Raw genomic sequence first — 56581 nt, forward strand, 5'->3', positions numbered from 1 at the left:
CCCACGGCACCTTCGGCCCGCGCGACGTGGCTCTGCTGTACGGGCGGCACGGCGAGGACGGCGAGACCGTGCTGCGCTACTCGGGCCGGCCCGAGGTCCAGGTGCTCAGCGGTCAGGTCAAGCAGACCTGGGAGGCGGCGAGTGGCGATCTGCGGCTGAACTACGCGCACGACGGCCTGGCCAAGGTGCTGATCACCCCGCCCGGCGGCTCGACCCCGCTCCTGCTGCTGCTCGCGGACGACGCGACCGCGGACACGTACTGGCGCCTCGACACCCCGCAGGGCCCGGTCCTCGCGAGCGGCCCCGAGCTGCTGCGTACCAGCTCCTACGCGGACGGCGTACTCAAGCTCACCGGGGACACCGACAAGGCGGCGAAGCTGCACGTCCTCACCGGTACTCCCGCGACGTCCGTCACCTGGAACGGCAAGCCCGCGAAGGGCGCCCTGGACACCACCGGGGCCGAGCTCGCCGGGCCGAAACCGGTCACCCTGCCGACCCTGGGCGGCTGGAAGTTCCACCGCGAGACGCCTGAGGCACAACCCGGGTTCGACGACGCGGCCTGGCATGCCGCCGACGAGCAAGCCCTGTCGATGGACCACTACGGCTTCCACGCCGGCTCGGTCTGGTATCGGGGGCACTTCACGGCGGCCGGTACGGAGACCGCGGTGCAGCTCGACGCGACCACGGGGAACGGTGGCGCGTATCAGGCATGGCTGAACGGCGTCTATCTGGGCAGCAGCGGGAACGCCGCGCACCGCTTCGGCATCCCCGCCGGGGCGCTGAAGCCGGGCAAGGACAATGTACTGGCCGTCCTCACCGCCAACCTGGGGCACGAGCAGGACTGGTCCGCGGACGACCACCACAAGCAGCCGCGCGGGCTGACGGCGGCACGCCTGGTGGGCTCGGACAAGCAGATCGGCTGGCGGCTCCAGGGCGCGCTCGGCGGCGAGGACCTGGTCGATCCGGTGCGCGGGCCCCTGAACACCGGCGGCCTGCACGGCGAGCGACACGGCATGCACCTGCCGGGCTACCCGGATGACGAGTGGTCCTCCGTCTCGCTGCCGCACAGCGGCGCGAACGCACCCGGCGTCTCCTGGTACCGCACCACCTTCAACCTCGATCTGCCGAAGGGCCAGGACGTCCCGATGGGGCTGAAGTTCGCGGACGACAAGGCGAAGCACTACCGGGCCCTCGTGTACGTCAACGGCTGGATGGTCGGTGTGTACGTCAACGACCTGGGTCCGCAGACCAGTTTCCCGGTCCAGCCGGGCATGCTGCGCACGCACGGTCGCAACACGGTGGCGATCGCCGTCATCGGCCAGGACCCGGACGGGGACGGCCTCGGCAAGGTGTCGCTGGAGGCGTACGGGAACCACACCACGCCCCTGCGCTACGGCGACATCGACTCGCCAGGCTGGTCGGCCGCCGTCTACCGCGATCCGCGCGCAGGCGCCGATGTACGCGTCAGCGCCCCGGACACAATCACCCGCGGTGGCACGGGCGAGGTCACGGCCACCTTGGCACCGCGCCGCTCCACCGCCCACGACGCCTCGCTCGCGCTGCGGCTGCCGGAGGGGTGGAAGTCCGAGCCCGCGGCCACGCAGCCACTGGGCGACGTACGGGCCGGGCAGACCGTGACCCGCACCTGGAAGGTCACCGCGCCCACCGGAAGCGGGCCGTGGTCGACGGTGCTGTCGGCCACGGCGCGCTACCGCGAGGGTTCGGCGGCGGCCGCGACGAGCGTCGCCTCGCCGCCTCCGGCGCCCGGCGCGGGCACGCACGACCTGGCGGACCTCGACTTCACGGCCACCAACGGCTGGGGTCCGGTGGAGCGGAACACCTCCAACGGCGAGGACGCGGCCGGGGACGGAAAGCCCATGTCGATCGGCGGCACGCGGTACGCGAAGGGACTCGGCGTCCACTCCGACGGTGACGTCAGCGTGTACCTGGGCGGAACCTGCACCCGCTTCAGCGCCTCGGTGGGTGTCGACGACGAGACGAACGGCAACGGCTCCGTCACCTTCACAGTCCTCGCGGACGGCAAGCAAGTCGCGTCGACCCCGGTCATCAGGGGGAACACGAAGGCCCTCGCAGTGGACGCCGATGTGACCGGTGCCAAGGTCCTCGACCTGGTCATCGGCGACGGGGGCGACGGCAATTCGTCGGACCACGGAGACTGGGCAAACGCCACACTGAGCTGCACGGGGTGATGTCCAGGGGCGTCCGGGGCGCTGTCGGCGCGCCCCGGACGCCTCCACTGCTTCCGGAGCTTCTACGCCTCACCGTTTGAAGCCGCCGTGGCCCCGGTCAGGAGCAGAGTCACCAACCGCGTGAGCCGGGGGCGAACTCGGAGGCCACCTCGCCACATGGGGCTGCCCACCATGAGCACCCCGTCCGACCGGCCCGGGACGGCCGGATACAGTGCGCGCGACGGCAGCCTGGTTACTCAAGGAGGGGAAGCGTGACCGACACCAGCGAAACCCGATCCGCCGACAGTACAGCGCACTCGACTCAGCAGAGCCGACTGCACCGCCTGATGCGCTACCTCCCCCTGATCGCCCCCGTCCTGCTGTGGACCGTGCCCTGCTGGGTGCTCCTGCACACCGGCCAGCACTGGCCGCTCCCTGTCACGCTAGCCGGCACCGCCCTGTTCGCCCTCGGCCTGATCGGTATGCCGCTCGCGATGATACGCGGCCACGGCCGACGCCAGCAGGACTGGGCGGCGATCGTCGGAGACACCCTGCTGGGCACCATCTGGACCCTGTTCACCTGGTCCGTCGTGCTCGGCGTCCCGCTGCGGCTCGCCCTGACCGGCGTCGGCGTCGGCGACGGCCAGGACCGGGCCCGGATCGTCACCTGGGCGGTCCTCGGCGCAGCCACCATGCTGCTCACCTGGGGGTACGCCGAGGCTCGCCGGGTCCCACGGGTACGCCGCCTGGACGTGCAACTTGCGCGTCTGGGGGCCGGGTTGGACGGCACGCGCGTCGTCCTCATCACCGACACCCACTACGGCCCACTCGACCGCGCCCGCTGGTCGGCGCGGGTCTGCGAGACGGTCAACACGCTGAAGGCCGACCTGGTCTGCCACACCGGAGACATCGCGGACGGCACGGCCGAACACCGCCGCGCCCAGGCCGCCCCACTCGGCACCGTGCAAGCCACCCGGGCCCGGGTCTACGTCACCGGCAACCACGAGTACTACAGCGAGGCCCAGGGCTGGGTCGACCTGATGGACGAGCTGGGCTGGGAGCCGCTACGCAACCGCCATCTGCTGCTCGAACGCGGTGGCGACACCCTCGTGGTCGCCGGCGTGGATGACGTCACCGCCGAGTCCTCCGGCCTCGCCGGCCACCGCGCCCACCTCGCCGGAGCCCTGCACGGCGCCGACCCCGACCACCCTGTCCTACTCCTGGCCCACCAGCCCAAGTTCATCGACCGGGCAGCAGCCCACGGCATCGACCTCCAACTCTCCGGCCACACCCACGGCGGCCAGATCTGGCCCTTCCACCACCTCGTCCGCATCGACCAGCCCGCCCTCGCCGGCCTCAGCCGCCACGGCACCCGCACCCTCCTCTACACCAGCCGTGGCACCGGCTTCTGGGGCCCGCCCTTCCGCGTCTTCGCCCCGAGCGAGATCACCCTGCTCGTACTCCGCTCCCCACAACGGCCCCCCACGCCGTAGCGCTGGGCGGGCCGGCGGTTCCGCCTGGAGATGCTGCAGTGCGCCGGCACCCCGAAGAAGGGCTACGCATCCTGCAACGCCCTGCGCGTCACCAGCGGCACCACCGCCTTCCAAGAAGAGCAGGCGGCGAAGAAGGGCTCGCACCCCAGACCGTCCGGCCGAACACCGCCACGCACTCCCCCACCGGCTACCGCCCCAGCGACCTGCAGTCGACCTACGGCCTGACCTCCGCCGCCTCCGCCAGCGGCTCCGGCAGGACCATCGCCATCATCGACGCCTACGACGACCCGAACGCCCAGTCGGACCTGGCCAACACCCACAACAGTCACGCTCCGATGCCCCTGTCCGGAGCCTCCCGCCGATCCGCTCCACCGCGGGCCGCACCGACCCCGGCCGGCCAAGCTCCACGGGGCAAGGGCTGTGACTACTTCCACTTGCGCCGATGGCTGCACTGGCAAGGCATCACCCCCTACGGCGCTGACAGTGGACTGTGGCCACTTCGTCTCACAGATCAGGGTCGTGTGAACTACGTATTTACGCGGCCGACCTCAATCGCGTGTGGAGCGAGCCGAGGTATACGCGATTTCGATGGCCCTGGGAGTGCCGGAGGCGAGGGAGTCGCCGGGAGAGGCCACTGACGCAGGCGATCCCCCCGCCAGGGCAGAGACGACGGCACACACGGAGCGCGCGGCGTCCAGCGGCTCCTGCATGCCAGCCACCATGCAGGCGAAGCCGGCGCCCCGCCAACCGGCACACCGCGTCATTCCGAAGGAATGCGAAACTCGAATCTGGGACGGTCCCACGACACGGCGGGCGGCTTCGCGAGCGCGGTCCCAGTCCGCACTGCACCAACGCGGTGGTAGAAGTCCTCGGCGGGAAGATGCGACACGACCTCGACACGGTCGAGCCCGGCGGCACAGGCCTCGGACCGCATGTGCGCAACGAGCAGCCGTTCGTCAGGCGGCGCAGGCCTGGCTGCCGGAGCCCAGCGGTTCTGTCAGCGCAAGGCGCTACGACAGTAGAGCGCAGTGCCCGGCTCCGCCCGCCTGGTACGCCGCCCGGGTGACGGGCCGTTGGCGACGACGATGCCGGATCCGTCTGTCCTCCGTCTGATTCGCCGAACTGGGTGATTGCTCTGCCGATCTGACGGTGTGGCCGGCGTGGGCAGAGCGAGGACGCGGGCGAGGGCGGCAGTAACGGGGACAGCGTGGTCGGGCAGGTGACTGGGCGCCCAGTCGGCTGCCAGCGCAAGGAATTCGGCGAGGTCGCGCTCAACTCCGTCCAGTAGACGGTGAAGCTCCATGGCGGACAACTCGATCACTGGGCTGTCGCTCTGCTCGATGTCGACGGGGCGTGTCCGGGACTTGGTATAAACTGATCGTTTCAGGATGAGTCGAGTTGCGGGTCTTGCGCTCGGCGATCTTGGTCGGCAGGGTGTCGGGGTGCGTGCTGACCTTGTTCCGGACAACCTGTGGGAGCGGGTGGCTCCGCTGCTTCCATCCGCCCCCGAACGACGCCACCGCTATCCCGGGCTACTTCGCGTTCCGGACAGAGCGGCTCTCGCCGGCATCATGTACGTGCTGCGGACCGGCGTTGCCTGGCGTGACGTCCCCGCCGAGACCGTGGGCTGCTCCGGAATCACAGCCTGGCGTCGGCTGCGGGACTGGACCGAGGCTGGCGTCTGGCCGCGCCTGCACTCCGCCCTGCTGACCGAACTCCGCCGCGCGGACTCTTTGGACCTGGACGACTGCGCCGTGGACGGCTCGCATGTCCGGGCCGTCAAAGGCATCTCAGGGGGCAAAGGTCAAGCTGTCTGCTCTGTCGGGGGTGACAGGAGCGGTGCGAAAGCACGCTGTTCGTCAAAGGGCTGTCGGGCCTGGAGGCAGTGGTGGAGCTGGACGAGGAATCGGTTCAGCAAGTGGCGTTGAGCGGCAGCGTGCCAGTCTCCGTGCTCGCGTCGGCGCCGGTAGTGGGCGTTGGCTCCGGGCGAGGCAGTGAGGGCGGCAAAGGCCCAGAGGAACCCAGCGTGCATGAGGCGGTTGTTCTTGATGAAGCGGCGTCCGACGAAGTGCTTCTTGCCAGAGGCCCGGGTGATCGGTGCGGAGCCGGCGTAGGACTTCAGAGCCCTGGCGTCGGCGAACCGGGCCCGATCGTCGCCGAGTTCGGCAAGGACACGGGCTCCGAGCAGGGGGCCCAGTCCGGGGAAGCTGAGCAGGAACCTTGCGGTTGCCGTTGACGGGGAGATATCTGCGGCACTGACACCGTGGCGCAAGCCCCAGGCCGTCCATGACCCCGCAGGGCCCCCGTCGGAGCAAGCCGACGGGGGCCCTCACGTGTCACGAGCGATCACAGACGTGTCACCAACCCCGTAGACGCACTCTGGCCAACCTTGCCGTGGTCGCCCTGGACCGCCTGGAGACGTTCGTCCGCAACCGGCTCAAACGCCTCCAGTACCGGCCCGACACCCTCAACGGATTCATCACCGGGACCGGCCTCACCCTCGACACCCCAACGAGCCGAAGTGAGTATCGAGCGTGCTGTCGCTGGCAGCGGTCGGCAGGCCGCGGTTGACGTCGGCGATCCCCTTGATAGCCCTAAGGTTCCAGGAGTTCGGAGTCGAAGCCCTCCACCCTTGCGGGCGCCACGCAGATGTCACCCTTTGCAGCCGATCCACCACTCCTCGTCAGCCATGAGGCCCTCCACCGGAAAAGCCCCCGCCATTAACGGAAGCTTTAACGATGTTTCAGCAGATCAGGCGGACAGAATCAGCGCAAAACGGGTGACCCCAAGATTGGGGCTCCCCAACCACCACATCGTGGGCTTACCTTATGTGCCATGACCTCCCCCCGCTCCACCTATGGCGGCGGTTACTACTCCGCGTCGCCTTTCCCGGACACTCCGATCTATGACTCGCTCGTCGCCGAGCGCGGAACTCCTCAGATCGCTCCGATCCGGGTCCCCTCCACATACGAGGCGCCGGGCAGCAACCTGCCCGCCCTGCCGCCGGCGCTGCCCGCGCTGCCGGCCGGACCGTCCCATCAGACCCCCTCCTACGGCTATCCGCAGGCGCCGCAGCCCGTGCCGCCACAGCAGGCCGCCCCGACGGCATACATCCCGCAGCAGACGGGCCCGCACGGCTATCCGGGGCCCCAGCAGATGCAGCCGCCGCGCCCGATGACCACCGGTACGGGCTACGAGGCGATGCGCCCCGCGGCACCGCACCCCGCGCCGGCGCCGACGCCGTACCAGGACCCGTACAACAACGGGCAGCAGTACCGCGGTTATTGATCCGCCTTGCGGCATGAGGCCATCGGTACCCGATGACACCATGGCCTCATGCCGACAACAGCGCTGCACTCGATTCACGTTCATCCAGTCAAGGCACTGCGGGGTCAATCGCCCCACAAGGCCGTCGTGGAGCCATGGGGGCTGGCCGGGGACCGGCGCTGGGCGATCGTCGACGAGGCGGGCAGTGTCGTCACCCAACGCGAGCAGCCGCGCCTGGCGTTGGCCGCCGCCGAACCCCTGCCCTGCGGCGGTGTCCGTGTGGCCGCGGCCGGCCTGGAGCCGCTGAGCGTCGCCGTACCCGAAGAAGTGGGTACGAGGACGGCGCGGTGGAGCGGAGAGAAGATCGAGACGATCACGGCCGGACCCGAGGCGAGCGAGTGGTTCAGCACGTACCTCGGTGAGAGCGTGACCCTGGTCCACCTCGACGACCCCGCCACCCGCCGTCCCATCGACGACCCGCAGCACGGCCGCCCGGGCGAGACCGTCAGCCTGGCCGATGCCTACCCGTTGCTGCTCACCACGCTCACTTCCCTGGACGCCCTCAACTCCCTGATCGTGCAGGGCGATCGCCCCGACGAGGGCCCGCTGCCCATGAATCGTTTCCGGCCGAACGTCGTGGTGTCCGGCACCGCACCCTGGGCCGAGGACGACTGGCGGGGGATCGCCATCGGCGATGTCGTCTTCCGGGTCGCCAAGATGTGCAGCCGCTGCGTCGTGACCACCACCGACCAGACCACCACTGAGCGCGGAAAGGAGCCCTTGCGCACCCTCGCCCGTCATCGCCGGTTCGGCAACCGACTGGTCTTCGGCCAGTACCTGGTGCCACAGACGCCCGGCGCGATACGGATCGGCGACCCGGTCACGGTCCTTGAGTAGCGGGCCAACAGATCCTCGGCGACGGATCCACGATCCGACGCATGGGTGGGAACCAGGGCCGCAGGCACGGTCGTTGGGTGTGAGTGGGAACTTCATGAGAGACCCGCGGGGCAAGAGAGAGTGATGTCCCTCTCTCTTGCCCCGCCTCGGGGTGGAACGGCGGGGTCCAGGGGTGTCATGGACGGGGAGGGGGTGCGGGACGGTGCGGGCGATCGGCGGTCTTTGGCGTTGGCGCGGCAATCCGCTGCGCCGTACGACCGACTTGGTCGAGGCCTGGGTGGCGCTCGCCGCCCTGGTGTTGATCCTGGTCGCCGCACCCGCCGTCGGTGTCCTGACCGGATCGCTCGCCCAGGGCTCCCTGCAGCGGTCGGTGCGGGACCAGCAGCGCACCCGCCACCTGGTGCAGGTCACCGTCGTCAAGAAGCTCGGCCCCACCCTGTGGGACCCGGGTCCGCAGGGCTCCTCGACACGGCGCGCGGGCAGCCGCGTGCTCGCCGACTGGACCGCACCCGATGGCACCCCGCAACGCGCCACGGCGCTCTCCGACCTCAAATCCCCGCGCCCGGGGGACCACTTCACCATCTGGACCGACGGCCACGGCCGAATAGTGGGCCGTCCCCTGGACAGCGCCACCGCGACGGCGCACGCCGTGCTGGCCGGTGTCGGTACGGCCACGGTGATCGCAGGAATCGTCGAGGGCGCCCGCCGGCTGATCGTCTGGCGCATGCTCCGTCGCCGGTACGCACGCTGGGACCAGGCCTGGGACAAGGCGGGCCCCGACTGGGGCCGCACGGGCACGGGCAGTTGACGGCCTTCGGCCTCCGGTCGGCCACCTGCCTCCGCGCACGCTACGGTGGACCGGCCGAACCGTTCGGCTGTTCGGCATCTTCGCGAGAACCGCGTGAGTACGAGGTGGGGGCACAACAGCGCCATGGCACAGGGCACGGTCCAGGTGACGCACACCGGAACATCGCGGTGGCGGCGCCGCACGGGTGAGTACGCATCACTCACCGCCGCTCTGGAGGCCGCGGGCGACGGAGATGTACTCACCATCGCTCCGGGGATCTACCGGGAGAACCTCGTCGTCCAGCGGGCGGTGACGCTGCGCGGGTCCGAGGGCTCCCCCGGCTCGGTGCGTATCGCGCCGGTGGACGGCGTACCCCTGACCGTGCGGGCCTCCGCGGTGGTTCAGGACCTGCACATCGAGGGCCAGGACGCGGCCGCGCCCGCGCTGCTCGTCGAGCAGGGCATGCCGGAACTGGCGGACGTGCGGATCATGACGCGGTCCGCGGCCGGCATCGAGGTCCGCGGCAGCGCGCGCCCCACGGTCCGACGCTGCACGATCGACAACCCGGCCGGCATCGGTATCGCCGTCGTGGAAGGCGCCGGCGGGGTCTTCGAAGAGTGCGAGGTCATGGCGGCGGCCCAGTCGGGCGTCGCGGTCCGCGGCGGCGCGCACCCCCGGCTGGAGCGCTGCCGGGTGCACCACACCTCGGGCGCGGGGTTGTCGGCCACCGGCGAGAACTCCTCACTGGAGGCCGTCGGTTGCGAGGTGTACGAGGTCCGGGGCTCCGGCGTGCAGGTCACCGGGAACGCCGCGGCGCACCTGACGGACTGCGAGGTGTACCGCACGACCGCGGACGGCGTCACCCTCGACACGGACGCGGTGCTGACGCTCGCCGACTGCCGTATCCACGACATCCCGGAGAACGCGGTCGACCTGCGGTCCCGCTCGGTGCTCACGCTGACCCGCACGACGGTGCGGCAGTTCGGGCGCAATGGCCTGTCGGTGTGGGACCCGGGCACCCGGGTGGACGCCAACCAGTGCGAGATCTCCGACAGCACGGGCGACTACCCGGCGGTGTGGGTCAGCGACGGCGCGACCGCGGTGCTCGAATCCTGCCGGGTGCACGACGTGCCGGACGCCCTGTTCGTCCTCGACCGCGGCTCGCGCGCGGACGTCGTGGACAGCGACCTCACCCAGGTGCGCAACACGGCGGTGTCGGTGAGCGACGGTGCCACCGCGCAACTGGACGACTGCCGGATCCAGGAAGCGTCGACGGGCGCCTGGTTCCGGGACCACGGCAGCGGTGGCACGCTGTCCGGCTGCACCATCGACGGCACCCAGACGGGCGTGATCGTCACCAAGGGCGCCGACCCCACCATCGAGCGCTGCACGGTGACCTCACCGGCGGAGGCGGGCTTCTACGTCTCCGCGGGCGGCCGGGGCAGCTTCCTGAACTGCCGGGTCACGGGCAGCGGCGGCTACGGCTTCCATGTGATCGACGGCTGCCGTGCCACGCTGAAGAAGTGCCGTACGGAGCGGTGTGCACGCGCAGGCTACGAGTTCGCGGACGGCGGCCCGAACACGCCCGGCGGTGGCGCCGCGGTCGTCGAGGACTGCACCAGCGACAAGAGCACCGGGCTACGGCCCCCGTCCGCCCAGGAGACGGCCGTGCAGACAACGGGCGGGTCCCCCGGCCTGTTGGGTGCAATCCCCGGCCAGCGCGCCACCGAGCACGAGACCGTCGTCAGGGCGGCGCAGGAGCCGGAGCAGCCCGCGCGCACATCGAAAGCCGTACTCGGGGAACTCGACGCGCTGGTGGGCCTGGAGAACGTCAAGCGCGAGGTGCGCGCCCTCACCGACATGATCGAGGTGGGACGCCGCCGGCAGCAGGCGGGCCTGAAGGCGGCGTCCGTGCGACGGCACCTGGTGTTCACAGGCTCTCCCGGCACCGGCAAGACAACGGTCGCCCGGCTGTACGGCGAGATCCTGGCCTCCCTCGGGGTGCTGGAGAAGGGCCACCTCGTGGAGGTGTCCCGGGTCGACCTGGTCGGCGAGCACATCGGCTCCACCGCCATCCGCACCCAGGAGGCCTTCGACCGGGCGCGCGGCGGAGTGCTGTTCATCGACGAGGCCTATGCGCTGTCGCCGGAGGACTCCGGCCGCGACTTCGGGCGTGAGGCGATCGACACCCTGGTGAAGCTGATGGAGGACCACCGGGAGGCGGTCGTGGTGATCGTCGCGGGCTACACGGCGGAGATGGAACGGTTCCTGTCGGTCAACCCCGGCGTGGCTTCCCGCTTCTCACGGACCATCACCTTCGACGACTACGGCCCCGAGGACCTGCTGCGGATCGTGGAGCAGCAGGCCGAGGAGCAGGAGTACAGGCTGAGCCCCGGGACCGCCGAGGCCCTGCCGAAGTACTTCACGGCGCTTCCGAAGGGGCCGGCGTTCGGCAACGGCCGCACCGCACGCCAGACCTTCGAGGCGATGGTGGAGCGGCACGCGGGCCGGGTCGCCCAGCTGGCTGAACCAAGCACGGACGACCTGACGCTGCTCTACCCGGAAGACCTGCCGGAACTGCCCTGAGCCGCGTCCCCGGGCGGCGGGCTCCCGTCGCCCGCCCGGCCGTCCACCCCGGCGGGCCCACCGCCGGACGTGCCGGCCCGTCGCGAGGACCCGCCCCCCGGGCCCGGACCGAGCAGCGACCGTGGCCGCGCCGGCAGTCGCGTGGCGGGGCGGCGGTTCGCTCTTCCTGAGGTACGGGGTGGCGCGGCCTGTGGCCGCCCGTGCAAGGATGGGACATCCTCCGCGATGGTGGCGGGACAGTGACCTCGTCCAAGCCGACACGGACGGGAATTTCGGACGCAATCGGACAAAAGGGAGCGGAGCGGACGTGAGCGAGAATCAGAACCTCCTCGCGGAGCAGCGCCGCGCCCTGATCGTGGACGAGGTGCGACGGCGCGGCGGGGTCCGCGTGAACGAGCTGACGCGCAAGCTCGGCGTCTCCGACATGACGGTCCGCCGCGATCTCGACGCGCTCGCCCGCCAGGGGGTGCTGGAGAAGGTACACGGCGGCGCGGTGCCGGTGATGGAGGCCAGCACGCACGAGCCGGGGTTCGAGGCCAAGTCGGGTCTGGAGCTGACGGCCAAGGAGGACATCGCGCGGGCGGCGGCCGAACTGGTCGCACCGGGCACGGCGATCGCGCTGTCCGGGGGGACGACGACGTATGCGCTGGCCCACCATCTCCTCGACGTGCCGGATCTGACCGTCGTCACCAACTCGGTGCGCGTGGCCGACGTCTTCCACTCGGCGCAGCGCACCTCGGGCCAGCGGCAGGGCGCGGCCACCGTCGTACTGACCGGCGGGGTGCGGACGCCGTCCGACTCACTCGTGGGGCCCGTGGCCGACCGGGCGATCGCCTCTCTCCACTTCGACGTGCTCTTCCTCGGTGTGCACGGCATATCGATCGAGGCGGGCCTGTCGACGCCGAACCTGGCGGAGGCCGAGACCAACCAGCGGCTCGTACAGTCCGCGCGGCGTGTCGTGGTGGTCGCCGACCACACCAAGTGGGGCACGGTGGGCCTGAGTTCGTTCGCCACGCTGGAGCAGGTCGACACTCTGGTGACCGACGCGGGCCTGCCGGCCGAGGCACGGGCGGAGGTCTCGGAACACCTCAGACGGCTGGTGATCGCCGGCGAGCCCGGAGACAGTACGGACATCGACGGCTGACGCCCCGCCCACTGCGGTGACGCCGAGCCGGCGCCACCGCTTTTGTTCGGGAACTCCGTGTCCCGCGAAGGGACTGGCGGGGCGTGCCGGTGTACGGGCTCACTCCCGCTCACGGCCCGGGAACGGTCAGCACGGCCATACGCCGGTCGCCAGCAGCGAGTCGATCGCCGCCGTGTACGGCGCGATGTCCAGACCCTGCTCGGCGAGCCAGACATCCGAGTAGTACTTGTCCAGGTAGCGGTCGCCCGGGTCGCACAGCAGGGTCACCACGCTGCCCGTGCGCCTCTCGGCCACCATCTCCGAGACGATCTTCAGCGCGCTCCACAGGCCCGTGCCGGTCGAGCCGCCCGCCTTGCGACCGAGGGCCGCCTCCAGGGCCCGTAGCGCGGCGACGGTCGCCGCGTCCGGGACCTTCATCATCCGGTCGATGGCCGCCGGCACGAAGCTGGGTTCCATCCGGGGCCGGCCGATGCCCTCGATGCGCGAGCCGCGGTCACAGGTGAGGTCCGAGTCGCCGGACGTCCACCCGTCGAAGAAGCACGAGTTCTCCGGGTCGGCGACGCAGACACGGGTGTCGTACTGCATGTAGTGGGCATACCGGGCGATGGTGGCCGAGGTGCCGCCGGTGCCCGCCGTGGCGACGATCCACGCGGGCTCGGGGAAGCGCTCCAACTCCAGCTGGCAGAAGATGGAATCGGCGATGTTGTTGTTGCCGCGCCAGTCCGTGGCCCGTTCCGCGTAGGTGAACTGGTCCATGTAGTGGCCGCCGGTCTCCGCCGCGAGGGCGGCCGAAGCCTCGTACATCTTCCGTGAGTCGTCCACGAAGTGGCACTGTCCGCCGTGGAATTCGATGAGGCGGCACTTCTCCGCGCTCGTCGTGCGCGGCATGACCGCGATGAAGGGCACGCCGATGAGTTTCGCGAAGTACGCCTCGGAGACGGCCGTGGAGCCACTGGAGGCCTCGATCACCGGGCGGCCCGGGCGGATCCAGCCGTTGCACAGGCCGTACAGGAACAGGGAGCGGGCCAGGCGGTGCTTGAGGCTGCCGGTGGGGTGGGTCGACTCGTCCTTGAGATACAGGTCGATGCCCCAGTGCTCGGGCAGCGGGAAGCGCAGCAGGTGCGTGTCGGCCGAGCGGTTGGCGTCGGCCTGGACCTTGCGGACGGCCTCCTTCAGCCAGGTCCGGTACTCGGTGTCGCTGTGGTCGACATCGAGGGTCCCACCGGGGTGGATCGGCCGGGGAGTGCTCACAGCGGGGCTCCTTACGGGGATGCGCCGACACCAGGTTCACGTGGTCGGACGCCTCGATCATAAGCATTCCTTCGCACGCTCCTCACCTGCATAAACGCATCTTTGAGCAGCCCAAAGACACCCCTGCGGGGTGGGGCGGACAACAGTGGGGGGCGCATCCGCGCGAGTGCGCCTCCTGCCCGGTGTGACCTCGCCCTGCACACTGGTGCAAGGCGCCGGGTGCGGGCAGACTGCACGGCACGGGACGCCGACCGGGACCGTCGGGCACCCGCGCGGGACACCGTGCCGTACGGGGTGCGGACTGGATCACGACCGAACTCGATCGGGGCCATGCCGGATCGCGGCCCACACCGGATCCGGACCGGGCACAGCCGAACGCACAAGGGGGCGGGCAACATGGCGGAACCGGAGTTCGCGGCCTCGGGGGTGCGGATCGGAAAGAGACTGCGGTCACTCACCCGGGCCGGTCAGGTGCGGATCAGTGACGGCAGACTGCGGCTGCTCACCAGCTACGGCAGCGAGATCGACAGCGCGCCGGTACAGGCGGTACGCGCGTCGAAACCCTGGTTCGCGTCGGAGGACCGGGCGTTGGCCGACGTCAACGGCACCCGCTATTCACTGACCCTCGGCGACCATGACCCCGCACCCGGGCAGCCGGGACCCCCGTCGGCACGGCGGTTCATCGAGGCGGTCCGCAGGGCGGCCGGGCGCGGCGGCTGATCGTGTTGCGAGTTGCAGGACGCCGACACGTGGGTCACGCTGGTCTCACATCACTCTGGGTTTACCGGCGATCACGCTGAAGAACCAGCCCGCCGGTCATGACAGCGGGCGGCCGCCGTACGAAGCCGTTCCGCGCCAGGCGGCCGGAGTATTCAGCCGCACAGCAGGCGGCATGTACACCCGGCCTTCCTGCTGGATCCGCTCTTCGTCTTCTTCCGGACCTCAATTCGGGGAGTCGCAGCCGTGATCAGCCAGCCAAGCAGGCAGTGCACGGTGGAGCTCCAAGCCCTGCCGTCGCGGATCGGTCAGGTCCGCAGAATCGTATCGGCGCACTTGCGCTACTGGCACCTCGATCCCTTGATAGACCGGGCGGCGCTCGGTGTGACGGAGCTGTTGACGAACGTCCACCTGCATGCCCGGCCCGACAAGACGTGCACCGTGGAGATGGAACTGCTGCTCGAGCGGCTGACCGTCTCGGTGTACGACCACGACCCGCGCCTGCCGGAGCTGCGCGAGGTGGATCCCTCCTCCACCAGCGGACGCGGTCTCGCGATGGTCGCCGCGGTGGCCGACAGCTGGGGGGCTCGCCCGGACGGGGACTCGGGCAAGGTCGTCTGGTTCACGCTTCCGGCGCCCGTCTCGGCACCGGCCTGGCCGATGCGGGGCCCTACGCCCTACGACCGGGCGCTCGAGTTGCCCGTCCGCGGGTACGTGGTCGCCGATCGCGGGAAGGAACGCGCTCCCGCCCGGTCCGTCGTTGCCGGCTGACCGGGCGGTGACTTCCTTTCCCGGGAGTACGCGGGCGCAGGCCGTCGCGTGCCTCGCTGTCAGGCGAGCGCCGCCAGCGGGTCGTCCAGCACCGGCTGCCACGCCACCTCGGCCGCGCCCACCAGGCTGTTGTGGTCGAGTGTGCAGGCCAGGATGGGGACTCCGCCGCTGCGGCCCCACAGGCTGCGGTCGGCGACGACGGCGCGCAGCCGCTCGGGGTCGGCGTCGAGCAGGGTGCGGTGCAGTCCGCCGAGGATGATGCGGTCGGGGTTGAGGATGTTGACCAGTCCGGCAAGGCCCAGGCCCAGCCGGTCGATCAGTTCCTCGACGGCGGTGCGCACGGCCGGGTCGGCCGGATACCGCGTGCGGATCAGGTCGTTCGCCTGCTGGAGGTGCGAGACCTCGGGGCCGGCGTCGCGACCGGCCGCCGCGAGGAACGCCGGCGGGTCCGCCTCCACGTCGAGGCAGCCGCGGCTGCCGCAGTGGCAGGGGCGTCCCTCGGGGTGGACGGTGAGGTGCCCCACCTCCAGCGCCAGCCCCGAACTGCCGGTGTGCAGGCGCCCGTCGAGCACCAGCGCGCCACCGACGCCCCGGTGTCCGGTGGCCACGCACAGCAGATCGCGGGAGCCGCGGCCCGCTCCGTGCCGGTGCTCGGCGAGGGCGGCCAGGTTGATGTCGTTGGCGGCGAAGACGGGCCCGGTGATGCCCGCGGCGCGCACGCGCTCGGCGAAGATCTCCCGTACGGGCGCGCCCGCCGGCCAGTCCAGGTGCAGGGGGTTGAGCGCCAGGCCCTCGGGTTCGGCGACCGCGGACGGCACGGCGAGCCCGGCGCCCACACAGCGCCGCCCGGTCTCGTGCAGGAGTTCGGCGCCCGCCTCGACCACCGAGCCGAGCACCTCCGCCGGATCGGCGTCGACGGCTCCGCGGCCGGGTGCGGTCGCCACGATGCGGCCGCCGAGCCCGACGAGCGCGGCCCGGAAGCCGTCGGCGTGCACCTGGGCGGCGAGCGCGACGGGCCCGTCCTCGGCGACCTCCAGCCGGTGCGAGGGCCGGCCCTGCGAACCGGCGGCGCTCGGGTGGGCGTCGACCCGGATCAGTCCCAGCGCCTCCAGCTCCGCGGCCACCGCCCCGGCGGTGGCCCGGGTGACGCCAAGCTCCGCGGTGAGCACGGCACGCGTCGGCGCACGTCCGGTGTGCACCAGTTCCAGCGCGGGTCCGAGCGCGCCGCGCCCCCGGTCCAGCCGTGTCCGCGAGTTCGCCGTTTGGGGTCCCGCCTTTCCGTTCATGAGGGCGAGTCTCCCATGATCCGCTTCGGGGCCGGCCTGAGCCCGCTGACCCTCAGCGTGATGTTCAGCCGGCCCGACAGTCCCAACTCGGGCGGTGCCGTTCCCGGATGCACTCGCGGCACCCCGTGGTGGGCGAGACGTGCCGTGCCGCCGAAGACGAACAGGTCCCCGCTGCGCAGTTCGATGTCCGTGTACGGGCGCGCCCGGGTCTCGTTGTTGCCGAAGCGGAAGACGCAGGAGTCGCCGAGGCTCAGGGACACGACGGGGGCGTTCGGCTTCTCGTCACTGTCGCGATGCATGCCCATGTGGGCATCCGCGTCATAGAAGTTGATCAGGGCGATGTCGTACGGCTCCGGCGGCACCGCCTGCGGGCCGAGAGCGGCCAGGACCGCCTCGTGGCCGAGCGCGGCCAGCCGGCCCGGCATCGGTTTGACGGGGGCGCCGTCGCCGTCGACGACCGTGCGGGCGTATCCGTACGGATACCAGTGCCAGCCGAGGCAGACCTGCCGGGCGGTCATCGTGCCGCCGCCCGGGGTGTGCACGGTGCGCAGGCCGGCGGGTGGCCGGGCCCATTCCCGGCATGCCTTGAGGAGCCGGCGCTGACCGTCCGCGTCCAGCCAGTCCGGCACATGGACCGCGCCGGGCGCGATCTCTCTGCGGCTTCGCGGAAACAGCTCGGCGTCCATGGCACCATCATCACGGATCCGGCCTGTCGGCGGCCTCGCGTGCTGTGGCCGGGCACGTGCCCGGGCTTCCCCTCGGGTCGCTTAGCCTGGACGCACGATGAACGACCGTATGACCACGCCCTGGGGCGCGTATGCGCTGACCCGTTTCCCCGAGGATCCCCGTGACCGGCTGCGCGCCTGGGACGCCTCCGACGCGTATCTGCTGCGGCACCTCGCGGCGAGCGGCACCCCGATGAACGGCGCGGTCGTCATCGTCGGCGACCGGTGGGGCGCGCTCGCCACGGCGCTCGCGGAGCACCGGCCGACACAGATCACCGACTCGTTCCTGGCCCGCGAGGCCACCCGCGCCAATCTCGAGCGCAACGGCGTGGCCCCCGATGCGGTGCGGCTCCTCACCACCCAGGACGCGCCGCCCGACCGTATCGACGTCCTCCTCGTCCGCGTACCGAAGAGCCTCGCGCTGCTGGAGGACCAGCTGCACCGGCTGGCGCCCGGTGTGCACGAGGGGACGGTGGTCGTCGGCACGGGGATGGTCAAGGAGATCCACACCTCGACACTGAAACTGTTCGAGCGGATCCTCGGCCCGACCCGCACCTCGCTGGCCGAGCAGAAGGCCCGGCTCGTCTTCTGCTCCCCCGATCCGGGGCTGGACCGGGGCGCCAACCCGTGGCCGTACCGCTACCGACTCCCCGACGGCATCGGCCCGTTGTCCGGCCGGACCGTCACCAACCACGCGGGCGTCTTCTGCGCCGACCGCCTCGACATCGGGACCCGGTTCTTCCTGCGGCACCTGCCGCGCGGCCGGGGCGCCGAGCGGATCGTGGACCTGGGCTGCGGCAACGGGATCGTCGGTCTGGCCGCCGCGCTGGCCAGCCCCCCGGCGGAGGTGCTGTTCGTCGACGAGTCGTACCAGGCGGTGGCCTCGGCCGAGGCCACGTACCGGGAGAACGCGGACGGAGCGGCGGAGTTCCGGGTGGGCGACGGGCTGTCGGGGGTGCCCGCCGGGAGCGTCGACCTCGTCCTCAACAACCCGCCGTTCCACTCCCACCAGGCGACCACGGACGCCACGGCCTGGCGCATGTTCACCGGCGCGCGGCGCGCCCTGCGGCCAGGCGGCGAGCTATGGGTGATCGGCAACCGCCACCTGGGCTACCACGTCAAGCTGCGCCGTCTCTTCGGCAACAGCGAACTGGTCGCGAGCGATGCGAAGTTCGTGGTCCTGAAGGCCGTCAAGAGGTAGGGCGCGGGCCCCGGTGCGGCGGGCGGCAGTGAGCGCCTACGGGGACGCCTGGTCCGGTGATTGGGCACCTCCGCGGCCGAGCACCGTGATGAGGCGGGCCGCGGTCCTGGCCATCGCCTCCCGCCCCACGCCGAGGTAGGTGCGTGAGTCGACCGCCGTGGGATGTGCGGAGAGGAACTCCCGGATCGCGCCGGTCATGGCGACGTTCAGGGCGGTCCCGATGTTGATCTTGGCGATGCCGCCTACGACGGCCGCCGTCAGCTCCTCGTCCGGCAGCCCGGAAGAACCGTGCAGCACGAGCGGTACGTCGAGCGCGGCGCTCAGCCGTTTGAGCAGCCCGTGGTCGAGCGCGGCCGTACGCGTGGTCATCGCATGCGTGCTGCCGATGGCGACGGCGAGAGCGTCGACGCCGGAGTCGGTGACGAAGGCAGCGGCCTCGCCCGGGTCGGTCCGGACGCCGGGTGCGTGCGGATCGGGCGCCGGGTCGCCGTTCTTGCCGCCGATCTGCCCCAACTCGGCCTCGATCCAGAGCCCTTGGGCGTGCGCCCAGTCGGCGGCGGCGCGGGTGGCTGCGAGGTTCTCCTGGTACGGCAGCCGGGCCGCGTCGTACATCACGGAGCTGAACCCGGCGGGGGCCGCCTGCCGGAGCAGGTCGTCGCTTTGGACGTGGTCGAGATGGAGGGCGACGGGCACCGCGGCGCGTTCGGCGGCCGCGGCAGCGGCGCGGGCGAGCGGGAGCAGGCGTCCGTAGCGGAACTTGACGGTGTTCTCGCTGACTTGGAGGACGACCGGTGCGTTCACGCTCTCCGCGCCCGCGATGACGGCCTCGACGTGTTCGAGGGTGATGACGTTGAACGCGGCGACGGCACCGCGTGCCGCGGCGGCAGCGGCGATCAGCTCACCGGTGGCTGCGAGGGGCACGGCTCCTCCTCACCGGGCGTTCGGGTCGGTCGCGGGGGCGAGGATCACCGAGCGGGTCAGATGACGCGGCCGGTCGGGGTCGAGGCCCCGGGAGGCGGCCACCGCGACGGCGAGCCGCTGCACACGAACGAGTTCGGCGAGCGGATCGAGGCTCCCGGGCACCCACAGCCCACCGGTGTCCCGTACCTGCCGGGCGAGGCCTTCGGGTGCCTCGCCGAACATCCAGGTGGCAGTTCCGCGGGTGGTGATGCTGATGGGACCGTGCCGGTACTCCATCGCCGGGTAGGCCTCCGTCCACGCCAGTGAGGCCTCGCGCATCTTCAGCGCGGCCTCCTGCGCGAGCCCGACGGTCCAGCCGTGCCCCAGGAAGGTGAACTGGCCGCAGTCGACGAGACCTTCGGGCAGCGGGGTGGTCAGCGCGGTACGGGCGTCGGCGATCGCGGTGTCCGTGTGCAGGCCGAGGTGGGCGCGGAGCAGGGTGAGCGCGGTGGTGGCGAACCGGGTCTGCACGACGGACCGTTCGTCGGCGAAGGCGAGCACGACCACGTCGTCGGCCGACTCCATCACTGGCGTGTGCGGGTCGGCGGTGATCGCGGTCGTCCGTGTCTGCCCGCGCAGCCGGCCGAGGAGTTCCAGGACCTCGGTGGTGGTACCCGAGCGGGTGAGGGCGACGACCCGGTCGTAGGGGCGGCCGTAGGGGAACTCGGACGCGGCGAAGGCGTCCGTCTCGCCCTGCCCGGCCCGCTCACGCAGCACGGCGGCGGACTGAGCCATGAAGAACGAGGTCCCGCACCCCACGATCGCGACCCGCTCCCCCGCCGCCGGCAGCGCGCTCTTGTGCGCGTCCGCCTCCTCGGCGGCGCGGATCCAGCACTCGGGCTGACTGTTCAGCTCGTCCTCGACATACGTCATGCCGCAACCTCCCCTTCATGCGTGTTTCTGCAAGATAGCGCCAAGTTTCAATCACTATCAAGCATTCTCGCCGAAGCGAGGTGCGTTGGGGTCGCCGGGAGACCGAGGAACGGAGAGTGCGGATGTCGCGCGACGCCCGCTGGCAAGCGCTGCTGGAACTGCTCGTCGAGCGTGGCCGGCTGGACGTCTAGGAGGCGCGTGGTGGCCTTCGACGCCGCACACGGCGCGGCGGCGCACGACGAGGCGGAGGCGGCGATCAACCGCCTGCTGTGCGAGCGCGCCGAACGCGTGGTCGTGGCGGCGGACTCCAGCAAGCTGGGGCAGCGCGCGTTCGCGCGGATCTGCGCGGTGGAGTCCGTCGACACGCTGGTCACGGACACGACGGCGGGGGGCGGACATGGTGCGGCGGTTCGAGGAGGCCGGCGTGCGGGTGGTCACCGTCTGAGGGGTACGGGCGGCCGGCGCCTGCAGACGTGCGCGTGGTCGCCGCCTGCAGACGTGCGCGCGGTCACCGCCTGAAGACATGCGCGCGGTCACCGCCTGAAGACGTGCGCACGGTCACCGTCCAAGACACCAGCACGGCCCCGGACGGCAGGAAGGCCGGACGGTACGAAGGCCGACCCGGTGACCAACGATGACGCCCCGGCCACTCCGCTCGCCACCCTTCTGCCCCCGCACCTCGTGCTCCCCTCTTCCGCTGCGCCTAAGCTGGGTGCTGCGAAACGCATATCCGCCGGTCAGGGAGGCTGCGATGAGCGAGTCGCCGAAGGACCGGTCCACGGGCGGTACCTCCCGGTACCTGCCGATCGCCGAGCACGGCCTGATCGGTGACCTGCGAAGCGTGGCCCTGGTGGGGACCAACGGCACCATCGACTGGTACTGCGCCGGGGCCTTCGACGCCCCGAGCGTCTTCGCCTCGATCCTGGACGCGGAACGGGGTGGGTCCTTCGAGCTCACCGCGACGGTGCCGGCCCGGACGAAGCAGTTCTACTTTCCCGACACCAACGTCCTGATTACCAGGTTCTTCACCGAAGAGGGCCTGGGCGAGGTGCAGGACTTCATGCCCGTCGGCGCGGAGTCGGTCGAGGCCGAGCGCCATCGGCTGATCCGACGGGTCCTGTGCGTGCGCGGTTCCATCCCGTTCCGGGTACGGGTGGCTCCCCGCTTCGACTACGGCTCCCAGCCCCACACGGTCCGCGTGCTCGACGATGTGGCGGTCTTCGAGTCCGCCGACCTGTCGCTGGCCCTGACCGCCACCATGCCCCTCGAGGGCGATGACCGGGACGTCTGGGCGGACTTCAAGCTCGCCGAGGGCGAGACAGCGGTGTTCGCACTGGACCAGGTCGGCGACGAGCTGGCACCGCGCATGTGCGCTCGCATGGAGGCGGAGAAGCAGTTCAACACCACGGTGGCGTACTGGCGGCGCTGGATCTCCGCCTCACGCTATCGCGGCCGGTGGCGGGAGATGGTGCACCGCTCCGCCCTCACCCTGAAGCTGCTCACCTACGCCCCGACGGGCGCGATCGTCGCCGCGCCGACCACGAGCCTGCCCGAACAGATCGGCGGCGAACGCAACTGGGACTACCGGTACGTCTGGGTGCGCGACGCGGCCTTCTGCGTCTACGCCCTGCTGCGGCTGGGCTTCGCCAGTGAGGCCGAGGCGTTCATGAAGTTCGTGACCCGGCACATCACTCCGGGCGACGACGGACCCTCCGGTCCACTGCACGTCATGTACGGAATCGACGGCCGCACAGACCTGCTCGAGCGGCAGCTCGACCACCTGGAGGGCCATCAGGGGTCCGCGCCGGTCCGGATCGGCAATGCCGCCGCCGACCAGCTCCAGCTCGACATCTACGGCGCTCTCATCGACTCGATCTACCTCTACGACAAGTGGGCGCAGCCCATCTCCAGCGACGAGTGGGACGATGTCTGCGCCCTGGTGGACTGGGTCTGCGACCACTGGAACCAGCCCGACGAGGGCATCTGGGAGACCCGCGGCGGCCGCAAGAACTTCCTGTACTCGCGGTTGATGTGCTGGGTGGCGATCGAACGGGGCATCCGGATGGCGCGTCGCCGCGGTCTGCCCGCCGATCTGCTCCGCTGGCAGCAGTGCCGCGACACGATCTACCGGCGGATCATGCAACGGGGTTGGTGCGATACGCGTCAGGCCTTCATCCAGCACGAGGACGGCGATGTACTCGACGCGGCGGTGCTCATGATGCCGATGGCCAAGTTCATCGCGCCCACCGATCCCAAATGGCTGTCCACGCTCGACGCCCTGACCCAGGACCTGGTGTCCGACTCGCTGGTCTACCGCTACGATCCGCAGGCGAGCCCGGACGGCTTGCGGGGCGACGAGGGGACGTTCTCGATCTGCTCGTTCTGGTACGTCGAGGCACTGGCCCGCGCCGGCCGGCTCGACGAGGCGCGCCTGGCCTTCGAGAAGATGCTGACCTACGCCAACCACCTGGGCCTGTACGCCGAGGAGATCGGTCACACCGGTGAACAGCAGGGCAACTTCCCGCAGGCGTTCACCCATCTGGCGTTGATCAGCGCGGCGTTCAACCTGGACCGGGCCCTGGGCTGACGATCGCCGCGCCCCCTCCCCGGACGCACGACAACCGCCGCTCTGCACGGCGTACGGCGAGGACGCGTTGGCGGACTGGGGTGCGCTGCATCTGGAGCAGGACGCCGGCCATCTCCTGGCGCTGAACCCCCGCGACCAGGGCGACGCCTTGGCGCGTGCGCCCGGCCGGGTTGGTTGCCCCGCCGGGCGCACGCCTGTTTGACTCGGCACATGGAGAGCAGGGGACGTTCACCCGGGCACGAAAGGCGCCGCACTCAGGCGGAGCGGGACGCGCTCACCGTCGAGATCGGATACGCGCTGTGCAGTGCAGCATTCGCGGCTGCGCTGGCGTTCGGCGCCGTGGCGGGACCGGCCTTCGCCTTCGATCTGTCCGCCTCGGCGCGGCATGCGCTCGTCGCCGCGGGTGCCACGGTGGCCGCCGTTCTGTTCGTCGCACGCGTCGCCAGCGTGCTGATCCGCTTCGGACGCGGCATCGGGGCTCGGCCCGGCCGGCCCGATCACCCGAGCCCCGACTCGTAGTCCAGGGCAAAGGGTTGGGCTCGGACGTCCGCCCAGCTTGACCATGTTGCGACCGACTGAGTCTTCGCCTTGAACGGGCCGACGAGGAGACGGCGGACGATCTCCTCGTTGGACAGGCCGATGCCGACCAGGGCCGTCACCTCCCGTTCCCGCTCGGTGATTTCGGCGCACCGCCTGCCCGGTACCGCAATCGTGCGTCAGCGCCGGGCAGCGAACTACGGAAACACCAGCCCCACCCCATGGGCGAGTTGGGCGGCCGCGTGCCGGAAGAACGCCTCGCGGTCCATCACGACGTTGTTGAACTGCCCGAACAGCTCGAAGCCGACCAGCCCGTACAACTGCGCCCAAGCAGCGACCATGGCTGCGATCACCTCCGGTGGGAGATCGGGTGCCAGGTCGGCGGCCATGCGCTGGGCCTCGGGCTCCAGTTCAGCGGGCAGCGGGGTACGGGCCACACCGCGCTGCTGGTACGCGTCGCGCACGATACCGATCAGCAGGAGTCCTACGCGAGAGGCGGACGGAATGGTTGCCTCGGGCGCGGAGTACCCGGGCACGGGCGAACCATAGATCAGCGCGTACTCGTGCGGATGCGCAAGCGCCCAGTCACGCACGGCCTCGCACACCGCGACCCACCGCTGCCCGGGGGCCACGTCGCCGACGCGGTCGTCCGCGACCTCGGCCGCCTCGCCGAGGGAGTCGTAGGCGTCGATGATGAGCGCCGTGAGCAGGTCGTCGCGGCTGGGGAAGTAGCGGTAGAGCGCGGAGGAGACCATGCCGAGCTCGCGGGCGACGGCGCGCAGCGAGAGCTTGGCAGCGCCGTCCGCCGCAAGCTGCCTGCGGGCCTCGTCCTTGATGGCTGCGGTGACTTCGACCCGGGCGCGGGCGCGGACTCCTCTTGTGGTGCTCATGCGAGGCAGTTTGCCAGGTTTTCGGATCGGTGCACACAACGCGGAGCGCCGCTCGCTTTCGAGAGCGGTGGACTACTTCAAGAGCGATGAACAAATAAGAGAGCACCGCTCTTGATTTGGAGCACCCCTGTCCTGCACACTCTCTTACAGCGAGAGCAGTGCTCTCGGAATCAGCGTCTGCGAGAGCACCGCTCTCCCAACTACCCAACTATGTGGGGGTCACCATGTCGTCGTCTTCGTCCTCGCCGTACTACCTCAAGGGCACCCCGATGACCGTCCGCTTCAACAGCGTCATCGGCTGGCTGGCCCGTCACGGGCTCAGCCTCGCCGGCGTGGCGGAGATGTCCGTGCGCGGTCGCAAGAGCGGGAAGCTGCAGCGCATCCCGGTCAACATGCACACATACGAGGGCACGCAGTACCTCGTCTCGGCCCGCGGACACTCCCAGTGGGTGCGCAACATGCGCGTCGCCGGCGGTGGGGAGCTGCGCGTCGGGCGCAAGGTCCGCCAGTTCACCGCCGTGGAGCTTCCCGACGAGGAGAAGCTCCCGATCCTGCGGACCTACCTGGAGAAGTGGGGCTGGGAGGTCAACCAGTACTTCCAGGGCATCACGGCGAAGTCCTCCGACGAGGAACTGACAGCGGCCGCGCCCGACCACCCGGTGTTCCGCATCACCGTCAGGAACTGACCTCGCCACCCGGGGGTGTCCGGTCCATCCTGATCAGGCCGCGCTGGGCGATCGGATGGGTGCGGACGATCTCCCCCAGAGACGTCGAGCCCTGTGTGATGTCCTTGAACGCCTTCCAGGCGGGGCGGAATCCGGTCAGACCCGCGTGAAAGAGACCGGGACGACGCTCGAACACCGCCAGCAGCCGCTTGCCGACGCTCATCTCGACACCCAGGCCGGCCTTGATCGCGAAGGCATAGTTCAGGGCCTGGCGGCGGGTGTCGACCGCGTCGTGGGCCTCCGCGATCCGTACCGCCCACTCTCCCGCGAGCCGCCCCGACCGCAGTGCGAACGAGATCCCCTCGCGGGTCCACGGCTCCAGCAGCCCGGCCGCGTCCCCGCACACCAGTACCCGTCCGCGCGACAGCGGCGAGTCGTCGGCGCGGCACCGCGTCAAGTGGCCGGAGGAGATGCTCGGTTCGAAGCCAGCGAGCCCGAGCCGTCCGATGAAGTCCTCCAAGTACCGCTTGGTCGCCGCGCCTTCACCGCGCGCGGAGATCACACCGACGGTCAGCGTGTCCCCCTTGGGGAAGACCCAGCCGTAACTGCCGGGCATCGGCCCCCAGTCGATGAGCACCCGGCCCTTCCAGTCCTCGGCGACGGAGTCGGGCACCGGGATCTCCGCCTCCAGGCCCAGATCGACCTGGTCGAGCTTCACCCCGACATGGGCGCCTATCCGGCTCGCGCTGCCGTCTGCTCCCACAACCGCCCGCGCCAGCACCGTCTCACCGTTCTGCAGGACGACGGCGACCGTGCGCCGGTCCGGCACCGCCGAGCCGTGCTGCTCGACCCGGGAGACCGTCACGCCCGTGCGCAGCTCCGCACCCGCCTTCTGCGCGTGCTCGACGAGTTGCTGGTCGAACTCGGGGCGGTTGATCAGCCCGAACAGCATCTGCCTGGAGCGGCGGGTACGGGTGAAGCGGCCGTTGTTCGAGAACGTGACCGCGTGCACCCGGTCGCGCAGCGGCAGTTCGAAGCCGGGCGGCAGGGAGTCACGCGAGGGGCCGATGATGCCACCCCCGCACGTTTTGTAACGCGGCAGCTCGGCCTTCTCCAGCAACAGCACGCTGCGCCCCATGACCGCCGCCGCGTAGGCGGCCGAGGCCCCCGCGGGTCCCGCGCCCACCACGACGACGTCCCACACCCGCTGCACGTCGTCCGCCGAAGAGTTCTCGCTGCTCACGATGGTCTGCTGCTCCGATCAAGCCACCTGCCGCACCTGTCTCCCGCATCCTACGGCCGCGTCCGCGCAGACCGCTGTGGGAGGATCGGCAGTGTATGCGGCACCCTGTCCACCCGGGAAACGCGTACGCCCGCAGGATCACATACAAAGAAGTACCGATCGGTACAACGTCGCACCTACAAGGAGCGTGCCCATGTCGTCGAATCCGTTCGCCGAGACCGTCGCCTCACTGATGCCCAGGGCGAAGGAAGAGCTCACCGAACTGGTGGCCTTCAAGTCGGTGGCGGACTTCGACCAGTTCGCCAGGAGCGAGAGCGAGAGCGCCGCACGGTGGATCGCCGACGCACTGCGTACCGAGGGTTTCCAGGACGTGGCACTGCTCGACACCCCGGACGGCACGCAGTCGGTGTACGGCTTCCTGCCCGGTCCCGAGGGCGCGAAGACGGTGCTGCTGTACGCGCACTACGACGTGCAGCCGCCGCTCGACGAGGCCGGCTGGACCACGCCGCCCTTCGAGCTGACCGAACGCGACGGCCGGTGGTACGGCCGCGGTAGCGCCGACTGCAAGGGCGGCGTCGTCATGCACCTGCTCGCGCTGCGCGCGCTCAAGGCCAACGGTGGCGTGCCCGTGCACGTCAAGGTCATCGTCGAGGGCTCGGAGGAGCAGGGCACGGGCGGTCTGGAGCGGTACGCCGAGCAGCACCCGGACCTCCTCACGGCCGACGCCATCGTCATCGGCGACGCGGGCAACTTCCGTGTCGGCCTGCCGACGGCCACCTCGACCCTGCGCGGCATGACTCTCGTCCGGGTCGCGGTCGACACGCTCGAAGGCAACCTGCATTCCGGCCAGTTCGGCGGAGCCGCCCCCGACGCGCTGGGTGCGCTGATCCGGGTACTGGACTCGCTGCGGGCCGAGGACGGTTCGACGACCGTCGACGGACTGTCCTCCGAGGCGCGATGGGAGGGCCTCGAGTACCCGCAGGAGCAGTTCCGCACGGACGCCAAGGTGCTCGACGGAGTGGAGCTGATCGGTTCCGGATCGGTCGCCGACCGCATCTGGGCTCGCCCTGCGGTGACCGTTCTCGGCATCGACTGCCCGCCGGTCATCGGCGCGACCCCGTCCGTGCAGGCGAGCGCCCGTGCGCTGGTGAGCCTCCGGGTGCCGCCGGGCGTGGACGCGGTGGAGGCGACGAAGCTGCTGCAGGCCCACCTGGAGGCGCACACGCCGTGGGGCGCCCAGGTACGGACGGAGCAGATCGGACAGGGGCAGGCGTTCCGCGCGGACACCTCCAGCCCCGCGTACGCGGCGATGGCCGAGGCGATGGCGGTCGCCTACCCGGGCGAGGAGATGCAGTACGCGGGCCAGGGCGGCTCCATCCCGCTGTGCAACACCCTCGCCTCGCTGTACCCGCAGGCGGAGATCCTCCTCATCGGTCTGAGCGAGCCGGAGGCTCAGATCCACGCAGTCGACGAGAGCGTGTCCCCGCAGGAGTTGGAGCGCCTGTCGGTCGCGGAGGCGCTGTTCCTGCGCAACTACGCGACAGACTGATCCGCTCTGTCCAAGGCTACGACCTGGGGAGCAACAGGGAGTGGTGAAGGGGCGGCGTCCGGTGCGGCCGCTCGCAAGGCGCCGGAAGGTCCTCGTAGCGGAGCTACCAGGACGTTTCTGCAACGCCGTGAGCGGCCGTGCCGGACGCCGCGACGCCGCTCCCTATTGCTCCCCAGGTCGTAAGGCCCCCGCCCGCGGGCGGGGGCTCGGGGCATGGACGTCGTCGCACTCCTCCCCCGCCTCCATCTCCTGCGCTTCGCGGTCGGCCAGGCCTGTCTCCGGGGCGACGACGACGGGTTGACCCTCGTCGACGCCGGTCCCATCTTCCCGCGCACGGCGTGCTGTTCACGGGCGACGCGGTCGCGGCCTCCCCTATGGACGGCAGCGTCATGCTCGGTGTCTTCAATCTCGACCGGGCCCATGCCGTCCGCTCGTTCCAGCGCCTCGCGACGCTCGACACGGACGTGGCCTGCTTCGGCCACGGCGACCCGGTCCTGGACAACTCGGCGGACGCGCTTGGGAAAGCGGCGGACACGTACGAGGCCCGGCCCTGAAGATGGAGGCCATGTCCGACACCGCGCGCCTCGCCGCCCACAGTGACATCGCCACCGCGCTCGCCCTCGTCAGCGATCGTGATCTCGCCGCACTGGTGGCGTCGGGCACGCCACTCGGCGTCGGGATCGGCGGGCGTTCCGCCCTGATCGAGGTGGAGGACAGGAAGGTCTTCGTGAAGCGGGTGCCGCTGACGGATGTGGAACGGCTGCCCGAGCACGTACGGTCCACGGCGAATCTCTTCGAGGTGCCTCCCGTCTTCCACTACGGCCTCGGCAGTCCCGGCATCGGCGCCTGGCGTGAACTGGCCGTGCACATCATGACCACGAACTGGGTGTTGTCCGGTCAGTTCTCCGGCTACCCGCTCATGCACCACTGGCGGGTGCTCCCCGACACGCCTCAGCCCCTCCACGAGGAACTGGCCGACGTGGAGCGGGTCGTCGCCTACTGGGGCGGCGCTTCCCAGGTGCGCGATCGGATCGAGGCACTGCGCACGGCCACCGCGAACGTGACGCTGTTCCTGGAGTACCTGCCGCACACCGTCCACGAGTGGCTCGGCGCACAGCTCGCCTCGGGCGACGCCGACACCGCGTGCGCCTTGGTCGAGCAGCAACTGAGGGAGAGCGCCGACTTCCTGCGGGCGCACGGGCTCGTGCACTTCGACGCCCACTTCGAGAACGTCCTCACCGACGGTCGACGCCTCTACCTCGCCGACTACGGCCTCTCTCTGACCTCCCGCTTCCGGCTGACGCCCGAGGAACGCGACTTCCTCGACCGCCACGACGGCTACGACCACGCGTACACGGCCGCCCAACTCGTCAACTGGCTGGTGACCGCCCTGTACAGGTACGGAAGGCAGGAGCGCGACGCCTTCGTGCGCGCCTGTGCCGAGGGGGCACGCCCCGAGGGCATTCCGCCCACCGCCGCGGGGATCATCACCCGTTACGCACCGCTGACCGCCGTCCGCGCCGACTTCGTCCGCCGGCTCCTGGACGAGAGCCGATGGACCCCGTACCCGTACGAGAAGCTCCAGGACGCCTACAGCAGCTGCACCGTCTCCGCGTAGTGGCAGGCGACCGGGTTCCCGCCGCCCCGGTCGATCAGCTCCGGGACCTGCTCGACGCAGGAGGTGCGCTCGCTCTCGGTCAGCTGGTGGGCGAACTTGGGGCAGCGGGTGCGGAAGCGGCAGCCGCTCGGCGGTCGGATCGGGCTCGGTACATCGCCCTGGACCGTGATCCGTTTCCGGGCCCGTTCCTTGCGCGGGTCGGGCAGGGGGATCGCGGAGACGAGGGCCTGGGTGTAGGGGTGTGCGGGGCGGGCGAACAACTCGCGTGCGGGTGCGATCTCCACCAGGTGGCCCAGGTACATGACGGCGACCCGGCCGGCGACATGGCGCATCACCGACAGGTCGTGGGCCACGAAGAGGAAGGACAGCCCGAGTTCGCTCTGCAGGTCCATCAGCAGGTTGAGGACGCCCGCCTGGATCGACACGTCGAGGGCCGACACCGGTTCGTCCAGGACGACCACCTTGGGGCGCAGGGCCAACGCCCGTGCGATACCGATGCGTTGACGCTGACCGCCGGAGAACTCGTGCGCGAAGCGGTTGCCGTGCTCGGGGTTGAGGCCGACCAGGCGGAGCAGTTCACGCACCTCGTCGCGGGCGCCGGGGCCATAGCGGCCGTGGATGCGCAGGGGCTCGGCGACGATCTCGTGCACGGTGATCCGCGGATCCAGGGAGGCATAGGGGTCCTGGAAGACGATCTGCAACTCGCGGCGCAGTGGCCGCATCTGGCGTCTGCTCAGTCCGGTCAGTTCACGGCCGCGGTAGACGACCTGGCCCGAGGTCGCCTTCTCCAGGCCCAGCACCGTGCGCGAGGTCGTCGTCTTGCCGGAGCCCGACTCCCCTACCAGGCCGAGGGTCTCGTTCTCGTGCAGGTCGAAGGAGACGCCGCAGACAGCGTGGACGTCTCCCACTCGTCGGCGTATCACACCGCGGGACATGACCGGGAAGTGCTTGACCAGGTCGCGGACCTGGAGAACGGGCTCGCCGGTGCCGCCGTGGCCGGGAAGCGGGGGCAGCGGTGCGGCTGCCTGCACGGGCGCGCTCATAGGGAGTCCTCCTCGGGTTGCCCGGTGGATGTCGCGTCGGCGAAGCGGGCCAGGGCCTCGGAGTCAGCGCCGGCGGTGTCGAAGACCTGCTCGGCCCCGGTGTCGACGAGTTCCTCGGCGAAGTGACAGGCGCTGAGATGACTGTCGCGCCCGGCGGGACGGAGCGGCGGCTCGTCGCTGTCGCAGACGTCCCGGCGCATCGGGCAGCGGGGCGAGAAGGGGCAGCCCGGCGGCAGGTTCAGCAGCGACGGCGGCGATCCAGTGATGGGTGTGAGCCGTTCTTCCTCGCGGTCCAGCCGGGGCAGTGAGCCGAGCAGGCCGAGGGTGTAGGGCATGCGCGGGGTGTAGAAGATGTCCTCGACGGAGCCTGTCTCCACGATCCGGCCCGCGTACATGACCGCGACCCGGTCCGTGTGGCCCGCCACCACACCCAGATCGTGGGTGATGAGAACGAGGGCCGCTCCGGTCTCGGCGCGGGCGGTCTCCAACGCGTCCAGGATCTGCGCCTGTACGGTCACGTCGAGCGCGGTGGTCGGCTCGTCGGCGATGATCACGTCGGGGTCGTTGGCCATGGCGATGGCGATGACGACCCGTTGGCGCATGCCGCCGGACAGTTCATGCGGGTAGTTGTCGACGCGCCGCTCGGGGCTGGGGATGCCGACCGTGCCGAGGAGCTCGACCGCCCGCGTCCGGGCGTCCCGGGCCTTCAGGTCCGGATGGTGCCGCTGCAGGGTCTCGGCGATCTGGAAGCCGACGGTGTAGACCGGGTTGAGGGAGGTCATCGGGTCCTGGAAGATCATCGCGATGCCCTTGCCGCGGATGTCCGACAGACGCCCATCGGGCAGACCGAGCAGTTCGGTGCCCTCGAACCGCACCGAGCCGCGCACCTTCGCGGTGGCCGGCAGCAGCCCCATCACGGCCATGGCCGTGACCGACTTCCCGGCCCCGGACTCGCCGACGATCCCGAGCGACTCACCCCGGCCGAGGCTATAGCCGACACCGCGTACGGCCCGTACGATCCCGTCCTCGGTGGGGAACTCCACGCCGAGGCCGTCGACTTCGAGAACGGCGTCGTTGGCGGCGCCCGCCCGTACGCCCTCACTGCTCGTGGTCGTCACTGTCGCACCCTTTGCTGCCGGGGGTCGAAGGCGTCGCGCAGCCCGTCGCCGATGAAGTTGATGGTCAGGGCGATCGCGATGATGAAGGCGCCGGGGATGTAGAAGAGCCAGGGCCGGGTGGTGACCGCCGTCTGGGCCTGGGAGACCAGCAGCCCCAGGGAGGTGTCGGGCGGCTGGACACCGAAGCCGAGGAAGGACAGAGCGGTCTCCGTGAGGATGCCGGTGGCCACCAGCACGGTCGCATTCACGATGATGGGGCCGAGCGAGTTCGGCAGCAGGTGCCGGAAGATGATCCGCACGTCGGAGGCGCCGAGCGCCCGTGCCGCCTCCACGAACTCCTTCTCACGCAGCGACAACACCGTGGAACGCACGACACGGGACACGTACGCCCAGGTCAAGCCCGCGATGACGATCGCGATCCAGTACCAGTCGCCGCCTGTGCGCGAGGAGATGACCAGGGCGATCGCGAACAGCGGCAGCGTCAGGACCAGATCCGTGATGCGCATCATGACCGCGTCGACGATGCCCCGGTAGAAGCCCGCGATGGCACCCCACACCGCGCCGAGCAGGGTGGATCCCAGGGCGGTCAGGATGGCGATCTTGAGCGAGGTCTGGGTACCGCGCATGACCTGGGCGTAGGAGTCGTACCCGGAGGAGTTGGTGCCGAACGGGTGCTTGGCCGACGGGGCCTGGGAGTTGTCGGGGGTGTACTTCTGGTACGAGTAGTGCCACAGGTGTGGGCCGATGAACGCCCACAGCAGGATCAGCAGGAAGACGGCCAGGCTGATCATCGCGGCCCGGTGGCGCAGGAAGCGGCGCAGGATCAGCTGGGTCTGGCTGCGCTGCTTCACAGTGAACTCGTTTTCGGACCGCGGCACTTCGGTGCCCGGGGATCCGGGTGCCTGGATGTCAGTCATAGCGGATCCTCGGGTCGAGTACGGCATAGAGGAGATCGGCGATGAGGTTCAGCCCGATGACGATCACTGCGGACAGCAGCAACCACGCCATGGTCCGGTAGACGTCGATGGTCGTGACCGCCTGGACCAGCATCTCGCCCATGCCGTGCCACTGGAAGATCGTCTCTGTGACCACGGCCCCACCGAGGATGATCCCGATGTCGAGGGCGACGACGGTGGTGAGCGGGATGAGGGCGGTGCGCAGGGCGTGCCGGGTCATGACCCTTCCGCGGCGCAGCCCCTTGGCGCGGGCCAGGCGGACATAGTCGCTGCCCAGGACCTCCAGCATGGACGCGCGGGTGTAGCGGGTCCAGGAGGCGAAGGAGACCAGGGCGAGGGTGATGGTGGGCAGGACGAGGTGACCGACGTGGTCGGTGAACTGGTTCCAGGTGGTGTCGACTTCGAGGTACGGCGACTTCTCGCCGATCGTGCCGAGGAACTGGCTGCCGGTCTGCTGGTTGTACCAGATGCCGGCCTGTTTGAGCAGAACGGCGAACCAGAACACCGGCATGGCGAGGAACAGGAAGCCGAAGAAGGTGATGACGTAGTCGGCGACGGAGTACTGACGGATCGCGCTGAACACCCCGAACAGCACGGCCAGCAGCAGGGCGATGATCATCGCCGCGGCAACCAGGGTGACGGTCACCCGGAAACGGGTGAACAGGTCGTGCCCGATGTCCAGGTTGGGCTGTACAGAGGGGCCGAAGTCGCCGTGCAGGACTCCGGTGATCCAGTTCCAGTAGCGCTCCGCGACCGGTTGGTCGGCGTGGATGTGCCGCGCGAACGCGGCCACGGCTGCCTTGCTCGGGGCGGGCTGCCGTGAGACGGCGAAGTTGGCCACGGGGTCGCCGGCGTTGACGACCACGAGGAACACCACGAACGTCGAGGCGATCAGTACGGGTATGGAGACGAGGAGGCGGCGCACAGTGTAGGCGAGCATGCGGTCTTCTCTCGAAGGGCCGGTGGGAGGCCGTCCGGTGCGGGGTACCGCCCGGTGCGGCGGGGTCCGGCCCCGGTGTCGCCGGGGCCGGACTCTTGCGCCTGTGCGTGCTGAGCCGGGTCTGCTACTTCTTCAGGCCCCACTCGGCAATGTTGTACGGCGGGCCCACGTTCGTGGCGTTGTCCCGCATGTTCACCCACCGTGTCTGCACCGCGAGGAACGTCGGCTTCTGGTACAGCGGCAGAACGTAGGCGTCCTTCGCCATGAGGGCGTCCGCCTGGTTGAGGAGGCTTGCCGCCTTGGTGGGGTCGAGCTCGCCGACGGCCTCGTTGACGAGCTTGTCGACCTCCTTGTTGCTGTAGCCGCCGTAGTTGCCACCGCCTCCGGTGACCCAGTTCTGCTGCGCGTTGGCGCCCGGGAACGGTGACCCGACCCAAGCGAAGACGATGATGTCGTACTGGTGCCCGGTGAGGACCGTGCCGAGGTCGGCGGCGCCGATCGGCTTGATGGTGACCTTGATGCCGAGGGACGCGAGGGCGCTCTGCAGGATCTGGCACTCGCTCTGCCGAATCTGGTTGCCGGTCGTGTAGCGGCAGTTGAAGGGTCCTACCGCCTTGCCGTCCGGGGTCTTCAGCGCCGTACCGACTCCGGTGAACTTGGCGTCGGTCAGGTACTGCTTGGCCTTGGCGACATCTCCCGAACCCTGCCCCGTGCCGGTGACGACGTCCTGGTAACTCGACTGTACGGGCATGTAGTTGTGGTTGCCGAGCGGCTTCACGTTCGGATCGAACTGGCCGACCGTCTTGGACATGATGTCCTTGATGCTGATGGCCGTGAATATCGCCTTACGCAGCGGCAGGTACTTGCCGAGCGCGGGGTTGTGCAGGTTGAGGTCGAAGTGTTCCCAGGTCAGCCCGGCGCCGATGGTGTACGTGACGTTCGGGATCGCCTTGATCTGATTGACCAGGTCCACCTCGGGCTGCGGGTAGATCCCCTGCACCTCGTTGTTGCGCAGGGCGGTCGGCTCCTGCGTGGCGTCCGTGATCACCTTGAAGATGAGCCGCTGCAGGGACGGCTTGTGCGCGCCCCACCACTTGGGGTCGGGGACGAACGTGGCGTGGTCGTTGTCCGTCCAGTCCTGCAACTTGTACGGGCCGGCCGTCGCGTACTTGCTGGGCGGAGTCTTCCCGAAGTACTGCCAGCCCTGGGTCATCTGAGTGCCCGTCATGTGCGCGGCATCGCCCACCTTGGCACCGGAGAGCTTCTCGGCGACGTGCGCCGGGTAGAGCGGGTAGCCCGCCCCGAAGAGCTGCTTCCAGTCGGCGAAGGGCTTGTTCAACACGACGGTGACGGTCTTGCCGCCGTCGGAGCCGGTGACCGACTTGATGCGGTCGTAGCCGGCGGTGCTCTGCGGCAGACAGCCCTTGGTCTGCGTGGAGTCACTGGCCGGGGGCGGCGGACAGTCCTTGCCGTTGTTGGTGCGCCAGTAGTAGATGAAGTCGTCGGCGTTGATCGGCGTGCCGTCGTTCCACGACGCCTTCGGGTTGATCTTGTAGACGATGGTCTGCGGGCTGGTGCTCGTCTGGGTCGCCGAGGTCACCAGGTCGGTGTTGAGTTGGACGCTGAAGTCGGGCTGGGGGACGTAGACCTGAGGCAGGACGACGCTGATGGCCTCGCCGTTCTCAAAGGTGTTGCCGTTGGAGTCCTGGACCAGCCACTGCTGGATGTTCTTCTCCAGCGTGTAGGTGAACGATCCGCCGGCCTTGGTGGCTCCGGCGTTGCAGGTGTTGGCCTTGCCCTGGGTGCTGCAGGACGAAAGCCCGCTCGAGCTGGGCTTGTGGGAGCCCCCGCCGCCACCACCATTGCTGTTGCAGGCGGCCAGGGCCAGTGTGAGCCCGGCGGCCAACGCAAGGCCCCGGGTGAGGGCCGATGAGTGCGCGCGCATGTCCCTCCTTAGCCGGCGGTGAATCCGGCGTGTACGGGCGGCCTGCGGCCGCCAGAGAGATGAGCTGCGCTTTACGGTAAGGCGGTAGCGTTCCTTCGCAACGTCCCGATTCATACCGGGACGGCATCAATTCGGCTTTGCTTTCGACTCGGAACCACACATGCCAGGCAAAGTCAGCAGGTGACAGATATGTCAGACGCATCGTCACCCTCACGCAACTGCACGGGTCTCGAGCGGTTCAGCCGACCGGGACGCCCGCCTCCAGATAGAGCGCCGCGCCGCGTTCACGGGCCCGCAGTGCCCAGCGGAGCCGTTCGTAGCGCACGGGCGGAAGGAGATCGGCCGCCTCCGCCTCCGTGACGAACCGCCAGCCGCGCAGTTCGGGTCCGGGCAGCAGGAGGCGGGCGGCTTCCTCGCTGTCGAGCCGGCCACCGTCGAAGAGGAGGCGCAGTCCGCCATAGCCGGGCGGCGCGGGCGGCTCCCAGTCGGCCACGAGCAGCCGGGGGACCTCGTCGAGGGTGATGCCGGTCTCCTCGGCGACCTCGCGTATGCCGGCGCGGGCAGGAGCCTCGCCGGGTTCGACGACGCCGCCGGGAAACTCCCAGCCGGCCTTGTAGGTGGGGTCGACGAGCAGCACGCGGTCCTGCTCGTCGAAGAGGAGGACACCGGCGGCAAGGGTCTCGGCGGTCGGCTCCGGGGTCTGGACGATGTCGCAGACGGGCGCATCGCCGGTGCGGACGGCCTCGGCGATCCTCAGGGCGGTCTCGTACGGGGTGAGGGCGCTGGTGTCGACGGGGTGCGCGTCCGCGGCGAGCCAGGCGCCGAGGGCGGTGCGATATGGCTCGATGTGGTCGTAGGACCATTGGCGGATCCGTATCTCCCCGTCGGGGAGGTCGGGCGGGACTTCCCGGCCTGCTATGCGCTCGCGCAGGATCGTTTCGGCTGGGGCGAGAAGGACATGGTGTACGGGGATGCGCCGGGAGGCGAGGCCGCCGAAGATCTCGTCGCGGTATTCCTGACGCAGCAAGGTCATCGGAACGATGAGGACGCCGCCGAGCTCCGAGAACATGGCGGCGGCGGTGTCGATCACGAGCCGTCGCCAGATCGGCAGGTCCTGGAAGTCGCCGACCTCTGCGAGCCGTTTGGGCGGCAGCAGGTGCGTGAGCGCGCCGCCGATGACCTCGGGGTCGAAGAGCGCGCTGTTCGGGATCAGTTCGATCAGTTCCCGTGCGGTGGTGGTCTTTCCCGCACCGAACGCACCGTTGATCCAGACGACGGTCACGGTTCCCCCTCTTCGGTTGGCCCCCTGAGGCTTGCCCGCTCCACCTTGCCATGGAAACCCGCTACTGATGAGGGCGTGTCTTCCGGGCCCGCGCACGGCGGCGCCGGCGCCCCCGCCGTCAGGGGACACCGGCGCCGCGGCTTGGGAGCGGCCGCCCGTCAGCCGTTCTGCCCCAGCGCGTCCTCGTTCCCGGCGAGGCTGTCCTGGCCGATGGTGTGGTCGACAGTGCTGAGGGCGTCCTTGACCTGCAGATCACCGAGCGTCTCGTGGTCGGCGGCGTGCGAGGGGGTGACGGCTGCCACGACGAATCCGGCGGCGAGGGAGGCGATGGCGAGCATGCTGCGCTTCTTCATGCCCCGTTCAACTGCGGAACTGCGCCGGAGGTCACGCACGGCGTGGAACGTCGGTCGACGGGCTCCCGGACACTGGGGTGGCGGCCCTGGCGAGCGGCGTGGGCGTCCCACGGCGGCGCCCGGTAGGAAACAGGCGCGGCTGCCCCCCGCAACGCGCGCTTACTGCTAGTACTTCATGTGCGTTGACGTACACGGCGAGGCGGCCGACGGGGATTCCGCCCGGAACGTCGCCGTGGCGTGCACTCCGGCAGCAAAGCCTCGCATTACATCCCCATCTCCCGTATCCATCCATCGACTTGGACGCCTTGGAGGAGACCAGATGACCGAGACCACCACCGGCAAGCCCGGCATCAGCGTCGCGATCACCGTGCAGGACGGGAAGGTGCTGATGGTCCGGCGCCGGATCGGCGAGGGCGAGCTCATGTGGCAGTTCCCGGCCGGCGGTATCGAGGAGGGCGAGGGCGCGGCGGAGGCGGCGGTGCGGGAGACGTTCGAGGTGACCGGCCTTGCCGTGCAGGCGATCCGGCTCCTCGGAGAGCGCCTCCACCCGAAGACCGGCCTCCCGCTGTCGTACACGGCCTGCGAGGTCGTCAAGGGCGACGCCCGGGTCGCGGACGACGAGGTCGACGCCATCGAGTGGGTCACGCACGGCGCACTCGCCGAGTACGTGCCCTCCGGCCTTTTCGGACCGGTGCAGGAGTATCTCGACGAGGTGCTGTCGCGCTGAACCACAGAGCACATCAGTCGATCGAGTGTGGTTGCCCACGCTCCATCATGGCCGTTCGACTGTTGCGGGAAGGCGACCACGCACGCAGACGGGCGCCAAGCCGTGACTACCGGTTCCCGGACGAGTCAGCAGACGATGGAGATGCTCTGCCAGCCGAAGGGGGGTGGGCCCCCACACATCACCCCATCAGGGGCCGCACACCCGCCCGCCCGCAATCAGCGCTGTTCGCTCCCGGTAACGGCCTCAACGGGGCACCGAACATGGGGACCGGTGCCCCGTATCACCGCAGTTCAAGCCCTTACCCCTTCGTCGACCCCAGAGTGAGTCCCGCGATGAAGTGCCGTTGCAGGAGCAGGAAGACCAGGATCGTCGGCAGGGCCACCAGGATCGAACCCGCGGCCAGCAGGTTGTAGTCGGTGAAGAACTGGCCCCTGAGGTTGTTGAGCGACGAGGTGATGGGGAGCTTGTCGGGGTTGGAGATGAAGATCAGGGCCCACAGGAAGTCGTTGTAGATCCAGGTGAACTCCAGGGTGCCGAGGGCCGCCAGGGCCGGGCGGCACAGTGGAAGCGTGACGTGCCAGAAGCGGGTCCACACGCCCGCGCCGTCGACGATCGCCGCTTCCATGATCTCCTGGGGCAGCGTACGCATGAAACTGGCCAGGACGAAGACGCAGAAGCCCAGTTGGAAACCGATGTTGACGAGGATGACGGCCCAGTAGGAGTCGTACATCATCAGCGAGTCGGACATCCACCACGGCAGCGGGATCTTGTTGAACAGGACGTACAGCGGGGTCACGATGACCTGCTGGGGCAGCAGGTTGCCCGCCGTGAAGAAGATCAGCAGAACCAGCCCGCCGCGCAGCTTCAGCCGCGAGACCGCGAAGGCCACGAAGGACGCGAGGAACAGGGTCACGAGCACGGCGGGGACGGCGATCAGCAGCGTGTTCGCGAAGTACTTGCCCATACCGGACTCGGTGTAGGCCCGGCGGTAGTAGTCGAAGGAGAGGTGGTGCGGCCAGGAGAAGTAGCCGTGCTGCGCAGTGTCCTCGTAGGGCCTGAGGGAGGCGTAGACCGCCAGCAGGAGGGGAGCGAGGAACGCCAGGGACACGGCCGTCAGGAAGATGTGCACACCCCAGCGGCCCTTGCGCGGGCGGGACTTCGGGACGGTGACGGGCGCCGCGGCCGGACGGGGCGGCGCTCCGGTGCTGATGTCGGCGCTCATCGGTCGCGCGCACCTCGCAGCTCTTGGACCAGGAACGTCACGATGAACCCCAGGGAGACGATGAGCAGGACGACCGCGATGGCGGAGCCGAATCCGATGCGGCTGGCCTCGCCGATGATGTTGTCGGTGATCAGCACGGACAGGAGTTCCAGGCCGTTGCGGCCCTTGTTGACCGCGTAGACGATGTCGAAGGCCCGCAGCGCCTCGATGACCGTGATCACGCCGACGATGACGTTGACCGGACGCAGGGTGGGGAACACCACGCGGAAGAACGTCTGGCGGGCGTTCGCCCCGTCGATCGCCGCCGCCTCCTTCAGCGCCGGGTCGACGGATTTGAGGCCGGCCAGATAGAGGATCATCACGTACCCGGTGTGCCGCCAGCTCGCCGCGATCATCATCATCCAGATGTTCAGGTCGGCGTCGCCGAGCCAGTCGATCGGGTTCTCGCGGTGGCCGAGGATCGTGTTGACCACGCCCTGGTCGGTGCCCAGGATGAGCTGGGCGATGAAGCCGACGACGGCGAGCGACAGCACGACCGGCAGGTAGATCGTGGACTGGTAGAACCGGCTGAAGCGCACGCCCCGGTCGATGAGCACCGCGAGCAGCAGCCCGAAGGGGGTCGCGATCAGGCCGAGGAAGAGCAGCCACAGCACGTTGTGGCGGACGGCCGGCCAGAACGGCGGGTAGTTCGTGAAGAGGTTCTTGTAGTTGTCCGTCCCGACCCAGTGGATGTCGCCGAGGCCGTCCCAGGAGGTGAAGGAGAGCCCGATGGAGGCCAGCGTCGGACCCCACACGATGACGAGGTCCAGCAGGACGGGAATGCCGAGGAGCACGCCGAGGACGACGAGGTCGCGGCGGGTGAACCGCCGCAGCCGTCGACGTCCGGCGCGCCGTGAGGTGAGCGCCACGGAACGTATCCCCCAGTGATCAGCTGACGGCCTGCGAGAAGATCGTCTTCTTCTGCCGTTCGATCTTGTTGCACAGGCCGTCGACGTCCTTCGGGTTCCCGATGAACTCCTGGATCGCCTGGATCATCACCGTGGAGGCGAAGTCGGGCCGGGTGTCGCGGTCCATGAACTGCGAGATCTGCTTGGCACCGGCGACGAGTTGGGCGGATTTCTTCTGCAGAGCGCTGTACTGGGAGGTGTCGGCGCCGGTGTTCACCGCCACGTTGTTGGGGTCGTACTGAAGGTATACGTCCTCGGCCTTGGGTTTACCGAGCCATTTCAGCAGATTCTTGGCACCGGCCATGTTCTTCGACTTCCGGGCGACCAGGAACCCGTCGATGGGCGCCTCGACAGCGTCCTGTCCGTACTGCGGGTCGATCTCAGGGAAGGCGAAGAAGTCGATGTCGTCCCGTTCGTTCTCCGGGAACTGGCTGCCCGGGTGCGGCATACCGAAGACGGCCATGCCCGTCTTGCGCTGCTGGAGGCTCTGCCCGGCCTCCTCCCAGGTACGGCCGAGGGCACCCTTCTGGTAGTACGGCATGAGTTCGCGCCAGGTGTCGAAGACCTTCTTCACCTTCGAATCGGTCCACGACTCCTCTCCCGCCATCAGGGACTTGTGAAAGTCGTATCCGTTCAGCCGCATGTTGATGTAGTCGAAGGTGCCCATGGCGGGCCAGCCGTCCTTGTCACAGAAGGCCACCGGCGTCCCGTCCTTGGACATCTGCTTCGCCAGGGCGATGAACTCATCCCAGGTCTTGGGCTGTTGGTATCCCTTGCTCGCGAAGAAGCTCTTGCGGTGGAAGACGGCCCACGGATAGTAGTAGTACGGCACGAAGTACTGCTTGCCCGCGTGCGTGGACTGGGACTTGAGGGCATCGGAGAATCCGCTGTACCCCTGCCACACGTCGCTGATGTCGGTGAGCAGCCCCTTTTCGGCGAAGTACTGCATGCGGTATCCGGCGAACCACATGAAGACGTCGTCGGGCGTGCCCTGGAGATAGCGGTTGATGTTCTCCTGGAAGTCGTTGTGGTCCTTGGTGTTGACCTTGACCTTCTTGCCGGACTCCTTCTCGTACGCGGCGAAGGCGGCAGCGAAGGCCTTCTTGGGGACCGAGTCCGACGCGTTGGACCCCACGGTGACTTCGTTCTTGTTGCCGCCCGGTCCGTCGCCGCAGGCGGTCAGCAGGGCCGGCAGTGTGACCGCGCCGGCCCCCACGGCCGCGCCGCGCAGGAGAGACCGCCGGGACATCCGATGTCCGATCACGTCCCCGGACGCACCGAGCCCCTTCAACGATGACTGTGCCATGCCTCACTCCTCGGGGTGCCATCCAACACAACCGAACGCAAGGCTTGGATCTCATCTCCATGTAAGGGAGCCGTCAAGGGTTCTGACGAGATATCGGACAACCGTTACCACTTCTCTTCCAACACAGTCCAACACGGCCTACCGTAAACGCGCACCGTGATGCGAGCATCCATTCACCCCATCTCTCGCGAGTACGGAGGAACGTAACGATGCGTCACCTTCTCACCCGCACAACCCGTCGAAGAGTGGTCGGAGCGCTGACCGCAGGGCTGTTGTGTACAGCCGGGCTCGCCGCACCGGCCCTGGCCGCACCCGATGCGGCCCCGGTCACACCCACGCTCACCGACGGGCTCGCCCTCACGCCGCCGATGGGCTTCAACAACTGGAACTCCACGCACTGTCGGGCGGAGTTCAACGAGTCGATGGTCAAGGGAATCGCGGACCTCTTCGTGGAGAAGGGCCTCAAGGACGCCGGGTATCAGTACGTCAACCTGGACGACTGCTGGGCCCGTCCCTCGCGGGGCGCGGACGGCAAGCTCGTGCCCGACCCGGCGCGCTTCCCGAACGGGATCAAGACGGTCGCGGACTACGTCCACTCCAAGGGGCTCAAGCTCGGCATCTACACCAGCGCGGGCACGAAAACGTGCAACCCCGCTGGGTTCCCGGGCGCGCTCGGCCACGAGTACAGCGATGCGCGGCAGTTCGCCGACTGGGGCGTGGACTACCTCAAGTACGACAACTGCAACAACCAGGGTGTGGACGCCAAGCTGCGCTACACGACGATGCGCGACGCCCTGAAGGCGACCGGCCGGCCCATCGTCTACAGCATCTGCGAGTGGGGCCAGAACAAGCCCTGGGAATGGGCCTCGGACCTCGGACAACTGTGGCGCACCACGGGCGACATCAGTGACACCTGGGGCTCGATGCTGTCGATCCTCAAGCAGAACCTTCCCCTCGCGCCGTACGCGGGTCCCGGGCACTGGAACGACCCCGACATGCTGGAGGTCGGCAACGGGGGCATGACGGACGCCGAGTACCGCACGCACTTCTCCATGTGGTCGGTGATGGCCGCGCCGCTGCTCATCGGCTCCGATCTGCGCAAGGCCTCCCCGGCGACCTTCGACATCCTCGGCAACAAGGAGGTCATCGCCGTCGACCAGGACCCGCTGGGCAGGCAGGGCGCGGTGGTCTCGTCCGAGGGCGGGCGTTGGGTGGTCGCCAAGGAGATGGCGGACGGCAGCCGTGCGGTGGCCCTCTTCAACGAGACGAACAGCGCACAGCGGATCACCACGACGGCCGCCGCCGTCGGCCTGCCGCAGGCGAGCGCGTACACCCTGCGCGACCTGTGGCGGCACACGAGCTACAACACCGCGGGCACGATCTCGGCGACGGTGCCCGCGCACGGCACGCTCCTCGTCCGCGTCACGGCCGACCAGCGGTGGGCCGAGCATCCGCCCGCCGTCGAACTCGGCCTGGACGGCAGCCCGTTCGTCGAGGCGGGCAGGACGGCTGCCTTCACGTCGACGGTGACGGACCTCGGTCGTACGCCGGCCGGCCAGGTGTCCGTGTCACTGACCGGGCCCGCGGGATGGACGGTTACGCCGACGTCCTCGACGAACGCCCCCGCACTGCCGACGGAACACACACTGCGTACGGCGTGGCGGGTGACCGCGCCTGAGGGTACGGCGACGGGGTCGTACGGCCTGAAGCTGAAGACCGCTTACCGGTCGCCGACCGGGGTGCGGGCCGAGAGCGTGGTGCCGATCACGGCGACGGTGGTCGCGCCGCCGCCCTCCGGAGTCTCGCACCTCGGAGACCTGCCCTGGCTCTCGGCCGCCAACGGATACGGTCCCGTCGAGCGCAACACCAGCAACGGGGAGAGCGCTGCGGGCGACGGTCATCCGATCACCATCGGCGGGGTCGTGTACGCCAAGGGGCTCGGCGTGCACGCCGACAGCGACGTCGCGTACTACACGGGCGGGGCGTGCAAGACGGTCTCGGCGCACGTCGGCGTGGACGACGAGAAGGGCGGCAAGGGCACGGTCGCCTTCGAGATCTGGGCGGACGGCACGAAGGTCGCCTCCACCGGGGTGATGACCAACGCGATGCCGGCACAGCCGCTCACCGCCGATGTGACCGGCGCCCAGGTGGTCCACCTCGTGGTCACCGACGGCGGCGACGGCATCGACTCCGACCACGCGGACTGGGCGGACGCGAAGCTGAGTTGCTGAGACCGACGCTCGACAACCGGCTCCGCCGAGCGCGGCAGCTCATAGCCGCGCGAGCGGGCCGGGGTGCCCGGGCCGTCGTCCGTCGACGTTCCGGGCACACGGGTCACACCAGCGGGAGCGTTACTCGTGTCACACCCCGGCCGCGGTCTCGTTCGTCTTCTTCGTGATGGCGGCCGCCGCCGCGCCGACCAGCCCCGCGTCGGTACCCATCAGCGCGGGTGCCACGGTCAGACGCTGGACGAAGGACAGCGTGGCGTACTGGGCCAGGGCCTTGCGCAGCGGCGTGAACAGGACGTCGCCGGCCTTGCCCACTCCCCCGCCGATGACCGCGATGTCGATCTCGACGAGTGTGGCCGTCGCGGCAATGCCCGCGGCCAGCGCCTGTGCGGCCCGCTCGAACGAGGCCACGGCCACCGGGTCGCCGAGGCGGGCGGCGGCGGCCACCGCCGCGGCCGAGGTGTCGCCGTCGGGACCCGGCCGCCAGCCGCCCTCCAGGGCGCGGCGCGCGATGTTCGGCCCGCTCGCTATGCGCTCCACACAGCCGCGCGAGCCGCACGGACACGGATCACCGTCCAGGTCGACGCTGATGTGCCCGATGTGGCCCGCGTTGCCGGTCGGGCCCGGGTGCAGCCGCCCGCCCAGCACCAGACCGCCGCCGACGCCGGTCGACACCACCATGCACAGCGCGTTGTCGTGGCCGCGGGCCGCGCCCTGCCAGTGTTCGGCGGCCGTGATGGCCACGCCATCGCCGATCAGCTCGACCGGCAGGCCGCCCGTCGCGGCCCGGACCCGCTCGACCAGCGGGTATTCGCGCCAGCCGGGTATGTTGACCGGGCTCACCGAGCCCGTGACGGCGTCCACCGGCCCAGCGCTGCCGATGCCTACGGCACGCACCCTGCCCCAGTGCGGGGAGACCGTCAGCTCCCGTATCACGTCCTCCACGGCGCCCATCACGGTGTCGCCGTCCTCCTGCGCGGGCGTCGCCCGCTGGGCGCGCAGCAGGATCCGGCCGTGGCCGTCCACCAGCGCTCCGGCGATCTTGGTGCCGCCGATGTCGAGGGCGGCCACGAGGTCGGTGTGCATCAGTGTCAGATCTCCCCATGCTTGGGTCGTACCGGCCCCGGCATACGACGGCCGCCGCCGCGGGGTTCGGCTCTCGGACGTTCGGGTCTCCGGACGGGAATGGGCAAGGGGCGCCCCCTGTCGGAAGGCGCAGGCCGGAGATTGCGGAGGACAGTCTCTCTCGCGCCTGACAACGTTGTCCAGGCTCTATGCTCGACGCCACACACCTCAGAGGACCTCCATGGACCGACGCACTCCCGTGGACGACAGGACAGGACAGCGCATCGTGCCCGAGACCACCCGGCGAGCAGACCGCCTCTCCGGAACCCGCTACGGCAACCGTCCGACCATGAAGGACGTGGCAGCACGTGCCGGCGTCGGCCTGAAGACGGTCTCGCGCGTGGTCAACGGCGAGCCCGGGGTCACCCCGGACACCGAGCGCCGGGTCCAGGAGGCCATAGAGGCGCTGGGGTTCCGGCGCAACGACAGCGCGCGGGTGCTGCGCAAAGGCCGCACCGCAAGCATCGGCCTGGTCCTGGAAGACCTCGCGGACCCGTTCTACGGGCCGCTGAGCCGCGCGGTCGAGGAAGTCGCCCGGGCCCATGGCGCGCTGCTGATCAACGGCTCCAGCGCGGAGGACCCGGCGCGCGAGCAGGAGCTGGTGCTGGCGCTGTGCGCGCGCCGCGTGGACGGGCTGCTCGTCATCCCGGCCGGTGACGACCACCGCTATCTGGAGCCCGAGATCAGGGCTGGTGTCGCCACGGTGTTCGTGGACCGCCCCGCCGGGAAGATCGACGCCGACGTGGTGCTGTCCGACAGCTTCGGCGGCGCCCGCGACGGGGTCGCCCACCTCATCGCGCACGGCCACCGCCGGATCGGCTTCATCGGAGACATGCCGCGCATCCACACCGCGGCCGAGCGGCTGCGCGGTTACCGGGCCGCCATGGGGAACGCGGGCATACCCGTCGAGGACTCCTGGATATCCCTGGGGGTCACCGACCCCGAGCGGGTGCGGCGGGCCGCCGTGGAAATGCTCGCGGGCCCCGCCCCCGTGACGGCGATCTTCGCCGGCAACAACCGGGTGACGGTCACCGTCATCCGGGTCCTCGCCGGGCGCAGCCGCCCCGTCGCCCTCGTCGGCTTCGACGACATCGAGCTCGCCGATCTGCTCGACCCCGCTGTCACGGTGGTCGCCCAGGATGCCGCCACCCTCGGCCGCACGGCCGCCGAGCGCCTCTTCGGCCAACTCGACGGCACGCTCCTCACCCCGGAGCGCATCGAACTCCCGACGCGGCTGATCACCCGCGGCTCGGGCGAACTGCCGCCCGCCGACTGACGCCCCACCGGGGAGCGAGACGGACCACCCGGGACCGCCCAGGGCGCCCCCGGCGCGGTACGCCTCTACTTCGCGGACGCCGTCAGGTCGTCCCGCCGCGGTGCCGCGAAGCCCTCCAGGTCGACCCGGGTCAGTCCGGTCGCCTTCGCGACCTCGGCATCGTCGAGGGCACCGCAGTCCAGACCTCGCAGCAGATAGCCGCTCAGCGCCTTGGCGGTCGCCGGTTCGTCCATGACGTCGCCGCCGCCGCGGCCCGCGTAACGGGCGAGGCGGGCCGCGGCCTGCTCGAACCCCTCGCGATAGAAGGCGAAGACGGCCGCGTAGCGGGTCGGAAGGTGGCCGGGGTGCATGTCCCAGCCCTGGTAGTAGGCGCGGGCCAGCGCCCGGCGGGTGAGCCCGTAGTGCAGCCGCCAGGCGTCGTGGACCTGCGCCCTCGGGCCGACCGGCAGGACGTTCGTGGAGCCGTCACTGACACGTACCCCCGTGCCCGCCGCCGCGACCTGCATGATCGCCTTGGCGTGGTCGGCGGCCGGGTGGTCACTGGCCTGATAGGCGGCGGACACGCCGAGGCAGGCGCTGTAGTCGAAGGTGCCGTAGTGGAGTCCGGTGGCGCGGCCCTCGGCGGCCCGGATCATCCGGGCGACGGTCGCAGTGCCGTCGGCGGCCAGGATGGCCTGGCTGGTCTCGATCTGGATCTCGAACCCGATCCGCCCGGGTTCGAGTCCGCGCACCTTCTCGAACTCCCCCAACAGCCTCGCCATCACGGTGACCTGCTCGGCGTAGGTCACCTTGGGCAGGGTGAGCACGAGCCCGTCCGGGAGACCACCCGCCTCCATCAGGCCCGTCAGGAAGATGTCGAGCGTACGGATGCCCCGCTGTCGCACAGGCGCCTCCATGCACTTCATGCGGATGCCCATGTACGGGGCGGCCGTTCCTCCCTCCGCATGGGCCTGCGCGATCAGCCGTGCCGCGCGGGCGGCGGCCTCGTCCTCCTCGGCGTCCGGGCGCGCCCCGTAACCGTCCTCGAAGTCGACCCGCAGATCGTCGATCGGCTCGCGCTCCAGCTTCGCGCGTACGCGGTCGTACACGGGTCCGGCAAGGTCGCCCGCGAGGCCGAGGACGGCGCCGAACGAGGCGGCGTCCGGGGCGTGTTCGTCGAGGGCGGCGAGGGCCCGCTCGCCCCACGAGCGGATGGTGTCGGCGGCGAAGGCATCGCCGGAGACATAGACCGTGTGGACGGGCTGGCGGGTACCGGGGTCGCCGGGGTAGTGGCGTTCCAGCTCGGCGTCGACCGGGGCGAGGGAGGCACTGATCTCCTCGCTGACGGCGCCCGCGAGGCTCGTCGCCACCTTCTCCTGCTGACCGTGCCCCATCCCACAGCCCCCTTTTCCGCAAGACGGAATCAACAATCCGTCGAGCGAAGCTATCCGTGAATCCTGTCGCCGGTCAACAGCGTTCCCGCCGGTCGACACCGGCTCCCAAGGACCGCCAAGGCGCCCGGCATCGGCAGCAGCCGAGTCCGCCGGCCGGGGAATGACGGAAGGCCCCCGCGACCGCACCACCGGCGGTCACGGGGGCCTGCTGCCCGTGAAGTGGCTCAGCCCTTGCGGGCCTTGATCTCCTCGGTCAACTGCGGGACGACCTCGAAGAGGTCACCCACCACGCCGTAGTCGACCAGGTCGAAGATCGGAGCCTCGGAGTCCTTGTTGATCGCCACGATCGTCTTCGAGGTCTGCATACCGGCCCGGTGCTGGATCGCACCCGAGATACCGGACGCGATGTACAGCTGCGGCGACACGCTCTTACCGGTCTGGCCGACCTGGTTGGTGTGCGGGTACCAGCCGGCGTCCACCGCCGCACGCGACGCGCCCACCGCCGCGCCCAGGGAGTCGGCCAGCGCCTCGATGATCGCGAAGTTCCCCGCGCCGTTCACGCCACGGCCACCGGAGACCACGATCGCGGCCTCGGTCAGCTCCGGACGGCCCGTCGACTCACGCGGCGTACGGGCGGCGACCTTGGTGCCGGTGGCCTGGGCGGAGAAGGACACCGCCAGGGCCTCGACCGCGCCGGCGGCCGGGGCGGCCTCCACCGGGGCGGAGTTCGGCTTGACCGTGATGACCGGAGTGCCCTTGGAGACACGGGACTTGGTGGAGTACGAGGCGGCGAACACCGACTGGGTGGCCACCGGACCCTCGTCACCGGCCTCCAGGTCGACGGCGTCGGTGATGATGCCCGAGCCGATGCGCACCGCCAGACGGGCCGCGATCTCCTTGCCCTCCGCGGAGGACGGGACGAGCACGGCGGCCGGAGAAACGGCCTCGTAGGCGGCCTGCAGGGCGTCCACCTTCGGTACGACCAGGTAGTCGGCGTACTCCGAGGCGTCGTGGGTGAGGACCCGCGCCGCGCCGTGCTCGGCCAGCGTGGAAGCGGTGTTCTCCGCGCCCGCGCCGACGGCGACGGCAACCGGCTCACCGATGCGGCGGGCCAGGGTCAGCAGCTCCAGGGTGGGCTTGCGGACAGCGCCGTCCATGTGGTCGACATAGACGAGAACTTCAGCCATGGGAATGGATCTCCTTGCGGATTGCGAAGTCTGAGAGGCGGTAAAGGGGGTGAGCCTTAGATGAACTTCTGGCTCGCGAGGAACTCAGCGAGCTGCTTGCCGCCCTCGCCCTCGTCCGTGACGATCGTGCCCGCGGTGCGCGCCGGGCGCTCGGTCGCGGAGTCGACCTTCGTCCAGGCACCCTCCAGGCCGACCTCCTCGGCCTCGATGTCCAGGTCCGACAGGTCCCAGGCCTGAACCGGCTTCTTCTTGGCCGCCATGATGCCCTTGAAGGACGGGTAACGCGCCTCGCCCGACTGGTCGGTGACCGACACCACGGCGGGCAGCTGCGCCTCAAGCTGCTCGGAGGCCGTGTCGCCGTCACGGCGGCCCGTGACGACGCCGTCCTCGACCGAGACCTCGGACAGCAGGGTGACCTGCGGGACACCCAGACGCTCGGCCAGCAGCGCCGGGACCACACCGGCGGTGCCGTCGGTGGAGGCCATACCGGAGATCACCAGGTCGTAACCGGCCTTCTCGATCGCCTTGGCCAGCACCAGCGAGGTGCCCATGACGTCCGTGCCGTGCAGGTCGTCGTCCTCCACGTGGATCGCCTTGTCGGCACCCATGGACAGTGCCTTGCGCAGCGCGTCCTTGGCGTCCTCCGGGCCCACCGTCAGTACGGTGACCTCGGCATCGTCCGCGTTCTCGGCGATCTGCAGAGCCTGCTCGACCGCGTATTCGTCGAGTTCGGAGAGCAGACCGTCCACGTCGTCCCGGTCCACGGTCAGGTCCTTGGCGAAGTGCCGGTCGCCAGTGGCGTCGGGCACGTACTTCACAGTGACAACGATCCTCAAGCTCACGCCGGCTCTCCTACTGCATCGTCAATTGTGGGCTGCCTTCTTGCAGGCAGCATAGGCGCCTGAAGCGGCCGATCCCGGTCGGGGCGACCCCGCGCTCCGAACGAAATATTACTCGTCAGTACACCCAGCGGACGCGCGCTGAGCAAGCGCTTTGGACTGTGACCTTGGCAACGCTGTGTAACCGGCCTGTCGATTCAGTCACGGAGACCGTTGAAGCGCCCCTGGTGGTAGACCAGCGGGCGCCCGTCGCCCGAGGGATCGCCGACGACGACCTCGGCCAGCACGATGCGATGGTCCCCGGCAGGCACACGTGCCACCACGCGGCAGACGAGCCAGGCGAGCACGTCGTCCAGGACGGGCACGCCCTCGGGGCCCTCGCGCCAACTCGTGGGCGCCCCGAAGCGGTCGGCACCGCTCCTGGCAAAGGTGCGGGCCAGGCCTTCCTGGTGCTCGCCGACTATGTGCACGCCGACATGGCGGGCCTCGGAGATGACGGGCCAGCTTGAGCCGCCAGTGCCGATGCCGAACGAGATGAGCGGGGGCTCGGCGGAGACGGAGGTGAGGGAGGTGGCGGTGAAACCGACCGGGGTGCCGTCCCGCTGGGCAGTGATCACGGCGACTCCGGCAGCGTGCCGCCGGAAGACGGAGCGCAACAGGTCCGGGGAGGCGAGCTGAGGAGTGCGGAGGTCGGGCGTGGCCGTCATGGAGTTGTCCTTCTGCGAGAGGTGGCGCGGTGATCCCCACGCGTGGGGGGAAGATCCGTGGCCGCTCATTCAGCCCGGACAGCGCGCACTCTCACGGTGCGGGCCGGGACCACGTGGACACACTCGAAGCGAAGGAGTTGCGGGGGCATACAGTCAGGTTGACGATAGGTGGCGTACGCAGTCAAGTGTGCCCCGGAATCTGGGAGATGTGTCACCAGCCGTCTCACCGTCACCTCACAGACCGGGAATGGCTTCCGACCGCGCGACCGAGGGGGCGTCAGACGGCCTCGCCGAGCGCGGCGATCACATCCGCCGTGCGCGGCTGTCCCGTCGCACGTCGCACGATCCGACCGTCCGCGTCGAGAACGAGGACGGTCGGCGTCTTGAGGATGTCGAGGGCGCGCACGAGTTCGAGCCGCTGCTCGGCGTCGATCTCCACATGGGCGACGCCGGGCACCATGGTCGCCACCTCGGCGAGGATCCGCCGCGTCGCCCGACAGGGAGCACAGAAGGCGCTGGAGAACTGGACGAACGTGGCCCGTTCACCGAGCCTCTGACCCAGCTCGGTCACACCGAGCCGCTTGCCGTCGTCCCGTCCTCGCACTCTCGCCTCTCCCGCTCCACTACTGCTGCAGCACTCCGTGCGCGCCCCCCGGCGCGAGCACGGCCACGCACCCGCAGGTCCGCTCACCATCTGCTCCAGCGTTCACGAGACCGCAAAGATTCCCGACTTCCGCCGTCCGGCCGCGCCCCGGATCGGCGACGGGGTTCGGGGCGCCGCAGTCGACCGGCATACCTGCCCGTACAGTGAATGGTGGCACACACGGAGTAAAGGCGATGAAAGGCCCGAGGTGGTCCATACGGCTGACGTGACGAGGATCTCGCCGTTCACCGGTATCAGGGCTGGCTCCTCGACCGTTCTTGGGGCACGATCGGCAACGTACCGTAAACCTACGGCTGCGTAACTTCCGCCGGGAGCCCCTTCCCAGGCAGAGAGAAGGGTCCGCCCCGTCCATGGCTGAGCTCGTCTACCGTCCCGTCGTCGGTGTTGCCCTCACGATGTTCAAGGCATGGGACCTGAAGATCGACTGCAAGGGGTCGGAGAACATCCCGCGCTCGGGTGGTGCGGTGCTGGTGAGCAATCACATCAGCTACCTGGACTTCATCTTCAACGGCCTGGCGGCGCTGCCGCAGAAGCGCCTCGTGCGCTTCATGGCCAAGGAGTCCGTCTTCCGGCACCGGATCTCCGGACCGCTGATGCGCGCCATGAAGCACATCCCGGTGGACCGGAATCAGGGCGAGGCGGCGTACGCGCACGCGCTGGAATCACTGAAGTCCGGCGAAGTGGTCGGCGTCTTCCCGGAGGCCACGATCTCGCAGTCGTTCACCCTGAAGGGCTTCAAGTCGGGTGCCGTGCGCCTGGCCCAGGAGGCGGGCGTCCCGCTGGTCCCGATGGCCCTGTGGGGCACCCAGCGGCTGTGGACGAAGGGCCACCCGCGCAACTTCAAGCGCAGCCACACCCCGGTCACGATCCGGGTCGGCGAGGCGATGGAGGCCACGCGCGACACCTACGCGGGCGCGCTCACCCGCCAGTTGCGCGAGCGCGTCCAGGAACTGCTGGAGGCCGCACAGCGCGCCTACCCCGGCCGCCCCAAGGGCCCGGAGGACACCTGGTGGATGCCCGCCCACCTCGGCGGCACGGCCCCCACGCCGGAACAGCTGCGCACGGCCAAGGTGCACTGACGCACGGCCGGGGCGTCGGTTCATGTCGGCCTGACACCCCACCGCCGCTGAGGCTGCGGTGCCTCAGGCCGCCGACTGCGGGGTTCCGACGGTGATCCGCGCTCCCGGGCTGAACTTCTCCACCAGTTCCGCGAGTTCGGTGGCCGCCGCCTCCACCTCCGGGACGGACATCGGGGCCAGGCTCTCCAGCAGGAAGATGCCGGAGACAGTCTGCTCGGTGAGGCGGGTGCGGGGGCCCTGGCGCCAGTTCCAGCGGCGGCAGGTGACACCGGCCTCGTCCCGCCACACCACCTCGCCGGCGTCGGGGTGTTCGACGACCTCCTCACCGCCGACCACGGTCACGAAGTCCTCGTCACCGGCGGCGCGCACCAGGCGCATGGCGCCCTGGATCCGGTCGAGGTCCTCGCCCCCGACGGGGATGAGATGGGCGACGCTGATGGCGTTGTAGAGGTCGACAAGGACATTGATACGGGGCAGACCGACCCCGGAGAGGGCCCTTTTCGCCAGCGCCTCGGCCGAGTTGCGAGTACGGGACGGCTTCGCGCCGAACGCCGTATACGCCTCGCGCCAGGCGGTCATGTGCGGGTCCTCGTGCGGGGCTCGCCCGTCCAGGCGTGACGCGAGGCGGCGGGCCGCGTCGTCCAGCAGTGCCGAACTGGCCTCCGTGCTGGGGCCGTTGGCCAGGCCGTGCGCCTCGACGGTCAGATGGGTGAAGTCGGGCGCGAGCGCGTGCACCTCGTCGGACACGGTGAGTGTGAGCGTCATCTTCTCTCGCCTCGGGTCACAGTGCGGTAGGGAGCGTCTTCCACAGCGAAGGCCGGTCGGGGGCCGCTCGAAGAGCGCTCAGCACGGCCGGGTGTGGTTCAGCGTACAGTACTGGATAGTCCATCTCATTCGACTTCACGTCCGGCACGAAGGCCAGGCGCTCACCGGAGAGGGAGTACTGGGCGTCGACGCCCGGCTTGTTGCCGCGCGGGTCCTGCCGATGCCAGGCCCTGTGGAACCGCACCGCGACCAGCCCGTGCACCACATACCCGCCACCGTCATGCGTCAGCCGCTGATAGCACAGCGCCGCCGGGATGCCCTCCGCGCGCAGCAGGGCGACCAGCGCATGGGCCTTGGCGTAGCAGATGCCGGTGCGCTGTTCGATGACGTCGGAGGCGCGCCAGGTCACGCGCGGATCGCCGCTGTCGGCGGAGTGCGGGATGCCATCGCGCACGAATTCAAAGGCGGCTCGCGCATAGGCATACGAGTCTGCCGCCTGACCCGCGAGGCGCGCGGCTGCCTCTCGAACCACCGGATGCCGATGGTCAATACCCTCGTCGGCAGCCAAGTAGGCCGAAACGTCCGAGGTTTGCTGGATCAGCTCCATGCCCTCAGAGCATAGGAACACGACCGACCGGCAGTCAATGACTTTCCGGCCAGTCGTATGCCTATACGTGCAGTCTCAGGGGGTGTACCGCGCCATCTCCTCCTTGAGCGCCGCCACGAACCGGTCCACGTCCTCCTCGGTCGTGTCGAAGGCGCACATCCAGCGGACGTCGCCTGCGGCCTCGTCCCAGAAGTAGAAGCGGAAGCGCTTCTGCAGGCGCTCGCTCACCTCGTGCGGCAGACGCGCGAACACGGCGTTGGCCTGCACCGGGTAGAGGATCTCGACACCGTGGACCGCGCGCACGCCCTCCGCCAGGCGCTGCGCCATCTCGTTGGAGTGGCGGGCGTTGCGCAGCCACAGGTCCTTGGCGAGCAGGGCCTCCAGCTGCACCGACACGAAGCGCATCTTGGAGGCAAGCTGCATGGACAGCTTGCGCAGGTGCTTCATGGGGCCGACGGCGTCCTGGTTGAGGACGACGACCGCCTCGCCGAACAGCGCGCCGTTCTTCGTCCCGCCCAGGGAGAGGATGTCGACGCCGACCGCGTTGGTGAACGTCCGCATCGGCACGTTCAGGGAAGCGGCCGCGTTGGCTATGCGGGAGCCGTCCAGGTGCACCCTCATGCCGCGCGCGTGGGCGTGCTCGCAGATCGCGCGGATCTCGTCCGGCGTGTAGAGGGTGCCCAGTTCGGTGCTCTGGGTGATCGAGACGACCTGCGGCATCGCGCGGTGCTCGTCCTCCCAGCCCCAGGCCTGGCGGTCGATCAGCTCGGGCGTGAGCTTGCCGTCGGGCGTGGGCACGGTGAGCAGCTTGAGGCCGCCCATGCGCTCGGGGGCGCCACCCTCGTCCACGTTGATGTGCGCGCTCTCGGCGCAGATCACCGCGCCCCAGCGGTCGGTGACCGCCTGGAGCGCGACGACGTTCGCACCGGTGCCGTTGAAGACCGGGAACGCCTCCGCCGTAGCACCGAAGTGGCCGCGGATGATCCCCTGGAGGTTCTCGGTGTACGCGTCCTCGCCGTACGCGACCTGGTGGCCGACGTTGGCCAGCGCCAGGGCGGCCAGCACCTCCGGGTGGGCGCCGGCGTAGTTGTCACTGGCGAAACCGCGGACCTGCGGGTCGTGGTGGCGACGCGCGTCGGTCCGGGGACGGTTCACGGCTTCTCGGTCAGCCACAGACGGTTTCCGTTCAATTCCGCGGCGGGCTTGTCCCACACTCCGGCGATGGCCTCAGCCAGGTCCTCGACGTCGGTGAAGCCCGCGAACTTCGCGTTGGGACGCTCGGCGCGCATCGCGTCGTGCACCAACGCCTTCACGACCAGGATCGTAGCCGCGGACGTCAAGTCGCTCTCGCCCGCCGTCTTGCGGAAGCCGTCCGCCATGGCCAGCGTCCATGCCTCGGCGGCGGCCTTCGCGGCGGAGTACGCCGCGTTCCCGGCGGTCGGCTGGGACGCCCCGGCGGCGCTGATCAGGACGTACCGGCCGCGGTCGCTGCGCTGGAGCGCGTCGAAGAACGCCAGCGAAGTGTGCTGCACGGTGCGGATGAGCAGCTTCTCCAGCAGATCCCAGTCGTCGATACCGGTACGCGTGAAGGCCTTGCCGCCGCGCCAGCCGCCGACCAGGTGGACCACGCCGTCCACGCGGCCGTGGTCCTTCTCGATACGGTCCGCCCAGTCGCGGGTCGACTGCAGATCGAGCAGGTCGACCGTCTCCCCCACGACGGTGGCGCCCCCGTGTGCGTAGCGGGCCGCGTCCACGGACTCCGCCAGGCGCTCGGGGTTGTTGTCCGACCCGATGACGACCGCCCCGGCCTCCGCGAGCCGCATCAGCGCCGCCTTGCCGGCGGGTCCGCCCGCGCCGGCCACCGCGATCACCGCGCCACTGAGTGCGCCGTTACCGTTCCCCATCGTCCTTGCCTCCTGAGCCGTCTCCGCTGCATCACCCATACCTACGGCGCGGACGCTCATGCGGCGGCCTGCTCGGGGGTCTTTGCGGTGATGCCCTTGGTGGAGGCGATCACGTTCTTGAGCTTCTTGGCAAGCGCCTCATAGAACATGCTCAGCGGAAACTCGTCCGCAAGCACGTCGTCCACGAGCTTACGCGGCGGCAGCGTCAGGTCCAGGGCGTCCGGGCCCTTGGCCCAGCGGGAGGCCGGGTGCGGAGCGAGGTAGGTGGAGACCAGCTCGTACCCCTTGAGCCAGTGGACGAGCTTGGGACGGTCGATGCCCGCCCGGTACAGGTTCTCGATCTCGCCGCACAGCTGGTTGGTGACCTCGGGAGCGCGCTGCCAGTCGATGTGCAGCTTGTTGTCGGTCCAGCGGACGACGTCGTGCTGGTGCAGGTAGGCGAAGAGCAGCTGGCCGCCGACGCCGTCGTAGTTGCGGACGCGGTCGCCCGTGACCGGGAAGCGGAACATGCGGTCGAAGAGCACCGCGTACTGCACGTCGCGGCCCTGCGGGAAGCCGTCGGCCTCCAGCTGCACGGCCTCCTTGAACGAGGTGAGGTCACAGCGCAGCTCCTCCAGGCCGTACATCCAGAACGGCTGGCGCTGCTTGATCATGAACGGGTCGAACGGCAGGTCGCCGTGGCTGTGGGTGCGGTCGTGGATCATGTCCCACAGGACGAAGGCCTGCTGGCAGCGCTCCTGGTCCTGCACCATCGCGGCGATGTCCTCGGGCAGCTCGAGGCCCAGGATGTCGACGGCCGCCTCGGTGACCCGGCGGAAGCGGGCGGCCTCGCGGTCGCAGAAGATGGCGCCCCAGGTGAAGCTCTCGGGGGCCTCACGCACGGCGACCGTCTCCGGGAACAGGACGGCCGAGTTGGTGTTGTAGCCCCCGGTGAAGTCCTCGAAGGTGATGCCGCAGAACAGCGGGTTGTCGTAGCGGGTGGCCTCCAGCTCGGCGAGCCACTCCGGCCAGACCATGCGCAGGACGACCGCCTCGAGGTTGCGGTCCAGGTTGCCGTTCTGTGTGTACATCGGGAAGACGGCCAGGTGCTGCCTGCCGTCCTGGCGCTGGGCGGCGGGCTGGAAGGCCAGCAGCGAGTCCAGGAAGTCGGGCACCTTGAAGCCCTCCTCGGCCCACCGGCGCAGGTCCTTCACGAGCGCCTCGTGGTACGCGGCGTCGTGCGGCAGCAGCGGGGACAGCTCTTCCACGGCCTGCACCACACTGCGCACGGCGCGCTCGGCGTCGGCCGGGGCGGGCGCGCCCTCGGCGTCGAAGTCGATCGAACCGTCCTTGGCCTGCCACGGCCGGATCTGGGCCACGGCATCCTTGAGCACGGGCCAAGCGGGGTGGTCCACCACCCTGTTCTGCGAAGGAACCTGCTCCTCCGAACCCGCCTGCACAAGAATTTCCGTCATAACCCATCCTCCACGGGAGAACCTCTCGTAAGGACACCGTAGGCATACAGGGTTTCTCTCAGCAAGAGGACAATCGGGAAAATATCCTGCGCCACCCCTGCCCTCACCGCGCATTTTCCTGTCGGACATCACAGGGGGTGCTTTCCGTGCCGCGGTGCGTGAGGTCAACAGTCGTACGACGCGCCCACCCAGGAGTGACCCACGGCCGGCCGCACGGCCCCGCATCGCGCCGCGCCGCGCGCCATCGGCCCGCGCAGGAGCGGGTCCGGCGCCGGGCCGGGCCGTTAGGCTGCGGCCG

General features: G+C 69.8%; 46 protein-coding genes and 8 pseudogenes. 23 read left to right on the forward strand and 31 right to left on the reverse strand.

Annotated features, from left to right (window positions below):
* A partial coding sequence (locus BIV24_RS07905; protein ID WP_177198639.1) for an NPCBM/NEW2 domain-containing protein occupies window positions 1–2210 on the forward strand: 2210 nt, incomplete at its 5' end.
* 251 nt (window positions 2211–2461) lie between these two features.
* The gene (locus BIV24_RS07910) at window positions 2462–3682 is read left to right on the forward strand and encodes a metallophosphoesterase (protein WP_071365471.1); all 1221 of its coding nucleotides are present in this window, start codon (window positions 2462–2464) and stop codon (window positions 3680–3682) included.
* A gap of 760 nt (window positions 3683–4442) precedes the next feature.
* Here the strand turns inward: BIV24_RS07910 and BIV24_RS35085 are convergent.
* Window positions 4443–4634, reverse strand: a pseudogene (locus tag BIV24_RS35085) (GNAT family N-acetyltransferase); the annotation flags it as partial.
* 490 nt (window positions 4635–5124) lie between these two features.
* Between BIV24_RS35085 and BIV24_RS31420 the strand changes: the two are divergent.
* Window positions 5125–5511 (forward strand): annotated as a pseudogene (locus tag BIV24_RS31420) (transposase); the annotation flags it as partial.
* Here BIV24_RS31420 and BIV24_RS07915 read toward each other — a convergent pair.
* Window positions 5487–5912: pseudogene (locus tag BIV24_RS07915) on the reverse strand (transposase); the annotation flags it as partial. The pseudogenes BIV24_RS31420 and BIV24_RS07915 sit on opposite strands and share 25 nt — an antisense overlap.
* Before the next feature lie 140 nt (window positions 5913–6052).
* Here BIV24_RS07915 and BIV24_RS36355 point away from each other — a divergent pair.
* From BIV24_RS36355 to BIV24_RS07940, 6 genes and pseudogenes are all read left to right on the forward strand, one after another.
* A pseudogene (locus tag BIV24_RS36355) lies at window positions 6053–6253 on the forward strand (hypothetical protein); the annotation flags it as partial.
* A 264-nt stretch (window positions 6254–6517) separates the two neighbouring features.
* A complete protein-coding gene (locus BIV24_RS07920) occupies window positions 6518–6970 on the forward strand; it encodes a DUF6643 family protein (protein ID WP_071365472.1) in 453 nt (150 codons plus the stop codon).
* Window positions 6971–7018: 48 nt separating this feature from the next.
* Window positions 7019–7846 carry an MOSC domain-containing protein gene (locus BIV24_RS07925; protein ID WP_071365473.1) on the forward strand — a complete coding sequence of 276 codons (828 nt, stop codon included), beginning with the start codon at window positions 7019–7021 and terminating at the stop codon, window positions 7844–7846.
* A gap of 202 nt (window positions 7847–8048) precedes the next feature.
* Entirely contained in the window at window positions 8049–8654 is a 606-nt protein-coding gene (locus BIV24_RS07930) for an Rv1733c family protein (RefSeq protein WP_071365474.1), read from the forward strand.
* A gap of 123 nt (window positions 8655–8777) precedes the next feature.
* Window positions 8778–11219: a right-handed parallel beta-helix repeat-containing protein gene (locus tag BIV24_RS07935; protein WP_071365475.1), complete on the forward strand. Its 2442-nt coding sequence runs from the start codon at window positions 8778–8780 to the stop codon at window positions 11217–11219.
* Between the two features lie 307 nt (window positions 11220–11526).
* Window positions 11527–12363: a DeoR/GlpR family DNA-binding transcription regulator gene (locus BIV24_RS07940; RefSeq protein WP_071365476.1), complete on the forward strand. Its 837-nt coding sequence runs from the start codon at window positions 11527–11529 to the stop codon at window positions 12361–12363.
* Between the two features lie 126 nt (window positions 12364–12489).
* Here the strand turns inward: BIV24_RS07940 and BIV24_RS07945 are convergent, their stop codons facing one another.
* Entirely contained in the window at window positions 12490–13614 is a 1125-nt protein-coding gene (locus tag BIV24_RS07945; RefSeq protein ID WP_071365477.1) for a PLP-dependent cysteine synthase family protein, read from the reverse strand.
* 396 nt (window positions 13615–14010) lie between these two features.
* On the opposite strand from BIV24_RS07945, the gene BIV24_RS07950 reads away from it, so the two are divergent.
* Both BIV24_RS07950 and BIV24_RS07955 read left to right on the forward strand, forming a co-directional pair.
* Window positions 14011–14334, forward strand: a complete 324-nt coding sequence (locus BIV24_RS07950; RefSeq protein ID WP_071365538.1) for a hypothetical protein — start codon at window positions 14011–14013, stop codon at window positions 14332–14334.
* Between the two features lie 243 nt (window positions 14335–14577).
* Complete coding sequence (locus tag BIV24_RS07955; protein ID WP_071365478.1) at window positions 14578–15102, forward strand: ATP-binding protein; 525 nt, start codon at window positions 14578–14580, stop codon at window positions 15100–15102.
* Window positions 15103–15161: 59 nt separating this feature from the next.
* Here the strand turns inward: BIV24_RS07955 and BIV24_RS07960 are convergent, their stop codons facing one another.
* Together BIV24_RS07960 and BIV24_RS07965 are read right to left on the reverse strand one after the other, a co-directional pair.
* Window positions 15162–16388: an ROK family protein gene (locus tag BIV24_RS07960; RefSeq protein ID WP_071365479.1), complete on the reverse strand. Its 1227-nt coding sequence runs from the start codon at window positions 16386–16388 to the stop codon at window positions 15162–15164.
* Window positions 16385–17074, reverse strand: a complete 690-nt coding sequence (locus BIV24_RS07965; RefSeq protein WP_071365480.1) for an alpha-ketoglutarate-dependent dioxygenase AlkB family protein — start codon at window positions 17072–17074, stop codon at window positions 16385–16387. Before BIV24_RS07965 ends, BIV24_RS07960 begins: the two co-directional genes overlap by 4 nt.
* 97 nt (window positions 17075–17171) lie before the next feature.
* Between BIV24_RS07965 and BIV24_RS07970 the strand changes: the two genes are divergently transcribed.
* On the forward strand, window positions 17172–18314 hold the full coding sequence (locus BIV24_RS07970) for a methyltransferase (RefSeq protein WP_245766698.1): 1143 nt from the start codon (window positions 17172–17174) through the stop codon (window positions 18312–18314).
* 36 nt (window positions 18315–18350) lie between these two features.
* Here the strand turns inward: BIV24_RS07970 and BIV24_RS07975 are convergent, their stop codons facing one another.
* Entirely contained in the window at window positions 18351–19235 is an 885-nt protein-coding gene (locus BIV24_RS07975; RefSeq protein ID WP_071365482.1) for a class II fructose-bisphosphate aldolase, read from the reverse strand.
* Window positions 19236–19244: 9 nt separating this feature from the next.
* The gene (locus BIV24_RS07980; protein ID WP_071365483.1) at window positions 19245–20147 is read right to left on the reverse strand and encodes an SIS domain-containing protein; all 903 of its coding nucleotides are present in this window, start codon (window positions 20145–20147) and stop codon (window positions 19245–19247) included.
* Window positions 20148–20345: 198 nt separating this feature from the next.
* On the opposite strand from BIV24_RS07980, the pseudogene BIV24_RS07985 reads away from it, so the two are divergent.
* From BIV24_RS07985 to BIV24_RS07995, 3 genes and pseudogenes are all read left to right on the forward strand, one after another.
* Window positions 20346–20592 (forward strand): annotated as a pseudogene (locus BIV24_RS07985) (alkaline phosphatase); the annotation flags it as partial.
* 306 nt (window positions 20593–20898) lie between these two features.
* Window positions 20899–22734 carry a glycoside hydrolase family 15 protein gene (locus BIV24_RS07990; protein WP_071365485.1) on the forward strand — a complete coding sequence of 612 codons (1836 nt, stop codon included), beginning with the start codon at window positions 20899–20901 and terminating at the stop codon, window positions 22732–22734.
* Between the two features lie 210 nt (window positions 22735–22944).
* On the forward strand, window positions 22945–23253 hold the full coding sequence (locus BIV24_RS07995; protein ID WP_071365486.1) for a DUF6332 family protein: 309 nt from the start codon (window positions 22945–22947) through the stop codon (window positions 23251–23253).
* Here BIV24_RS07995 and BIV24_RS36360 read toward each other — a convergent pair.
* Window positions 23232–23420, reverse strand: a pseudogene (locus BIV24_RS36360) (DNA-binding response regulator); the annotation flags it as partial. The gene BIV24_RS07995 and the pseudogene BIV24_RS36360 sit on opposite strands and share 22 nt — an antisense overlap.
* Window positions 23421–23468: 48 nt before the next feature.
* Window positions 23469–24161 carry a TetR/AcrR family transcriptional regulator gene (locus BIV24_RS08000; protein ID WP_071365487.1) on the reverse strand — a complete coding sequence of 231 codons (693 nt, stop codon included), beginning with the start codon at window positions 24159–24161 and terminating at the stop codon, window positions 23469–23471.
* Between the two features lie 224 nt (window positions 24162–24385).
* Here BIV24_RS08000 and BIV24_RS08005 point away from each other — a divergent pair, with 224 nt between their 5' ends.
* The gene (locus BIV24_RS08005) at window positions 24386–24847 is read left to right on the forward strand and encodes a nitroreductase family deazaflavin-dependent oxidoreductase (RefSeq protein ID WP_071365488.1); all 462 of its coding nucleotides are present in this window, start codon (window positions 24386–24388) and stop codon (window positions 24845–24847) included.
* Here the strand turns inward: BIV24_RS08005 and BIV24_RS08010 are convergent.
* Window positions 24837–26069, reverse strand: coding sequence for a geranylgeranyl reductase family protein (locus BIV24_RS08010; RefSeq protein ID WP_071365489.1), 1233 nt, complete (start codon window positions 26067–26069; stop codon window positions 24837–24839). The genes BIV24_RS08005 and BIV24_RS08010 overlap by 11 nt on opposite strands.
* 193 nt (window positions 26070–26262) lie before the next feature.
* Between BIV24_RS08010 and BIV24_RS08015 the strand changes: the two genes are divergently transcribed.
* The 3 genes and pseudogenes from BIV24_RS08015 to BIV24_RS08025 all read left to right on the forward strand — a co-directional run bounded on the left by BIV24_RS08015 (window position 26263) and on the right by BIV24_RS08025 (window position 29236).
* Window positions 26263–27618 (forward strand): dipeptidase, encoded by a 1356-nt coding sequence (locus tag BIV24_RS08015; RefSeq protein ID WP_071365490.1) that lies wholly within the window; start codon window positions 26263–26265, stop codon window positions 27616–27618.
* A 320-nt stretch (window positions 27619–27938) separates the two neighbouring features.
* Window positions 27939–28172, forward strand: a pseudogene (locus BIV24_RS08020) (MBL fold metallo-hydrolase); the annotation flags it as partial.
* A gap of 11 nt (window positions 28173–28183) precedes the next feature.
* A complete protein-coding gene (locus tag BIV24_RS08025; protein WP_071365539.1) occupies window positions 28184–29236 on the forward strand; it encodes a hypothetical protein in 1053 nt (350 codons plus the stop codon).
* On the opposite strand, the gene BIV24_RS08030 is transcribed toward BIV24_RS08025, so the two are convergent.
* From BIV24_RS08030 to BIV24_RS08060, 7 genes are all read right to left on the reverse strand, one after another.
* A complete protein-coding gene (locus tag BIV24_RS08030) occupies window positions 29209–30279 on the reverse strand; it encodes an ABC transporter ATP-binding protein (RefSeq protein ID WP_071365492.1) in 1071 nt (356 codons plus the stop codon). The two genes, BIV24_RS08025 and BIV24_RS08030, sit on opposite strands and share 28 nt — an antisense overlap.
* A complete protein-coding gene (locus BIV24_RS08035; RefSeq protein WP_071365493.1) occupies window positions 30276–31397 on the reverse strand; it encodes an ABC transporter ATP-binding protein in 1122 nt (373 codons plus the stop codon). The genes BIV24_RS08030 and BIV24_RS08035 overlap by 4 nt, the downstream gene beginning before the upstream one ends.
* The gene (locus tag BIV24_RS08040; RefSeq protein WP_071365494.1) at window positions 31394–32314 is read right to left on the reverse strand and encodes an ABC transporter permease; all 921 of its coding nucleotides are present in this window, start codon (window positions 32312–32314) and stop codon (window positions 31394–31396) included. Before BIV24_RS08040 ends, BIV24_RS08035 begins: the two co-directional genes overlap by 4 nt.
* Window positions 32307–33293, reverse strand: coding sequence for an ABC transporter permease (locus BIV24_RS08045; protein ID WP_071365495.1), 987 nt, complete (start codon window positions 33291–33293; stop codon window positions 32307–32309). Before BIV24_RS08045 ends, BIV24_RS08040 begins: the two co-directional genes overlap by 8 nt.
* Before the next feature lie 124 nt (window positions 33294–33417).
* Window positions 33418–35238: an ABC transporter family substrate-binding protein gene (locus tag BIV24_RS08050; protein WP_071365496.1), complete on the reverse strand. Its 1821-nt coding sequence runs from the start codon at window positions 35236–35238 to the stop codon at window positions 33418–33420.
* A gap of 238 nt (window positions 35239–35476) precedes the next feature.
* Window positions 35477–36520, reverse strand: a complete 1044-nt coding sequence (locus tag BIV24_RS08055; protein ID WP_071365497.1) for an NUDIX hydrolase — start codon at window positions 36518–36520, stop codon at window positions 35477–35479.
* Window positions 36521–36678: 158 nt separating this feature from the next.
* Window positions 36679–36873, reverse strand: coding sequence for a hypothetical protein (locus BIV24_RS08060; RefSeq protein WP_071365498.1), 195 nt, complete (start codon window positions 36871–36873; stop codon window positions 36679–36681).
* A 319-nt stretch (window positions 36874–37192) separates the two neighbouring features.
* Here BIV24_RS08060 and BIV24_RS08065 point away from each other — a divergent pair, with 319 nt between their 5' ends.
* Entirely contained in the window at window positions 37193–37600 is a 408-nt protein-coding gene (locus BIV24_RS08065; RefSeq protein WP_071365499.1) for an NUDIX hydrolase, read from the forward strand.
* Window positions 37601–37898: 298 nt separating this feature from the next.
* On the opposite strand, the gene BIV24_RS08070 is transcribed toward BIV24_RS08065, so the two are convergent.
* From BIV24_RS08070 to BIV24_RS08080, 3 genes are read right to left on the reverse strand one after another with little or no spacing between them, the layout of a single operon-like run.
* Window positions 37899–38822 carry a carbohydrate ABC transporter permease gene (locus BIV24_RS08070; RefSeq protein ID WP_071365500.1) on the reverse strand — a complete coding sequence of 308 codons (924 nt, stop codon included), beginning with the start codon at window positions 38820–38822 and terminating at the stop codon, window positions 37899–37901.
* Window positions 38819–39730 (reverse strand): carbohydrate ABC transporter permease, encoded by a 912-nt coding sequence (locus tag BIV24_RS08075; RefSeq protein ID WP_071365501.1) that lies wholly within the window; start codon window positions 39728–39730, stop codon window positions 38819–38821. Before BIV24_RS08075 ends, BIV24_RS08070 begins: the two co-directional genes overlap by 4 nt.
* A gap of 19 nt (window positions 39731–39749) precedes the next feature.
* On the reverse strand, window positions 39750–41018 hold the full coding sequence (locus tag BIV24_RS08080; protein WP_071365540.1) for an ABC transporter substrate-binding protein: 1269 nt from the start codon (window positions 41016–41018) through the stop codon (window positions 39750–39752).
* Between the two features lie 266 nt (window positions 41019–41284).
* On the opposite strand from BIV24_RS08080, the gene BIV24_RS08085 reads away from it, so the two are divergent.
* Window positions 41285–43306, forward strand: a complete 2022-nt coding sequence (locus BIV24_RS08085) for an NPCBM/NEW2 domain-containing protein (protein ID WP_177198640.1) — start codon at window positions 41285–41287, stop codon at window positions 43304–43306.
* A gap of 129 nt (window positions 43307–43435) precedes the next feature.
* On the opposite strand, the gene BIV24_RS08090 is transcribed toward BIV24_RS08085, so the two are convergent.
* Entirely contained in the window at window positions 43436–44389 is a 954-nt protein-coding gene (locus BIV24_RS08090; RefSeq protein WP_071365503.1) for an ROK family protein, read from the reverse strand.
* A gap of 220 nt (window positions 44390–44609) precedes the next feature.
* Here BIV24_RS08090 and BIV24_RS08095 point away from each other — a divergent pair, with 220 nt between their 5' ends.
* Window positions 44610–45704 (forward strand): LacI family DNA-binding transcriptional regulator, encoded by a 1095-nt coding sequence (locus BIV24_RS08095; protein WP_177198641.1) that lies wholly within the window; start codon window positions 44610–44612, stop codon window positions 45702–45704.
* A gap of 65 nt (window positions 45705–45769) precedes the next feature.
* On the opposite strand, the gene BIV24_RS08100 is transcribed toward BIV24_RS08095, so the two are convergent.
* From BIV24_RS08100 to BIV24_RS31435, 5 genes and pseudogenes are all read right to left on the reverse strand, one after another.
* Window positions 45770–47077 carry a DUF6986 family protein gene (locus BIV24_RS08100; RefSeq protein ID WP_071365504.1) on the reverse strand — a complete coding sequence of 436 codons (1308 nt, stop codon included), beginning with the start codon at window positions 47075–47077 and terminating at the stop codon, window positions 45770–45772.
* 224 nt (window positions 47078–47301) lie between these two features.
* Window positions 47302–48264 carry an electron transfer flavoprotein subunit alpha/FixB family protein gene (locus BIV24_RS08105; protein WP_071365505.1) on the reverse strand — a complete coding sequence of 321 codons (963 nt, stop codon included), beginning with the start codon at window positions 48262–48264 and terminating at the stop codon, window positions 47302–47304.
* A 56-nt stretch (window positions 48265–48320) separates the two neighbouring features.
* Window positions 48321–49106 carry an electron transfer flavoprotein subunit beta/FixA family protein gene (locus BIV24_RS08110; RefSeq protein ID WP_071365506.1) on the reverse strand — a complete coding sequence of 262 codons (786 nt, stop codon included), beginning with the start codon at window positions 49104–49106 and terminating at the stop codon, window positions 48321–48323.
* A gap of 194 nt (window positions 49107–49300) precedes the next feature.
* The gene (locus tag BIV24_RS08115) at window positions 49301–49810 is read right to left on the reverse strand and encodes a flavin reductase family protein (protein WP_071365507.1); all 510 of its coding nucleotides are present in this window, start codon (window positions 49808–49810) and stop codon (window positions 49301–49303) included.
* A gap of 277 nt (window positions 49811–50087) precedes the next feature.
* A pseudogene (locus tag BIV24_RS31435) lies at window positions 50088–50475 on the reverse strand (TlpA family protein disulfide reductase).
* 349 nt (window positions 50476–50824) lie between these two features.
* Here BIV24_RS31435 and BIV24_RS08125 point away from each other — a divergent pair.
* Window positions 50825–51553, forward strand: coding sequence for a lysophospholipid acyltransferase family protein (locus BIV24_RS08125; protein WP_071365509.1), 729 nt, complete (start codon window positions 50825–50827; stop codon window positions 51551–51553).
* 63 nt (window positions 51554–51616) lie between these two features.
* Here the strand turns inward: BIV24_RS08125 and BIV24_RS08130 are convergent, their stop codons facing one another.
* The 5 genes from BIV24_RS08130 to BIV24_RS08150 form a co-directional block, all read right to left on the reverse strand.
* Complete coding sequence (locus BIV24_RS08130; protein ID WP_071365510.1) at window positions 51617–52318, reverse strand: B3/B4 domain-containing protein; 702 nt, start codon at window positions 52316–52318, stop codon at window positions 51617–51619.
* A 16-nt stretch (window positions 52319–52334) separates the two neighbouring features.
* The gene (locus BIV24_RS08135) at window positions 52335–52925 is read right to left on the reverse strand and encodes a transglutaminase-like domain-containing protein (protein ID WP_071365511.1); all 591 of its coding nucleotides are present in this window, start codon (window positions 52923–52925) and stop codon (window positions 52335–52337) included.
* 75 nt (window positions 52926–53000) lie between these two features.
* On the reverse strand, window positions 53001–54080 hold the full coding sequence (locus BIV24_RS08140) for a threonine aldolase family protein (RefSeq protein ID WP_071365512.1): 1080 nt from the start codon (window positions 54078–54080) through the stop codon (window positions 53001–53003).
* The gene (locus tag BIV24_RS08145; protein ID WP_107459271.1) at window positions 54077–54829 is read right to left on the reverse strand and encodes an SDR family NAD(P)-dependent oxidoreductase; all 753 of its coding nucleotides are present in this window, start codon (window positions 54827–54829) and stop codon (window positions 54077–54079) included. Before BIV24_RS08145 ends, BIV24_RS08140 begins: the two co-directional genes overlap by 4 nt.
* A gap of 56 nt (window positions 54830–54885) precedes the next feature.
* On the reverse strand, window positions 54886–56283 hold the full coding sequence (locus BIV24_RS08150; RefSeq protein ID WP_071365514.1) for a DUF6421 family protein: 1398 nt from the start codon (window positions 56281–56283) through the stop codon (window positions 54886–54888).
* Between the last annotated feature and the right edge of the window lie 298 nt (window positions 56284–56581).

The organism is Streptomyces colonosanans, assembly GCF_001866645.1.
Classification (GTDB): Bacteria; Actinomycetota; Actinomycetes; order Streptomycetales; family Streptomycetaceae; genus Streptomyces; species Streptomyces colonosanans.

What these genes read in the sequence shown, in the direction of transcription:
- BIV24_RS07990 (WP_071365485.1), top strand. Translation starts at nt 20,899, where the DNA reads ATGAGCGAGTCGCCGAAGGACCGGTCCACGGGCGGTACCTCCCGGTAC.
- BIV24_RS08105 (WP_071365505.1), bottom strand. Translation starts at nt 48,264, where the DNA reads ATGGCTGAAGTTCTCGTCTATGTCGACCACATGGACGGCGCTGTCCGC.
- BIV24_RS08080 (WP_071365540.1), bottom strand. Translation starts at nt 41,018, where the DNA reads ATGTCCCGGCGGTCTCTCCTGCGCGGCGCGGCCGTGGGGGCCGGCGCG.
- BIV24_RS07970 (WP_245766698.1), top strand. Translation starts at nt 17,172, where the DNA reads ATGAACGACCGTATGACCACGCCCTGGGGCGCGTATGCGCTGACCCGT.
- BIV24_RS08115 (WP_071365507.1), bottom strand. Translation starts at nt 49,810, where the DNA reads ATGACGGCCACGCCCGACCTCCGCACTCCTCAGCTCGCCTCCCCGGAC.
- BIV24_RS08045 (WP_071365495.1), bottom strand. Translation starts at nt 33,293, where the DNA reads ATGCTCGCCTACACTGTGCGCCGCCTCCTCGTCTCCATACCCGTACTG.
- BIV24_RS08000 (WP_071365487.1), bottom strand. Translation starts at nt 24,161, where the DNA reads ATGAGCACCACAAGAGGAGTCCGCGCCCGCGCCCGGGTCGAAGTCACC.
- BIV24_RS08015 (WP_071365490.1), top strand. Translation starts at nt 26,263, where the DNA reads ATGTCGTCGAATCCGTTCGCCGAGACCGTCGCCTCACTGATGCCCAGG.
- BIV24_RS07995 (WP_071365486.1), top strand. Translation starts at nt 22,945, where the DNA reads ATGGAGAGCAGGGGACGTTCACCCGGGCACGAAAGGCGCCGCACTCAG.
- BIV24_RS08025 (WP_071365539.1), top strand. Translation starts at nt 28,184, where the DNA reads ATGTCCGACACCGCGCGCCTCGCCGCCCACAGTGACATCGCCACCGCG.
- BIV24_RS08145 (WP_107459271.1), bottom strand. Translation starts at nt 54,829, where the DNA reads ATGGGGAACGGTAACGGCGCACTCAGTGGCGCGGTGATCGCGGTGGCC.
- BIV24_RS07920 (WP_071365472.1), top strand. Translation starts at nt 6,518, where the DNA reads ATGACCTCCCCCCGCTCCACCTATGGCGGCGGTTACTACTCCGCGTCG.
- BIV24_RS08050 (WP_071365496.1), bottom strand. Translation starts at nt 35,238, where the DNA reads ATGCGCGCGCACTCATCGGCCCTCACCCGGGGCCTTGCGTTGGCCGCC.
- BIV24_RS08040 (WP_071365494.1), bottom strand. Translation starts at nt 32,314, where the DNA reads ATGACTGACATCCAGGCACCCGGATCCCCGGGCACCGAAGTGCCGCGG.
- BIV24_RS07925 (WP_071365473.1), top strand. Translation starts at nt 7,019, where the DNA reads ATGCCGACAACAGCGCTGCACTCGATTCACGTTCATCCAGTCAAGGCA.
- BIV24_RS08030 (WP_071365492.1), bottom strand. Translation starts at nt 30,279, where the DNA reads ATGAGCGCGCCCGTGCAGGCAGCCGCACCGCTGCCCCCGCTTCCCGGC.
- BIV24_RS07965 (WP_071365480.1), bottom strand. Translation starts at nt 17,074, where the DNA reads ATGGACGCCGAGCTGTTTCCGCGAAGCCGCAGAGAGATCGCGCCCGGC.
- BIV24_RS08100 (WP_071365504.1), bottom strand. Translation starts at nt 47,077, where the DNA reads ATGGGGCACGGTCAGCAGGAGAAGGTGGCGACGAGCCTCGCGGGCGCC.
- BIV24_RS07935 (WP_071365475.1), top strand. Translation starts at nt 8,778, where the DNA reads ATGGCACAGGGCACGGTCCAGGTGACGCACACCGGAACATCGCGGTGG.
- BIV24_RS08135 (WP_071365511.1), bottom strand. Translation starts at nt 52,925, where the DNA reads ATGGAGCTGATCCAGCAAACCTCGGACGTTTCGGCCTACTTGGCTGCC.
- BIV24_RS08125 (WP_071365509.1), top strand. Translation starts at nt 50,825, where the DNA reads ATGGCTGAGCTCGTCTACCGTCCCGTCGTCGGTGTTGCCCTCACGATG.
- BIV24_RS07950 (WP_071365538.1), top strand. Translation starts at nt 14,011, where the DNA reads ATGGCGGAACCGGAGTTCGCGGCCTCGGGGGTGCGGATCGGAAAGAGA.
- BIV24_RS07980 (WP_071365483.1), bottom strand. Translation starts at nt 20,147, where the DNA reads ATGACGTATGTCGAGGACGAGCTGAACAGTCAGCCCGAGTGCTGGATC.
- BIV24_RS08085 (WP_177198640.1), top strand. Translation starts at nt 41,285, where the DNA reads ATGCGTCACCTTCTCACCCGCACAACCCGTCGAAGAGTGGTCGGAGCG.
- BIV24_RS07960 (WP_071365479.1), bottom strand. Translation starts at nt 16,388, where the DNA reads ATGAACGGAAAGGCGGGACCCCAAACGGCGAACTCGCGGACACGGCTG.
- BIV24_RS08130 (WP_071365510.1), bottom strand. Translation starts at nt 52,318, where the DNA reads ATGACGCTCACACTCACCGTGTCCGACGAGGTGCACGCGCTCGCGCCC.
- BIV24_RS08005 (WP_071365488.1), top strand. Translation starts at nt 24,386, where the DNA reads ATGTCGTCGTCTTCGTCCTCGCCGTACTACCTCAAGGGCACCCCGATG.
- BIV24_RS08095 (WP_177198641.1), top strand. Translation starts at nt 44,610, where the DNA reads ATGGACCGACGCACTCCCGTGGACGACAGGACAGGACAGCGCATCGTG.
- BIV24_RS08065 (WP_071365499.1), top strand. Translation starts at nt 37,193, where the DNA reads ATGACCGAGACCACCACCGGCAAGCCCGGCATCAGCGTCGCGATCACC.
- BIV24_RS08090 (WP_071365503.1), bottom strand. Translation starts at nt 44,389, where the DNA reads ATGCACACCGACCTCGTGGCCGCCCTCGACATCGGCGGCACCAAGATC.
- BIV24_RS08070 (WP_071365500.1), bottom strand. Translation starts at nt 38,822, where the DNA reads ATGAGCGCCGACATCAGCACCGGAGCGCCGCCCCGTCCGGCCGCGGCG.
- BIV24_RS08060 (WP_071365498.1), bottom strand. Translation starts at nt 36,873, where the DNA reads ATGAAGAAGCGCAGCATGCTCGCCATCGCCTCCCTCGCCGCCGGATTC.
- BIV24_RS08150 (WP_071365514.1), bottom strand. Translation starts at nt 56,283, where the DNA reads ATGACGGAAATTCTTGTGCAGGCGGGTTCGGAGGAGCAGGTTCCTTCG.